This is a genomic window from Catellatospora sp. NPDC049111, from assembly GCF_040648615.1.
In the GTDB taxonomy this organism is placed as follows: Bacteria; Actinomycetota; Actinomycetes; order Mycobacteriales; family Micromonosporaceae; genus Catellatospora; species Catellatospora aurea.
The window spans coordinates 339,643-395,609 of the sequence record NZ_JBEZEB010000001.1; the positions used below are offsets into that span (position 1 = coordinate 339,643).

General features: G+C 71.7%; 50 protein-coding genes and 2 pseudogenes (2 of these 52 only partly in view). 25 read left to right on the plus strand and 27 right to left on the minus strand.

The annotated features are described in order from the left end of the window. Positions 1 to 268, minus strand: the 5' end (the start) of a protein-coding gene (locus AB0B66_RS01535) for a response regulator transcription factor (protein WP_360521131.1). The gene continues 446 nt to the left of window position 1, outside the view; the window shows 268 of its 714 coding nt (coding positions 1-268); it begins with the start codon at positions 266 to 268; its stop codon lies beyond the left edge, outside the window. A 322-nt stretch (positions 269 to 590) separates the two neighbouring features. On the opposite strand from AB0B66_RS01535, the gene AB0B66_RS01540 reads away from it, so the two are divergent. Then, a complete protein-coding gene (locus AB0B66_RS01540) occupies positions 591 to 3,800 on the plus strand; it encodes an efflux RND transporter permease subunit (RefSeq protein ID WP_360521134.1) in 3,210 nt (1,069 codons plus the stop codon). Positions 3,801 to 4,542: 742 nt separating this feature from the next. Here AB0B66_RS01540 and AB0B66_RS01545 read toward each other — a convergent pair. The 5 genes from AB0B66_RS01545 to AB0B66_RS01565 all read right to left on the minus strand — a co-directional run bounded on the left by AB0B66_RS01545 (position 4,543) and on the right by AB0B66_RS01565 (position 10,195). Further along, the gene (locus AB0B66_RS01545) at positions 4,543 to 6,093 is read right to left on the minus strand and encodes a trypsin-like peptidase domain-containing protein (protein WP_360521137.1); all 1,551 of its coding nucleotides are present in this window, start codon (positions 6,091 to 6,093) and stop codon (positions 4,543 to 4,545) included. 107 nt (positions 6,094 to 6,200) lie between these two features. Beyond that, positions 6,201 to 7,745, minus strand: a complete 1,545-nt coding sequence (locus AB0B66_RS01550; RefSeq protein ID WP_360521741.1) for a HAMP domain-containing sensor histidine kinase — start codon at positions 7,743 to 7,745, stop codon at positions 6,201 to 6,203. 56 nt (positions 7,746 to 7,801) lie between these two features. Continuing rightward, positions 7,802 to 8,497 (minus strand): response regulator transcription factor, encoded by a 696-nt coding sequence (locus AB0B66_RS01555; protein ID WP_360521140.1) that lies wholly within the window; start codon positions 8,495 to 8,497, stop codon positions 7,802 to 7,804. 103 nt (positions 8,498 to 8,600) lie between these two features. Then, positions 8,601 to 9,416 (minus strand): lysophospholipid acyltransferase family protein, encoded by an 816-nt coding sequence (locus AB0B66_RS01560; protein ID WP_360521143.1) that lies wholly within the window; start codon positions 9,414 to 9,416, stop codon positions 8,601 to 8,603. Positions 9,417 to 9,451: 35 nt separating this feature from the next. Further along, the gene (locus AB0B66_RS01565; RefSeq protein WP_360521146.1) at positions 9,452 to 10,195 is read right to left on the minus strand and encodes a GNAT family N-acyltransferase; all 744 of its coding nucleotides are present in this window, start codon (positions 10,193 to 10,195) and stop codon (positions 9,452 to 9,454) included. Positions 10,196 to 10,274: 79 nt separating this feature from the next. Between AB0B66_RS01565 and AB0B66_RS01570 the strand changes: the two genes are divergently transcribed. The 7 genes from AB0B66_RS01570 to AB0B66_RS01600 all read left to right on the plus strand — a co-directional run bounded on the left by AB0B66_RS01570 (position 10,275) and on the right by AB0B66_RS01600 (position 19,576). Continuing rightward, positions 10,275 to 10,952, plus strand: coding sequence for a hypothetical protein (locus tag AB0B66_RS01570; protein WP_360521149.1), 678 nt, complete (start codon positions 10,275 to 10,277; stop codon positions 10,950 to 10,952). Between the two features lie 221 nt (positions 10,953 to 11,173). Continuing rightward, entirely contained in the window at positions 11,174 to 14,875 is a 3,702-nt protein-coding gene (locus AB0B66_RS01575) for a multifunctional oxoglutarate decarboxylase/oxoglutarate dehydrogenase thiamine pyrophosphate-binding subunit/dihydrolipoyllysine-residue succinyltransferase subunit (protein WP_360521152.1), read from the plus strand. 70 nt (positions 14,876 to 14,945) lie between these two features. Beyond that, positions 14,946 to 15,122 (plus strand): DUF6104 family protein, encoded by a 177-nt coding sequence (locus AB0B66_RS01580; RefSeq protein WP_170213164.1) that lies wholly within the window; start codon positions 14,946 to 14,948, stop codon positions 15,120 to 15,122. 102 nt (positions 15,123 to 15,224) lie between these two features. Then, positions 15,225 to 15,929: a DUF433 domain-containing protein gene (locus tag AB0B66_RS01585; protein ID WP_360521155.1), complete on the plus strand. Its 705-nt coding sequence runs from the start codon at positions 15,225 to 15,227 to the stop codon at positions 15,927 to 15,929. 6 nt (positions 15,930 to 15,935) lie between these two features. After that, positions 15,936 to 16,361 (plus strand): hypothetical protein, encoded by a 426-nt coding sequence (locus AB0B66_RS01590; protein WP_360521158.1) that lies wholly within the window; start codon positions 15,936 to 15,938, stop codon positions 16,359 to 16,361. A 45-nt stretch (positions 16,362 to 16,406) separates the two neighbouring features. Further along, positions 16,407 to 18,485, plus strand: a complete 2,079-nt coding sequence (pta, locus tag AB0B66_RS01595) for a phosphate acetyltransferase (RefSeq protein WP_360521161.1) — start codon at positions 16,407 to 16,409, stop codon at positions 18,483 to 18,485. After that, positions 18,482 to 19,576, plus strand: a complete 1,095-nt coding sequence (locus AB0B66_RS01600; protein ID WP_360521163.1) for an acetate kinase — start codon at positions 18,482 to 18,484, stop codon at positions 19,574 to 19,576. The genes pta and AB0B66_RS01600 overlap by 4 nt, the downstream gene beginning before the upstream one ends. A 58-nt stretch (positions 19,577 to 19,634) precedes the next feature. On the opposite strand, the gene AB0B66_RS01605 is transcribed toward AB0B66_RS01600, so the two are convergent. Further along, positions 19,635 to 20,099 carry a LysM domain-containing protein gene (locus AB0B66_RS01605; protein ID WP_360521166.1) on the minus strand — a complete coding sequence of 155 codons (465 nt, stop codon included), beginning with the start codon at positions 20,097 to 20,099 and terminating at the stop codon, positions 19,635 to 19,637. A gap of 139 nt (positions 20,100 to 20,238) precedes the next feature. On the opposite strand from AB0B66_RS01605, the gene AB0B66_RS01610 reads away from it, so the two are divergent. Beyond that, positions 20,239 to 20,784: a GNAT family protein gene (locus tag AB0B66_RS01610; protein ID WP_360521169.1), complete on the plus strand. Its 546-nt coding sequence runs from the start codon at positions 20,239 to 20,241 to the stop codon at positions 20,782 to 20,784. A gap of 89 nt (positions 20,785 to 20,873) precedes the next feature. Continuing rightward, positions 20,874 to 21,083: a hypothetical protein gene (locus AB0B66_RS01615; RefSeq protein WP_360521172.1), complete on the plus strand. Its 210-nt coding sequence runs from the start codon at positions 20,874 to 20,876 to the stop codon at positions 21,081 to 21,083. A gap of 6 nt (positions 21,084 to 21,089) precedes the next feature. On the opposite strand, the gene AB0B66_RS01620 is transcribed toward AB0B66_RS01615, so the two are convergent. The 3 genes from AB0B66_RS01620 to AB0B66_RS01630 all read right to left on the minus strand — a co-directional run bounded on the left by AB0B66_RS01620 (position 21,090) and on the right by AB0B66_RS01630 (position 24,085). Further along, positions 21,090 to 22,061, minus strand: coding sequence for a zinc-binding dehydrogenase (locus AB0B66_RS01620; RefSeq protein ID WP_360521175.1), 972 nt, complete (start codon positions 22,059 to 22,061; stop codon positions 21,090 to 21,092). Positions 22,062 to 22,358: 297 nt separating this feature from the next. After that, complete coding sequence (locus tag AB0B66_RS01625; RefSeq protein ID WP_360521744.1) at positions 22,359 to 23,483, minus strand: NADP-dependent malic enzyme; 1,125 nt, start codon at positions 23,481 to 23,483, stop codon at positions 22,359 to 22,361. A 224-nt stretch (positions 23,484 to 23,707) separates the two neighbouring features. After that, on the minus strand, positions 23,708 to 24,085 hold the full coding sequence (locus AB0B66_RS01630) for a S26 family signal peptidase (RefSeq protein ID WP_360521178.1): 378 nt from the start codon (positions 24,083 to 24,085) through the stop codon (positions 23,708 to 23,710). 36 nt (positions 24,086 to 24,121) lie between these two features. Here AB0B66_RS01630 and sodN point away from each other — a divergent pair, with 36 nt between their 5' ends. Both sodN and AB0B66_RS01640 read left to right on the plus strand, forming a co-directional pair. Further along, positions 24,122 to 24,532 carry a superoxide dismutase, Ni gene (gene sodN / locus AB0B66_RS01635; protein WP_360521181.1) on the plus strand — a complete coding sequence of 137 codons (411 nt, stop codon included), beginning with the start codon at positions 24,122 to 24,124 and terminating at the stop codon, positions 24,530 to 24,532. 128 nt (positions 24,533 to 24,660) lie between these two features. Beyond that, positions 24,661 to 25,062 carry an anti-sigma regulatory factor gene (locus AB0B66_RS01640; RefSeq protein ID WP_360521747.1) on the plus strand — a complete coding sequence of 134 codons (402 nt, stop codon included), beginning with the start codon at positions 24,661 to 24,663 and terminating at the stop codon, positions 25,060 to 25,062. A 369-nt stretch (positions 25,063 to 25,431) separates the two neighbouring features. On the opposite strand, the gene AB0B66_RS01645 is transcribed toward AB0B66_RS01640, so the two are convergent. Then, the gene (locus tag AB0B66_RS01645; RefSeq protein ID WP_360521184.1) at positions 25,432 to 25,836 is read right to left on the minus strand and encodes a hypothetical protein; all 405 of its coding nucleotides are present in this window, start codon (positions 25,834 to 25,836) and stop codon (positions 25,432 to 25,434) included. A gap of 91 nt (positions 25,837 to 25,927) precedes the next feature. Between AB0B66_RS01645 and AB0B66_RS01650 the strand changes: the two genes are divergently transcribed. Both AB0B66_RS01650 and AB0B66_RS01655 read left to right on the plus strand, forming a co-directional pair. After that, entirely contained in the window at positions 25,928 to 26,869 is a 942-nt protein-coding gene (locus AB0B66_RS01650; protein ID WP_360521187.1) for a diacylglycerol kinase family protein, read from the plus strand. Positions 26,870 to 27,279: 410 nt separating this feature from the next. Further along, complete coding sequence (locus tag AB0B66_RS01655) at positions 27,280 to 27,534, plus strand: WhiB family transcriptional regulator (RefSeq protein ID WP_120318209.1); 255 nt, start codon at positions 27,280 to 27,282, stop codon at positions 27,532 to 27,534. Between the two features lie 255 nt (positions 27,535 to 27,789). Here AB0B66_RS01655 and AB0B66_RS01660 read toward each other — a convergent pair whose 3' ends face one another. From AB0B66_RS01660 to AB0B66_RS01685, 6 genes are all read right to left on the minus strand, one after another. Next, positions 27,790 to 28,527 carry a CbiX/SirB N-terminal domain-containing protein gene (locus tag AB0B66_RS01660; protein ID WP_360521190.1) on the minus strand — a complete coding sequence of 246 codons (738 nt, stop codon included), beginning with the start codon at positions 28,525 to 28,527 and terminating at the stop codon, positions 27,790 to 27,792. Then, a complete protein-coding gene (locus AB0B66_RS01665) occupies positions 28,517 to 29,227 on the minus strand; it encodes a phosphoadenylyl-sulfate reductase (RefSeq protein ID WP_360521193.1) in 711 nt (236 codons plus the stop codon). The genes AB0B66_RS01660 and AB0B66_RS01665 overlap by 11 nt, the downstream gene beginning before the upstream one ends. Continuing rightward, positions 29,224 to 29,418 (minus strand): hypothetical protein, encoded by a 195-nt coding sequence (locus AB0B66_RS01670; RefSeq protein WP_239168077.1) that lies wholly within the window; start codon positions 29,416 to 29,418, stop codon positions 29,224 to 29,226. The genes AB0B66_RS01665 and AB0B66_RS01670 overlap by 4 nt, the downstream gene beginning before the upstream one ends. Positions 29,419 to 29,433: 15 nt before the next feature. Beyond that, positions 29,434 to 31,128 (minus strand): nitrite/sulfite reductase, encoded by a 1,695-nt coding sequence (locus tag AB0B66_RS01675; RefSeq protein ID WP_360521196.1) that lies wholly within the window; start codon positions 31,126 to 31,128, stop codon positions 29,434 to 29,436. A gap of 344 nt (positions 31,129 to 31,472) precedes the next feature. Continuing rightward, positions 31,473 to 32,999, minus strand: coding sequence for a histidine kinase N-terminal domain-containing protein (locus AB0B66_RS01680; protein ID WP_360521199.1), 1,527 nt, complete (start codon positions 32,997 to 32,999; stop codon positions 31,473 to 31,475). A 141-nt stretch (positions 33,000 to 33,140) separates the two neighbouring features. Then, positions 33,141 to 34,175 carry an SIS domain-containing protein gene (locus tag AB0B66_RS01685; RefSeq protein ID WP_360521750.1) on the minus strand — a complete coding sequence of 345 codons (1,035 nt, stop codon included), beginning with the start codon at positions 34,173 to 34,175 and terminating at the stop codon, positions 33,141 to 33,143. Positions 34,176 to 34,430: 255 nt separating this feature from the next. Here AB0B66_RS01685 and AB0B66_RS01690 point away from each other — a divergent pair, with 255 nt between their 5' ends. After that, positions 34,431 to 36,263, plus strand: a complete 1,833-nt coding sequence (locus tag AB0B66_RS01690; protein ID WP_360521202.1) for a tetratricopeptide repeat protein — start codon at positions 34,431 to 34,433, stop codon at positions 36,261 to 36,263. Between the two features lie 140 nt (positions 36,264 to 36,403). Here AB0B66_RS01690 and AB0B66_RS01695 read toward each other — a convergent pair whose 3' ends face one another. Continuing rightward, positions 36,404 to 37,921, minus strand: coding sequence for an MDR family MFS transporter (locus AB0B66_RS01695; protein WP_360521753.1), 1,518 nt, complete (start codon positions 37,919 to 37,921; stop codon positions 36,404 to 36,406). Between the two features lie 219 nt (positions 37,922 to 38,140). Between AB0B66_RS01695 and AB0B66_RS01700 the strand changes: the two genes are divergently transcribed. Next, entirely contained in the window at positions 38,141 to 38,719 is a 579-nt protein-coding gene (locus tag AB0B66_RS01700; protein ID WP_360521205.1) for a helix-turn-helix domain-containing protein, read from the plus strand. Here AB0B66_RS01700 and AB0B66_RS01705 read toward each other — a convergent pair. Beyond that, positions 38,716 to 39,216, minus strand: a complete 501-nt coding sequence (locus tag AB0B66_RS01705) for a GNAT family N-acetyltransferase (RefSeq protein ID WP_360521208.1) — start codon at positions 39,214 to 39,216, stop codon at positions 38,716 to 38,718. The genes AB0B66_RS01700 and AB0B66_RS01705 overlap by 4 nt on opposite strands. A gap of 14 nt (positions 39,217 to 39,230) precedes the next feature. Continuing rightward, positions 39,231 to 39,446, minus strand: a complete 216-nt coding sequence (locus AB0B66_RS01710) for a biotin/lipoyl-binding carrier protein (protein ID WP_155374475.1) — start codon at positions 39,444 to 39,446, stop codon at positions 39,231 to 39,233. A gap of 242 nt (positions 39,447 to 39,688) precedes the next feature. Between AB0B66_RS01710 and AB0B66_RS01715 the strand changes: the two genes are divergently transcribed. Next, the gene (locus AB0B66_RS01715) at positions 39,689 to 40,750 is read left to right on the plus strand and encodes a MoxR family ATPase (RefSeq protein WP_360521212.1); all 1,062 of its coding nucleotides are present in this window, start codon (positions 39,689 to 39,691) and stop codon (positions 40,748 to 40,750) included. Between the two features lie 55 nt (positions 40,751 to 40,805). Continuing rightward, complete coding sequence (locus AB0B66_RS01720) at positions 40,806 to 42,656, plus strand: hypothetical protein (RefSeq protein WP_360521215.1); 1,851 nt, start codon at positions 40,806 to 40,808, stop codon at positions 42,654 to 42,656. A gap of 72 nt (positions 42,657 to 42,728) precedes the next feature. Here the strand turns inward: AB0B66_RS01720 and rsrA are convergent, their stop codons facing one another. The 5 genes and pseudogenes from rsrA to AB0B66_RS01745 all read right to left on the minus strand — a co-directional run bounded on the left by rsrA (position 42,729) and on the right by AB0B66_RS01745 (position 46,219). After that, a complete protein-coding gene (gene rsrA / locus AB0B66_RS01725; protein ID WP_203699406.1) occupies positions 42,729 to 43,007 on the minus strand; it encodes a mycothiol system anti-sigma-R factor in 279 nt (92 codons plus the stop codon). After that, positions 43,004 to 43,840: a sigma-70 family RNA polymerase sigma factor gene (locus AB0B66_RS01730; protein ID WP_360521218.1), complete on the minus strand. Its 837-nt coding sequence runs from the start codon at positions 43,838 to 43,840 to the stop codon at positions 43,004 to 43,006. Before AB0B66_RS01730 ends, rsrA begins: the two co-directional genes overlap by 4 nt. Before the next feature lie 120 nt (positions 43,841 to 43,960). Then, a complete protein-coding gene (locus tag AB0B66_RS01735; protein WP_360521756.1) occupies positions 43,961 to 44,551 on the minus strand; it encodes an alpha/beta family hydrolase in 591 nt (196 codons plus the stop codon). Between the two features lie 487 nt (positions 44,552 to 45,038). Beyond that, positions 45,039 to 45,359, minus strand: a pseudogene (locus tag AB0B66_RS01740) (WhiB family transcriptional regulator); the annotation flags it as partial. Between the two features lie 179 nt (positions 45,360 to 45,538). After that, positions 45,539 to 46,219, minus strand: a complete 681-nt coding sequence (locus AB0B66_RS01745) for an SOS response-associated peptidase (protein WP_360521221.1) — start codon at positions 46,217 to 46,219, stop codon at positions 45,539 to 45,541. A gap of 111 nt (positions 46,220 to 46,330) precedes the next feature. Here AB0B66_RS01745 and aroA point away from each other — a divergent pair, with 111 nt between their 5' ends. Together aroA and rsgA are read left to right on the plus strand one after the other, a co-directional pair. Next, positions 46,331 to 47,617: a 3-phosphoshikimate 1-carboxyvinyltransferase gene (gene aroA / locus AB0B66_RS01750; RefSeq protein ID WP_360521224.1), complete on the plus strand. Its 1,287-nt coding sequence runs from the start codon at positions 46,331 to 46,333 to the stop codon at positions 47,615 to 47,617. Between the two features lie 10 nt (positions 47,618 to 47,627). Then, on the plus strand, positions 47,628 to 48,662 hold the full coding sequence (rsgA, locus tag AB0B66_RS01755; RefSeq protein ID WP_360521228.1) for a ribosome small subunit-dependent GTPase A: 1,035 nt from the start codon (positions 47,628 to 47,630) through the stop codon (positions 48,660 to 48,662). Here the strand turns inward: rsgA and AB0B66_RS01760 are convergent. Further along, positions 48,647 to 48,919, minus strand: a complete 273-nt coding sequence (locus AB0B66_RS01760) for a DUF2087 domain-containing protein (protein WP_360521231.1) — start codon at positions 48,917 to 48,919, stop codon at positions 48,647 to 48,649. The two genes, rsgA and AB0B66_RS01760, sit on opposite strands and share 16 nt — an antisense overlap. 163 nt (positions 48,920 to 49,082) lie before the next feature. Between AB0B66_RS01760 and hisN the strand changes: the two genes are divergently transcribed. The 5 genes and pseudogenes from hisN to AB0B66_RS01785 all read left to right on the plus strand — a co-directional run bounded on the left by hisN (position 49,083) and on the right by AB0B66_RS01785 (position 54,123). After that, complete coding sequence (gene hisN, locus AB0B66_RS01765; protein ID WP_191841793.1) at positions 49,083 to 49,886, plus strand: histidinol-phosphatase; 804 nt, start codon at positions 49,083 to 49,085, stop codon at positions 49,884 to 49,886. A 106-nt stretch (positions 49,887 to 49,992) separates the two neighbouring features. Then, a pseudogene (locus AB0B66_RS01770) lies at positions 49,993 to 50,787 on the plus strand (hypothetical protein); the annotation flags it as partial. Between the two features lie 562 nt (positions 50,788 to 51,349). After that, positions 51,350 to 52,759, plus strand: coding sequence for a DUF1254 domain-containing protein (locus AB0B66_RS01775; protein ID WP_360521235.1), 1,410 nt, complete (start codon positions 51,350 to 51,352; stop codon positions 52,757 to 52,759). Positions 52,760 to 52,784: 25 nt separating this feature from the next. Further along, a complete protein-coding gene (locus AB0B66_RS01780; RefSeq protein WP_360521238.1) occupies positions 52,785 to 53,177 on the plus strand; it encodes a hypothetical protein in 393 nt (130 codons plus the stop codon). A gap of 172 nt (positions 53,178 to 53,349) precedes the next feature. Further along, on the plus strand, positions 53,350 to 54,123 hold the full coding sequence (locus AB0B66_RS01785; RefSeq protein WP_360521241.1) for a hypothetical protein: 774 nt from the start codon (positions 53,350 to 53,352) through the stop codon (positions 54,121 to 54,123). Between the two features lie 91 nt (positions 54,124 to 54,214). Here AB0B66_RS01785 and AB0B66_RS01790 read toward each other — a convergent pair whose 3' ends face one another. Continuing rightward, positions 54,215 to 55,967: the 3' portion of a beta-galactosidase gene (locus AB0B66_RS01790; protein ID WP_360521244.1), read on the minus strand. It continues 299 nt past the right edge of the window; 1,753 of the gene's 2,052 nt are visible here — the last part of the coding sequence; its start codon lies off the right edge, out of view; its stop codon occupies positions 54,215 to 54,217.

Sequence of the window (55,967 nt, forward strand, 5' to 3'; positions counted from 1 at the left end):
CGCGGGCGGTCAGGAACAGCACGGGCACGTGCGCGCCGCCGGCCCGCAGCCGCCGGACCACCTCGAAGCCGTCGCAGTCGGGCAGCATCACGTCGAGCACCAGCAGTTCGGGCTTGAACTCGGCGGCCACCGCCAGCGCCTCCGCGCCGGTGGCGGCGGTGCGCACCTCGAAGCCGACGAACCGCAGGCTGGCCGACAGCAGCGACACGATGGTGGGCTCGTCGTCCACCACGAGCAGGCGGCGCTGCTCGCCCTTCTCGGGTTTCATCGACAGCTCCCAGGGGTGCGCGCTTCGTCGGGCGTGGCAAGTGTGCCCGGTCCGGCCCGCATGCCCCCTGCAGAGAACCCGAATAAATGCTGAAAGTCACCGAGCTCACGCCCGATATCGCCTGATTCGCCGGTCGGCGGCGCGTACCTTGGGGACTCGTTCCCCCTGTCCCCCGGGCAACTGGCGAGGACCGACTGTGACGAACTCGAAGCGGCTTTCGGCTGGCTTTCAGGTTCGGTTCACAGTTCCTGCGCGTTGGGCTGGTTGACTGCGGCGGTCGCATTCCCCCATACCGCTCGACCGTGTTGCACCTGGAGTCGTCATGTCCTTCCTGGCCAGGCTGAGCCTCGCCAACCGCGGGCTCGTCGCGCTGATCACCGTGGCGATCCTCGGCGCGGGCGCTTTCGTGCTGCCGCAACTGCGGCAGCAGATGTTCCCTGACCTGCAGTTCCCGATGGTCTCCGTGGTCGCCGCGTACCCCGGCGCCACGCCGGAGATCGTCGAGCAGCAGGTCGCCATCCCGATCGAGCAGGCGGTCGCGGGCGTCACCGGCGTCACCAACGTGACCTCGACGTCGCGCAACGGCTCCGCCACCATCGGCGTCAGCTTCGACTACGGCGCGGACGTCGAGCAGGTCGAGGGCGACATCCAGCAGGCACTGGCGCGCATCGACGCCCGCCTGCCGCAGAACGTGGACCCGGCGGTCTTCGCGGGCACCACTGACGACATCCCGGTCATCCAGCTGGCCGCCAGCGGCGCCGGCGGCGACGACCAGGAGCTGGCCCGCCGCGTGCGCGCCACCGTCCTGCCGGCCCTCAACAACATCGAGGGCGTACGCGAGGCGACCCTGTCCGGCGACCGCACCCCGCAGGTCACCGTCGACCTGGACCCGGCCAAGCTGGCCGCCAAGGGCCTGACCGCACAGGCGGTGACCGGCGCGCTGACCGCCAACGGCATCAGCATGCCCGGCGGCGTGATCACCGACGGCGGCCTGGTCTACTCCGTGGCGGTCGGCAGCCGCTTCAGCACCGTCGACGAGATCGGCAACCTGTACCTCGGCGCGGCCGGCGGCCAGCGGCCCGTGGCCGGCAAGCCCGCCGCCGCCCCGGTGCAGCTCAAGGACGTCGCCACGGTGACCTCCGCGCCCGCCGACGCGACCACGCTGACCCGTACCAACGGCAAACCGAGCCTGGGCGTCGGCGTCACCGCCCTGCCCGGCGCGAACGCCGTCGAGATCTCGCACCAGGTCAACGACAAGCTGCCCGAACTCGCCGCACAGCTCGGCGCGGGCGGCGCGCTGCAGGTCATCTTCGACCAGGCCCCCGAGGTGGAGCGTTCGGTCAGCAGCCTGACCACCGAGGGCGCGCTCGGCCTGGCCTTCGCCGTGCTGGTGATCCTGGTCTTCCTGCTGTCGGTCCGCTCGACCCTGGTCACCGCCGTGTCGATTCCGGTCAGCGTGGTCATCGCGCTGATCGCGCTGTGGGCCGGCGACTACTCGCTCAACCTGCTCACCCTGGGCGGCCTGACGATCGCGATCGGCCGGGTGGTCGACGACTCGATCGTGGTCCTCGAGAACATCAAACGCCACCTGGAGTACGGCGAACCCAAGAAGCAGGCCATCCTCACCGCGGTGAAGGAGGTCTCCGGCGCGGTGACCGCCTCGACGCTGACCACGGTCGCGGTGTTCCTGCCCGTCGCGCTCGTCGGCGGCATGGTCGGGCAGCTGTTCGGCCCGTTCGGCCTGACCGTGACCGCGGCGCTGCTGGCCTCCCTGCTGGTGTCGCTGACCATCGTGCCCGTCATGGCGTACTGGTTCCTCAAGTCGCCGCAGGGCACCGCCGAGGAGCTGGAGAAGGTCCGGGCCGAGGCCGAGGCCAAGGAACTGCGCAACCCGCTCCAGCGGGTGTACGTACCCGTGCTGCGCTGGTCGCTGGGCCACCGCTTCGTGACTCTGCTGCTGGCGTTCGGCGTGATCGCGGGCACCGGCTACCTCGCCACCAAGATCGAGACCAGCTTCATCGAGAGCTCCGGCAACTCCTTCTCGATCAGCCAGACGATGCCGATCGGCACCTCGCTGGCCAGCACCGACGAGGCCGCCAAGCGGGTCGAGAAGATCCTCGACGAGACCGACGGCGTGAAGTCGTACCAGGTCACCGTCGGTGGCGGCGGCGGCATCTTCGGCGGTGGCGGCGGCGCCAACACCACCCAGGCCCGCTTCCAGGTGACCTCGGAGACCGGCACCGACCAGGCGAAGCTCACCGAGACGCTGCGCGACAAGATCGACGCGTTGGACGACAGCGCCGTCGGCGAGGTCGTGGTCGGCGCGGTGCAGGGCGGCTTCGGCGGCAACGGCCTGGAGGTCGCGGTCGAGGCGGCCGATGACGCCACGCTGCGCGCCGCGGCCGAGCAGATCCGCGCAGCCGTGGCCGAGCTGCCCAACGTCACCGAGGTCGACAGCGACCTGGCCGCCAACACCCCGCAGGTGCAGGTCACCCTGGACCGAGCCGCCGCGGCTCGGGCCGGGCTGAGCGACGCCGCGCTGGGTCAGCTGGTCGGGCAGGCGTTCCGCGGCACCACGCTCACCCGCGTCGTGCTCAACGGCATCGAGCAGCCGGTCGTGCTGCGTACCGGTGCGGCCCCGGCCGACATCGCCGCGCTGCGCGCCCTGCCGATCGGCCCCGGCGTCACCCTGGACGCCGTCGCCGACGTCAACACGGTGGCCGGCCCGAGCCAGATCAACCGCGTGGACCAGGTCCGCACCGCCAAGGTGACGGGCACCCCGAGCCAGGAGGCCCTGGGCACGATCAACGCCGAGCTGGACAAGAAGCTGAAGAGCCTCGACCTGCCCGACGGCGCGTCGTACTCCATCGGCGGTGTCACCGAGGCTCAGCAGGACGCCTTCGGCGACCTGGGACTGGCCATGCTGGTCGCCATCGCCCTGGTGTTCATCATCATGATCGCCACGTTCCGCGGGCTGGTGCAGCCGCTGATCCTGCTGATCTCGGTGCCGTTCGCGGCGACCGGCGCGCTGGGGCTGCTGGCCGTCACCGGTCAGCCGCTCGGCCTGGCCGCCATGATCGGTCTGCTGATGCTGGTCGGCATCGTGGTCACCAACGCGATCGTGCTGCTCGACCTGATCAACCAGTACCGGGCCGACGGCTACACCACGCGGGACGCGATCATCGAGGGCGGTCGCCGCCGCCTGCGCCCGATCCTGATGACGGCCGTGGCGACCATCTTCGCACTGCTGCCGATGTCGCTAGGCCTTACCGAGTCCAGCGCGTTCATCTCGCAGCCGCTGGCCGTCGTGGTGATCGGCGGCCTGGTCAGCTCCACGCTGCTCACGCTGGTCCTGGTCCCGGTCCTCTACTCCCTGGTGGAGGGCTTCAAGGCCCGGGTCAAGCGCAAGCGCAACGGCGGCAAGCACTCCGCCCCGCGCGCCGAGCAGCACACCGAGGCGACCGCCGCGACCGTGGCCCATCAGCCGCGTACCGACCTCACCGACGAGGACCTGGCCGAAGCCCTCCGCTGACCCCGGTCCTCCCCCAACCCTGCCCGTCCCGGGGCCGCCTCCCCGGGACGGGCAGCAACCAAAGGAAGGGCACCTTCTTGTCGCTCCGCGATATAGAAGGTGCCCTTCTTAACGCGCTACAGCCGGTGAGCTGCTTACCGAGTCCGTCTCACCTGAGCACGCCCGCGATCGCCACGGGGCCGGTCAGCCAGAGCGTCAGCATTCGCACCGCAACCCAGGCACGCCGCCACGCCGCCACGCGAGCACGCGGCGAGGAGGCGAGACGGTGAGACATTCTCGCCTCGACGCCGGCACCCCCGCGCCTTCGCCCAGCGACAAGATCTGTTTTTGTGGACGCCAACTGCCCCCATAGGGGCGTCCATCGTCCACAAAAACAGATCTTGAACCAGCACTGAGCCGCCTCACCCGCCCTGAGGCAACCATTTCCCGGAAAGAAGGCACTACCGGCGCGCCCATCGCCACCCAACGCCCCGTCCGCACCGGCCGGCTGACCGGCCCGCTGGCCTGGCATGCTGCCGCCGCCCGGGGAGACCCAGAACGGAATGCTCCGACATGATCGCCCGACTTGCCTGGCAACCGGGCGAATGCCTGCTCAAGATACGCACAGGTGCCCGGCAAGTCGAGCGATCATGGCGCGCGACAGGCCGGGCACAAAGGTGGCGGCGGGCGGTGGTGACCAACCCCGATGGTCACCCCCGCCCGCCGCCGGGTGGGGAGGAGGCACAGATCCTGTGCGCTGCTATTAGGACGCTTCGCCGAGCGTGACAGTTGCCGTCTTGGCCTCGCCGTTTCGGCTGAACTCGACGGTCACCTGCTGCCCGACGGTGCCCGATTGGACGGCAGACACCAGGTCATCGCTGTCGTTGATGATTTTCCCGTTGAACTTGCTGATGATGTCGCCCTTCTGCAGCCCCGCCTTGTTGGCCGGGCTGTTCTCGGTCACCGCGCTGATGGCGGCGCCGCCGGTGTCCGAGGCGGTCACCGAGACGCCCAGGTACGGGTGGCTGACCGGCTTACCGTTCATGATCTGCTCGGCGATGCCCTTGGCCTTGTTGCTCGGGATGGCGAAGCCGACGCCGATGTTGCCGTCGCTGCTGCCGTTCGTGGCGATGGCGGTGTTGACGCCGATCACCTCGCCCTTGGTGTTGACCAGCGCGCCGCCGGAGTTGCCCGGGTTGATCGGGGCGTCGGTCTGCAGCAGGCCGGACAGCGAGGTGGAGCGGCCCTCGCCGACCGAGATGGTGCGGTCGCGGGCGCTGATGATGCCGGCCGTCACCGAGCCGCGCAGGCCCAGGGGGCTGCCGATGGCCAGCGCCGTGTCGCCGACGGCGACCTGGTCGCTGTTGCCGAACGGGGCGGGCGTGAGGCCGGTCGCCTCGGCCTTGACCACGCCGAGGTCGGTCCGCGGGTCGGTGCCCACGATCTTGGCGGGCACCTTCTTGCCGCTGGACAGGGTGACCGTGACGTCACGCCCCTCGGCACCGGCGACAACATGGTTGTTGGTGAGGATGTAGCCGTTCTCGGTCAGGATGATGCCCGAGCCCTCGCCGGTTCCGGTACTGATGTTCACCACGCTGGGCTGGATCGCCTTGGCCACGCCGGACAGCGAGGAGCGGTCCACCACGGGTGCGGCGGCCGTGCTGCCGGACGACACCGTGATCTTGCCGTCCTGGGCGTAGTTGGTCGCGATCACCGCGCCGGCCACGCCGGAGCCCAGCGCGAGCAGCACCGCGGCCACCGAGCCGAGGGCCACCTTGGCGATGGTGCCGCCGACGCTCTTGCCGGGCGTGCCGGGCGGAGTCCACGCGGGCTGGCCGGCGGTCGGGTACGAACCTGTCGGGTAGCCCGCGGCGGGGTATCCCGAGCCGGGGTAACCGGACGTCGGGGCGCCGGGGTAACCGGACGTCGGGTAGGTCGCCGGAGTGCCCGGGTAGGCGGAGCCGGGCTGTGCCGAGGCCGGGGCGGCCTGCGGGTACCCCTGCTGCTGGTAACCGGTCTGCGCGGCACCCGGGTAGGCGGCCGCGGGCGGTTGCGGTCCGGCTGCGGGCTGCGGCGGAGCCGCCGCGGCGGGCTGCGGCCACGTCGCCGGGGCCGTCGCCGGCGCGGGCTCGACCGGCAGGCCGGGCGTCTGAGCAGCCGTCTGGGGCGGGTTGACGACGGTGTCATCGGGTGCCGCGTGAGCAGGAGTGGCCGGCACGGAACCGGCCGTCGCCTCCGGACGCGGGGGTACGGCGGCAGGCTCGACCGGTCCGGCCGGCTCCGCTGCGGTCTGGGGCTTGTCGTACTCGCTCATGTCCTCAGTCTTCCGTGCGACGCTGCGTCTGTTCTGGGTTGGATCTGGAAAATGTCTGTGAGTCGGGCCCGGTCATGGGTCGAACACGGGGTCGAAGGCGCGTTTCATCAGGCATCCACCTGCTCCGACGGGCTGTCGAACTGATCATCTGCATCGTCGGTGATCTCAACGAGCGGCACCCGCACCCGGAACACGGCACCCTTGCCGGGCTCGCTGTCGACCTCGATCGTGCCGTGGTGCGCCTCCACCAGCGCGGCCACGATGGCCAGGCCCAGTCCGGTGCTGACGTGGCCGTTGGCCCGGCGGGTCCGCGCGGCGTCCGCACGGAAGAACCGCTCGAACACCCGGTCCCGCTGGGCCGGGTCGAGGCCGGGGCCTTCGTCGGCCACCTCCAGCACAGCCTGCTCCGACTCGGAGCGCAGCCGCAACTCGACGCGGGTGCCCGGGGGCGTGTGTGCCAGGGCGTTGCTCATGAGGTTGCCGATGACCTGGCGCAGCGCGGCGTCGTCCCCGGCGACCACCAGGTGGCCCGCGTCAGGAGCGACGACCAGCTCGACCTGTCGCGTCGGATCCATCACCCGCGCCGCCTGCACCGCGTCCACCGCCAGCACGCGCAGTTCGACCGGGCCGGGCTGCAACCGGCGCTCCTGGTCCATCCGGGCCAGCAGCAGCAGGTCGTCGACGAGCAGCCCCATCCGGCGGGACTCGTCCTCGATCCGCTTCACGAGCGCGGCGGTCTCCGCCGGCTCGCGGGCCGCGCCCTGCCGGTACAACTCGGCGAAGCCGCGGATGGTGGTCAGCGGCGTACGCAGCTCGTGCGAGGCGTCGGCGACGAACCGCCGCATCTTCTCCTCCGAGCGGCGCGCCCGCCCCTCCGAAACCTGTGCCGCCTCGGCGGCGTCGCGGGCGGCGGACTCGGCCGCGCGGGCCGACGTCTCGGAGGCGGCGCGGGCCGTGAACGCGGTCTCGATCTGCGCCAGCATCGCGTTGAGCGCGCGGGCCAGCGAGCCGACCTCGGTACGGGGCGTCCCGCAGCCCTCCTCCGGGTCGGGCACGCGCTGGGTCAGGTCGCCGCCGGCGATCGCCCGTGCCGTCTTCTCGATCGCGGCGAGCGGCCGCAGGCTGCGCCGGACCAGCTCGGTGCCGATCATCGCGGCCAGGATGAGCACGGCCGCGCCACCGTAGATGTTGATCCACAGCAGGCGGTTCACCGCGTCGTCGATGGTGGTGGTCCGCTCCGCGACCAGGAACACGTCGGTGCGGTCACTCAGCTTCAGCTCGCCCACGAGGACCCGCCAGTTCGGTGCGCCGTCGCGTGCGTGGACCGTGAGGTACTGGCCGGCCCGGCCGCGCAGCTCGCTGGGCGGCGGCAACCGGGGCAGGTCCTGCTCGGTCACGTTGGGTGGTCCGTGCAGCCACCAGGGTTCCTCGCCCGGCGCGAGCTCGCCGCCCTTCTCGCCGCCGATGATGAAGTCGCTGGGCAGCAGGACGGTGGTGTTGGTGCCGGGCTGGAAGGAAACCTTGGCCACCTGTGCTTTCAGCGCTCTCATGGCGCCGTCGAGGTCGCCGTCGAGGCGGTCGGTGAGGTAGCGGCGCATCGCCATGTGGCTGGCCACGCCGATCAGCACGATCGCCAGGACCAGCAGCAGCATCGTGTACGCCACGAGCTTGACGCGCAGCGGCTGGTCGCGGGTCGGCCGGGCCAGCTTCACGACGTCGGCTTGCGCAGCACGTAACCGACGCCGCGCAGGGTCTGGATGAGGCGGGGTGAGACGTTGTCGACCTTGCGGCGCAGGTACGAGATGTAGGACTCGACGATGTTGTCGTCGCCCCGGAAGTCGTAGTTCCACACGTGGTCGAGGATCTGCGCCTTGGACAGCACCCGGTTGGGGTTGAGCATCAGGTAGCGCAGCAGCTTGAACTCGGTCGGCGAGAGCTGCACCAGGTTGCCGGCCCGGCGCACCTCGTGCGTCTCCTCGTCCAGCTCCAGGTCGGCGAAGGTCAGCCGGGGCGTGCCGGTCTCGCCGTTGGTGCGCCGCAGCACCGCGCGGATGCGGGCGGTCAGCTCCTCCAGGCTGAACGGCTTGGTGACGTAATCGTCGCCGCCCAGGGTCAGCCCGCGGATCTTGTCGTCGGTGGCGTCGCGCGCGGTCAGGAACACCACCGGCACGCGGCCGCGGTCCTGGCGCAGCTGCTTGATCACCTCGAAGCCGTCCAGGTCCGGCAGCATCACGTCGAGCACGACGAGGTCGGGCCGCACCTTGGCGGCGGCGTCGAGCGCGGTCGCGCCGTCGCCCACCGCCTTGACCTCGAAGCCCGCGAAACGCAGGCTGGCCGACAGCAGCTCCAGGATGTTCGGGTCATCCTCCACCACGAGCAGATTCGCCTCAGGCATGTCCTCCATCCTGCTCCGGGTCACTCGCCCGGCGCTGTGGATACCCTGAACGCTTCCTGTGAGTTCGACGACAGAATCCGGCGAATAGCCTGAATTCGGGCCACGCCCGCGTTCAGGCCCCGGGCAGGTCGGCGTGCGAGAGGCGGGCGGCCAGCTCGCGCCGGGGCGCGTCGGCCGGGCGGGGCGCGTTCAGCAGCACGGCCGCAGACATGCCCCGCGCGGCGAGCACCCGGCGCAGCGATACCACCAGGGTGTCGTCGCCGACGAAACCCGCCGCCGGGTGGGCGTAGCGCAGCGTGAACGTCTGCACCGGCGCGCCCGCGTCGATGGCGGCCTGCAGGAACGCCGCCCGCCACGGCACCGGGTGCGGCCCGCAGGTGGTCGTGCCCTCGGGGAACACCTGCACCGCCTGTCCCGACCGCAACGCGGCGGTGACCCGCGCCACGGTGCCCGGCAGCGCGCTTGGCCGGGCCCGGTCCACGAAGATCGTCCGCTGCCGCCGGGCGATCCGCCCGATCACCGGCCACGCGCCGACCTCGGTCTTGGCCACCATGCGCAGCTGGCCCACCCGGCGGCTCAGCGCGGTCATCACCACGATGTCCAGCCACGACACGTGGTTGCCGACCAGCAACGCGCCGGGCACCACCGCCGGTCCGGTGACCCGCAGCCGGATGCCCATGGCCCGCAGCAGCGCGCGGGCCAGCAGATCGGGCCGCCACGGCAGCAGCACCCCGAGCAGCAGCACCAGCCCGCCCGCCACGGCCCGCAACACCCGCAACGCCCGGCCGACCTGCGGTCCGCCATCACATCCGCACTGCCGACCGCAGTCGGCGGACGGCCGCCACAGCTGGTCGAACGGTATGCGCGGCCACGCGTTCGGCCGGACCTGAACGGGCGGCAGGGCCGCCGCCCGGGGCGCGGTTCTCATCGCTCGCACGGTGTCCACCCCTTGTCGCGAGCCGCTCACGCGGCCAGGAAGTGCTTGAGGTAGCGCGGGTCGATCCGGTCCACGCCGAGCAGCACATAGAAATCGGCCACGCCGAAGGACGCGTCGTACGCGGGCGCGCCGGCGACCCAGGCGCCCAACCGCAGGTAGCCGCGCAGCAGCGGGGGCGCGGCGGCGATGGTGGCGGGCCGCTCGACCGGCTGCGCCTGCCACGGGTTGCGCGGGAGCACGCGCAGCTGTGGCGGGGACAGGTGCTTGCGGGACACCAGGTCCCACACCTGCGACGCCTGCGCGCCCCCGTCGGCCAGCGGCACCGAGGCGCAGCCGCTGAGCCAGCGGTGCCCCATCCGGTCGAGGTACTTGGCGATGCCCGCCCACATCAGGTTGATCACGGCGCCGGTGCGGTGGTCGGGGTGCACGCAGCTGCGTCCCGCCTCGACCAGCTGGTCGCGCAGCACGGTGAGCGCGGTCAGGTCGAACTCGCTGTCGCCGTAGCGGCGGCCCAGCCAGATGGCCCGCTGCGGGGGCAGCAGCCGGTACGTGCCGACGATCTCCCCGGTGCGGTCCTCCCGCACCACCAGGTGATCGCAGTACGCGTCGTACTCGTCGACGTCCAGGCCCCCGGTGTCGGGAAGCTGGGCGCCCATCTCCTCGGCGAAAACGCGGTAGCGCAGCCGCTGGGCCGCCTCGACCGTGGCCGCGTCCCCGGCGATCAGCGCGGAGTAGCCGGTGGGGGCGGCGGTGAGCAACATCGTTGTCATGTGCCCTGTGTAGAAGCCCTGCTTGACACCTGGGCCCGTGCTGGATGACCGGCACATGAAGAGTGAGAGGCTTGGAGGCATGACCTCCCTGGTGATCGACGCCCGGCACAACGGCCCGCCCGGCTCCGGCAACGGCGGTTGGACGAGTGGCCTGGTCGCGGGGGCTGTCGGCACGGTCGACGGGTTGATCGAGATCACCTTGCGCAAGCCGCCCCCGCTGGACACCGGGCTGGAGGTCACCACGACGGCCGACGGCTGGGCGTTGGCCGACCCGGACGGCGCGCTGATCGCCTCGGCGGTCCGCCGCGCCGACGACATCCCGGCCGTGCCGCCGGTGAGCCGGACCGAGGCGCTGGCCGCGTCGGGCCGTTACGCGGGGCACACCGACCACCCGTTCCCGACCTGTTTCGTGTGCGGGCCGCAGCGCCCCGACGGGCTGCGCATCTTCCCGGGGCGGCTGCCCGACGGGCGCACGGCGGCCACTTTCGTCGTGCCGCCCGACGTCTCGCCGACGGTCGTATGGGCGGCGCTGGACTGTCCCGGCGGCTGGGCTGTCATCGACCGCGACCAGGCGTTCGTGCTGGGCCGGTACACCGTGGCCGTGGACGGGCTGCCCGAGTCCGACGACGAGTGCGTGGTCGTCGGACAGCCGGTGCACCGCGAGGGCCGCAAGGCGCTGGTCCGCTCGTCGCTCTACGCCCCCGACGGGGCCCTGCTGGCACGCGCCGAGGCGACCTGGATCGCGGTGGCCGCCTGAGGCGGTCCCGTCACCGCGGGTGAGGCCGGCGGACGGCTCGGCAGTGCCATGGGTCACCCTCGGAGCTGCGGTTTCGCCCCGGGCGTACTGTCGCGGACACGACGGCGTGTGTCATGCGACACGGAGCCGTGCCGCGAGTGCCGCTCCAGAGTGCACCGCGTAGCCTGGGAGCCGGTTTTCTGAGTACTCGTTAAAGACGTGCGGAAGAGGCGAAAGAACCCGTGTCGACCCAGCACACCTCGGGCGCCGGCCCGACTGGACGCTCAGTTCAGGACAACCCACTGGCGAGCTTCGGTCCGAACGAGTGGATCGTGGAGGAGATGTACCAGCGGTACCTCGCCGACCCGACCAGCGTCGATCCGGCGTGGCACGACTTCTTCGCCGACTACAAGCCGGCGGACAGCGCACCCGCCGCGGCCAAGGCCGCGCCCGCCAAGCCGGCCGCCCCCGCGCAGCCGGCCCCGGCCGCCGCCGCCGCTCCCGCCGCCGCCCCGGCGGCTCCGGCCGCAGCCGCCCCCGCCCCCGCGAAGCCCGCCCCGGCGCAGGCCAAGCCCGCCGAGAAGGCCGCGCCCGCCGGCGCGCAGGTCGTGCCGCTGCGCGGCATCGCCGCCAAGATCGTCGAGAACATGGACGCCTCGCTGGAGGTGCCGACCGCCACCAGCGTGCGCGCCGTCCCGGCGAAGCTGATCTCCGACAACCGCATCGTGATCAACAACCACCTGACCCGCGGTCGCGGTGGCAAGGTCAGCTTCACCCACCTCATCGGGTACGCGATGGTGCGCGCCATCGGCATGCACCCCGAGATGAACAACCACTTCGCCGTGGTCAACGGCAAGCCGTCGCTGGTCAAGCCGGAGCACGTGAACCTCGGCATCGCCATCGACCTGGCCAAGCCCGACGGCACGCGCAACCTGGTGGTGCCGTCCATCAAGGGCTGCGAGCAGATGGACTTCCGCCAGTTCTGGCAGGCGTACGAGGACGTGGTGCGCCGGGCTCGCAAGAACGAGCTGACCATGGACGACTACAGCGGCACCACGACCTCGCTGACCAATCCCGGCGGCATCGGCACGGTGCACTCGATCCCGCGCCTGATGCAGGGCCAGAGCGCCATCATCGGCGTCGGCGCGATGGAGTACCCGGCGCCGTTCTCGGGCATGAGCGAGTCGCAGCTGGCCGACATGGCCGTCAGCAAGATCATCTCGCTGACCAGCACCTACGACCACCGGGTCATCCAGGGCGCGCAGTCCGGCGAGTTCCTCAAGGTCATGCACGAGCTGCTGCTCGGCGAGCACGGCTTCTACGACGAGATCTTCACCGCGCTGCGCATCCCGTACGAGCCGGTCCGCTGGGTGCGCGACATCGCGCACACCTCCGAGGGCCAGATCGACAAGGCCGCGCGGGTCATCGAGCTGATCCACTCCTACCGGGTCCGGGGCCACCTGATGGCCGACACCGACCCGCTGGAGTTCATGATCCGCAAGCACCCGGACCTGGACGTGCGCCAGCACGACCTGACCCTGTGGGACCTGGACCGCACGTTCCCGGTCGGCGGCTTCGCCGGCAAGGACGTGATGAAGCTGCGCGACATCCTGGGCGTGCTGCGCGACTCCTACTGCCGCCGCGTCGGCGTGGAGTACATGCACATCACCGACCCGGAGGAGCGGCGCTGGATCCAGCAGCGGGTGGAGCGCAAGTACACCAAGCCCACCCCGGAGGAGCAGCAGCACGTCCTGGGCCGGCTCAACGCCGCCGAGGCGTTCGAGACCTTCCTGCAGACCAAGTACGTCGGCCAGAAGCGGTTCTCGCTGGAGGGCGGCGAGTCGTTGATCCCGCTGCTCGACGAGATCCTGCAGGCCTCCGCCGAGGGCGGCCTGGACGAGGTCGTCATCGGCATGGCCCACCGCGGCCGGCTCAACGTGCTCGCCAACATCGTCGGCAAGCCGTACGAGAAGATCTTCGGCGAGTTCGAGGGCCACCTCGACCCGAAGACCGCGCAGGGCTCCGGCGACGTGAAGTACCACCTGGGCATGACCGGCAAGTTCACCTCGCCGGACGGGCAGTTCTCGACCACGGTGTCGCTGGCCGCCAACCCGTCGCACCTGGAGGCCGTGGACCCGGTGCTGGAGGGCATCGTCCGGGCCAAGCAGGACCGCCTCGACCTGGGCCTGCACGGCTACACCGTGCTGCCGCTGCTGGTGCACGGCGACGCCGCGTTCGCCGGCCAGGGCGTGGTCGCCGAGACGCTCAACCTGTCCCAGCTGCGCGGCTACCGCACCGGCGGCTCCGTGCACGTGGTCGTCAACAACCAGGTCGGCTTCACCACCGCCCCGGAGTACAGCCGCTCGTCGCTGTACAGCACCGACGTCGCGCGCATGATCCAGGCGCCGATCTTCCACGTCAACGGCGACGACCCCGAGTCGGTCGTCCGGGTGGCGCGGCTGGCGTTCGAGTACCGCCAGGCGTTCAACAAGGACGTCGTGATCGACCTGGTCTGCTACCGCCGCCGGGGTCACAACGAGGGCGACGACCCGTCGATGACCAACCCGCTGATGTACCAGATCATCGACGCCAAGCGCTCGGTGCGCAAGCTGTACACCGAAGAGCTGATCGGCCGCGGCGACATCACCGTCGAGCAGGCCGAGGAGGCGCTGCGCGACTACCAGACGCAGCTGGAGACGGTGTTCAAGGCCACCCGCGACGCGGTCGCCGGGGTGTCCAGCCGGCTCACCCGGGCCCGCGAGGTGCTGCCGGAGCCGGCCGTGGCCACCGCGATCCCGACCGACCTGGTCCGCCGCATCGGCGAGGCGCACACCGCGCTGCCCGCGGGCTTCACCCCGCACAAGCGCATCCAGCAGCTGCTGGACAAGCGGGCGAAGATGGCCGTCGAGGGCGAGATCGACTGGGGCTTCGGCGAGATCATCGCGTTCGCCTCGCTGCTGGCCCAGGGCGTGACCGTGCGCCTGTCCGGCCAGGACTCGCGCCGCGGCACCTTCGTGCAGCGGCACGCGGCGATCGTGGACGCGCAGACCGGCGGCGACTTCCTGCCCGCCACCGCGGTGGCCGCCGACGACGCCCGCTTCCACGTGCAGGACTCCCTGCTCAGCGAGTACGCCGCCCTCGGCTTCGAGTACGGATACTCGGTCGAGGACCCGTCGGCGCTGGTGCTGTGGGAGGCGCAGTTCGGCGACTTCGTCAACGGCGCCCAGTCGGTGATCGACGAGTTCATCAGCTCGGGCGAGGTCAAGTGGGGCCAGCGGTCCAGCCTCGCGATCCTGCTGCCGCACGGCCACGAGGGCCAGGGCCCCGACCACACCTCGGGCCGCCCGGAGCGCTGGCTGCAGCTGGCCGCCGAGGACAACATGCGCATCGCCATCCCGTCGACCCCGGCCAGCCACTTCCACCTGCTGCGCCGCCAGGCGCTGTCGAGCAAGCGCAAGCCGCTCGTGGTGTTCACGCCGAAGTCGCTGCTGCGGCACCGCCTCGCGGTGTCGTCGGTCGCCGACTTCACCGAGGGCACCTTCCAGCCGGTGCTCGGCGAGACCGCGCAGCTCGACGCCGCGCAGGTCAAGCGAGTGCTGCTGTGCTCGGGCAAGGTCTACTACGACCTGGTCCAGGCCCGGCAGGAGCGCGGCGTCACCGACACCGCGATCATCCGCCTGGAGCAGCTCTACCCGCTGCCCGTGGAGGAGCTCAAGGCGGAGCTGGCCAAGTACGCCGGTGCCGAGGACTTCTGCTGGGTGCAGGAGGAGCCGGCCAACCAGGGCGCCTGGTCGTTCGTCGCCCTGAACCTGCTGGAGCACCTGGACGGGGTGCGCATGCGCCGCATCTCCCGCCCGGCCGCCGCGGCCCCGGCCGTGGGCTCCACCAAGCTGCACGACGTCGAGCAGGCCGCGCTGCTGGAGGCGGCGCTGCCCCGCTCCTGAACCGACGATGACCGCCGTCCCCGGCCCGCAGGCGCGGGGCGGGGACGGCGGCTTCTCCTTAAGGACTGCCATGTACTTCACCGACCGCGGCATCGAGGAGCTGGTCGAGCGCCGGGGCGACGAGCAGGTCACCCTGGAGTGGCTGGCCGAGCGCCTGCGCGACTTCATCGACCTGAACCCCGAGTTCGAGACCCCCGTCGAGCGCTTCGCGACCTGGCTCGCCCGCCTCGACGAGGACGACGAGTAGCAATGTTCCCCGCTTGAGCAATCAAGTGGGGCGACATGCGCCCAAGCCCGGTAAAGTGCGTATCGCATCGACAGATCGCGCATCCGGAAGCGAGGTGCATCCATGATCACAGCAACGCTGGACCGGCACCTCACCACGGCGATCTACTCGTTCGCCGAGGGCGCTCGGATGCTGGGTATGCCGCCGGCCACCTTGCACAACTGGGCCACCGGCTACCTACTCAAGCGCGCGGATGCGCCACCGGCCGTCGCCTACCCCCTGGTGACCAGCTCGGCGAAACGACCCGGCAGCCGAGCGGTGCTGCCATTCGTCGGGCTGGCAGAGGCATATGCGCTGCTGGCTTTCCGCGAAGCCGGTGTGCCCGTCCTGCGTATCCGTCCGGCGGTCAAATGGCTGGACGAGCATCTGGGTCTACCGCAGGCTCTGGCGAGCGAACGGCTCATGACCGACGGGGCCGAGGTGTTGTACGACTTCGCCCACCACGGAGACGATGACGACGCCCGCGAGGCCATCGAGGGTCTCGTCGTCATACGCAGCGGTCAGCAGGTTTTCCGGCCCGTGGTCGAACAGTTCCTGAAGCGGGTCACGTACCGCAACGGTTGGATCAGTGCGATCCGGCTCCCGGGCTACGAGGCAGACGTCATCGCCGACCCACTGCTCAACGGCGGCCAGCCCACCCTGCGGAGGCGCGGCGTGCGCGTCGCCGACGTGCTGGGACGAGTGAGGGCTGGGGAATGCCCTGCCGACGTCGCCGACGACTACGGCCTCGATCCCGCCGATGTCGTCTCACTAGCGGGTGCCGGATAGGAGCCCATGTCGGCGTCCACCCCCGCGCCACTCGGCTTCTTCCTCGACCGCGGCTTAGGCTCCCGTGTGGTTCCTGACCTGTTGCGAGCCGCCGGATGGCAGCTCACGACTATGGACGAGCGGTACGGATTCGAACAGAGCCAGGCCATCGCCGATGTCGATTGGATAGCGGCCGCCTCGGAACGCGGCGAGGTGATCCTGTGCAAGGACCTCGCCATCGCCCGCAACCCGCTTGAGGCCGAGGCCGTGCGCAGGACGAGCGCACGAATCTTCGGCCTGGCCAACGCAAGGCTGACCGGACCCGACGCCGGTCGCCTATTTCTGCACCACCAGGTACAGATTTTCACCATGGCGCAGCGAGCTGAAGGACCGTATGTGGTCTCGGTCGCTCAGGATGCGATTCGACGCCGCCGGTTGCAGATCTCGGACTAGGTTCCGGTCACCCCTGGGACTGCGCCCCCGCGCAGGCCGTACGGTATGACTGTGGCTCGTGGCGTATATGTGACCGGCGTCGAGGCGGGCGGCGGCAAGTCCGCCGTGGCTCTGGGCCTCGCGGAACTGCTCAGCAGACGGGTGCGCAGGCTGGGCGTGTTCCGCCCGCTCACCCGCGACGACGGCGAGACCGATCCGGTGGTGGCGCTGCTGCGCAGCCGCTACGGCACGGTCGGCGCGGCCGGACCGAGTTACCAGCACGCGTCGGAGCTGCTGGGCGCGCACCGGGTCGACGACCTGGTCGGCGAGATCCTGGAGCACTACCACGCCCTGGAGCGCTCCTGCGACGCCGTGATCATCGTGGGCACCGACTTCGGCCGCACCCTGGGCGAGGGCCACGACGAGCCCGCCCTGCCCGAAGAGCTGCAGCTCAACCTGCGCATCGCGGGTGAGCTCGGGGCCTCGGTGCTGCCGGTGGTCAACGGGCACCGCCGGGACTCCGGGGACATCGCCGACGCCGTGCGCGCCGCGTATTACGCCTGCGACGAGCTGCCGGTGCTGGCCGTGATCGCCAACCGGGTGGCGCCGGGCGCGGACTCGCGGCTGCCGCTGCTGCCGGTGCCTGTGTACGCGATCCCGCAGTTGCCCGCGATCGCCGCGCCGACGGTCGCCGAGGTGGCCGCCGCGCTGCACGCGAACCCGGTGCACGGCGCGACGCCGGGCGCGATGGCCCGGGACGTGGTCAGCGCCGTCGTCGGCGCGGCCTCGGTGCCGACGTTCCTGGAGCACCTGCGGGACAACTGCCTGGTCGTGACGCCCGGCGACCGGGCCGACCTGATCGTGGCCACGTTCGCCGCGCACCTGGGCGGCCAGGCCGCGGTGTCGGGGCTGCTGCTGACGCTGGGCGTGGAGCCCGATCCGCGGGTGGTCGCACTGGTCAGCCGGTTCCGGGTGGAGTTGCCGATCTTCACGGTGCCCTCGGACAGCTACGACACCGTGGCCGCGCTGACCGGGCTGGAGGGCCGCCTGCGCGGCGACAACCAGCGCAAGGTGGACGCGGCGCTGGGCCTGTTCGAGTCGCACGTGGACTCGATCGAGCTGGCGGGGCGGCTGGACCTGAGCCGGCCGGACCGGGTCACCCCGCTGATGTTCGAGTACGAGCTGATCGAGCGCGCCCGCGCGGACCGCCGCCACGTGGTGCTGCCGGAGGGGGTCGAGGAGCGCATCCTGCGCGCCGCCGAGGCGCTCAACCGCCGCGGCGTGTGCGATCTGACCCTGCTCGGCCCGGTGGACGAGATCGAGCAGAAGGCGCGGGAACTCGGCCTGGACCTGGGCGACGCCCGGCTGGTCAACCCGGCGGACGCCCGCTGGCGCGCGGAGTTCGCCGGCGAGTACGCGCGGATGCGCGCGCACAAGGGCATGACCCGCGACATCGCGTACGACCTGATGACCAACGTGAACTACTTCGGCACCATGATGGTGCACACCGGACGGGCCGACGCGATGGTCTCCGGCGCGGTGCACCCGACCGCGGACACCATCCGGCCCGCTTTCGAGATCATCAAGACCCAGCCCGGGGTGGGCGTGGCGTCCAGCGTGTTCTTCATGTGCCTGGCCGACCACGTGCTCGTCTACGGCGACTGCGCGATCAACCCGGATCCGACGCCGGAGCAGCTCGCCGACATCGCGCTGTCGTCGGCGGAGACGGCGGCCCGGTTCGGCGTGGAGCCGCGGGTCGCCATGCTGTCGTACTCGACCGGCGGCTCGGGGCAGGGCGCCGAGGTGGACAAGGTCGCGCTGGCCACCAAGCTGGTCCGCGAGCGCCGCCCGGACCTGCCGGTGGAGGGCCCGATCCAGTACGACGCCGCGGTCGACCCGAGCGTCGCCGCGACCAAGCTGCCCGGCAGCGAGGTGGCCGGCCGGGCCACGGTGCTGATCTTCCCGGACCTGAACACCGGCAACAACACGTACAAGGCGGTGCAGCGCTCGGCGGGCGCGGTCGCGGTGGGCCCGGTGATGCAGGGCCTGCGCAAGCCGGTCAACGACCTGTCCCGCGGCGCGACCGTGCGCGACATCATCTCGACCGTCGCCATCACGGCCATCCAGTCTCAGGCGGTGTCATGAAGATCCTGGTGCTCAACTGCGGCTCGGCCTCGGTCAAGTGGGGACTGTACGCCGACGGCAAGTCCGTCGACGGCGGGCTGATCGAGCGGGTCACCGACTGCGCCCAGGCGGTGCGCGAGGTGCTCTTCACCGCCGACGTGTCCGACGTGGACGCGGTCGGGCACCGCGTGGTGCACGGCGGCCTGCGTTTCACCGCCCCGACGCTGATCGACGATGCGGTGTTGGAGTCGGTCACCCGGCTGATCCCGCTGGCGCCGCTGCACAACCCGGTGAACCTGGCGGGCATCAAGATCGCCCGCGAGATGCTGCCGGGGGTGCCGCAGGTCGCCGTCTTCGACACCGCCTTTCACCGGACCATCCCGCCGGCGCAGGCGATGTACGCCATCGACGTCGAGGTGGCGCAGGAGAACGGGATCGCCCGCTACGGCTTCCACGGCACGTCCCACGAGTACGTCTCGCACCGCACCGCCGAGCTGCTCGGCCGGGACCCGGCCGAGACCAACATCATCACGCTGCACCTGGGCAACGGCGCGAGCGCGTGCGCGGTGCGCGCCGGGCGCAGCAACGCCACCAGCATGGGCCTGACCCCGCTGGAGGGCCTGGTGATGGGCAGCCGCAGCGGCAACGTGGATCCTGCGGTGGTGTTCCACCTGCACCGGGTGGCCGGCATGTCCTTCGACGCCATCGACGACCTGCTGAACCAGCGCAGCGGCCTCAGGGGTCTGTGCGGCGACAACGACATGCGCGAGGTGCTGCGCCGGCGCGACGAGGGCGACGAGGCGGCCGCGCTGGCCCTCGACGTGTACTGCGAGCGCATCAAGATGTACGTCGGCGCGTACTACGCGCTGCTGGGCCGGGTCGACGCGATCACCTTCACGGCGGGTGTGGGCGAGAACGCCGCCCCGGTGCGGGAGGCTTCGCTGTCCGGGCTGGACGCGCTGGGCATCGTGGTGGACCCGGCCCGCAACACCGCGGCCGAGCGGGGCGAGCGGATCATCTCGCCCGACGGCGCGAGCCCGGTCGTCTGCGTCGTGCCGACCGACGAGGAGCTGGAGATCGCCAACCAGACCGCGGAACTGCTGGCCCGCTGAGCAGCGGACACGACAGAGGCGGCGGACCGGTCGGCCCGCCGCCGCGTGACACGAGCCGTCACTCGGGGATCTTCAGGACCACCCCGACGTTGATCAGGTTCGGGTTCGCGATGTTGTTCGCCTTCGCGATCTTCATGTACTGCCGGCCGTCGCCGTAGTACTGGGCGGCGATGTCCCACAGCGTGTCGCCGGACTTCACCTTGTACGTGCGCTCGGCCGCGGCCGGAGCCTTGGGCGTCGCGGCGGCGGGGGCGGCGGGCTTGGCGGGCGGCGGAGCGGGTTTGGGCGCGGCGGCCGTCGGCTCGGTGACCGAGGGCGCGGCCGGAGGCGGTGCGGCCTGCGGAGGAGCGGCCTGCGGAGGAGCGGCCTGCGCCTGCGCCTGGGCCTGCGCCTGGGCTTCCTGCGCCTTCTTCGCCTCCTCCTCTTCCTTCTTCTTCTTGCCCCACTTGAACGGGTTCATGAAGCCGGCGGCCTCATGTTCCAGGTCCTCCAGGCGGCCTTCCTTGTCCTGCGGCTCGCTCATCTGTCCCCCCGTGTCGGTGATCGATCACGATCCGACGCCAGACTAGCGCCGTTTGAAACCGTTTCGGACTGGTTCGCTGGAACCTCGGATGGGGCACAATGGCCACCGTCGTGATCATCGCAAGTGAAAGAGGACCGGCATGCTCACATTCCCCCTCAGCGACGGTGCGGAACTCCGGCCGCTGGAGCCGTGGAAGGCCGAGGAGTTCCTGGCCCACATGGACCGCGCGCGCGACGACGTCGACCCGTGGATCCCGTTCGCGAGCCGCTCCACCGATCTGGACTCGGCCCGCGCCACCCTGCAGCGTTACGCCGACCTGCAGGCCGCGGGCACCGGCCGGATCGTCGGCATCTGGCTGGACGGCACGCTGGTGGGCGGCACGATGCTGTTCGGCGTCGACGCCGAGGCGGGCAACGGCGAGATCGGGGTATGGCTGGAGCCCGCGGCCCAGGGCCGGGGGCTCATCACCCGGGCGTGCCGGGCGATGCTCGACTGGGCGTTCCGAGAGCGCGGCCTGAGCCGGGTGCAGTGGGTGACCCGGCCGGACAACGTACGCAGCCTGGCCGTGGCGGCTCGGCTGGGCATGACCCGGGAGGGCGTGCTGCGCGAGTCCTTCCCGTACCGCGGCAAGCGCTACGACAGCGAGTTCTGGTCGATGCTGGCGCACGAGTGGCCGCCCGCCTGAGCAGCGGGACTTGCGTATCCTGATCGGACAGACCATCATCGACAATGTCGATGAACGACACGGTCGACAGCCGAGTCCGGGGAGGGTGCGTGCACGAGCCGACCACACGTACGGGTTCCATCGGTGCGAGCGGCCGGGCGGCGTACCCCCGGGTCTCGCCGTGCCGGCACTGCTCACGTCCGGTGCTGCGCGACAACGACAGCCGCTGGATCCACGCCGACCTCAGTTATGTCTGTCGTGACCTGTGGGGCGGCCTGACCGAGACCACCGCGGAACCGGCGGCGGCTCCGCCCGTGTGACCCGGCTCAGCCCTGGTGGTCGAGCACGATCTTGCCGAAGCCCGCGCCCGCGGCCAGCCGTTCGAAGGCCCCGCGGGCGTCGGCGAAGTCGAAGACGGTGTCCACCACCGGCGCGATCTTCCGGGCCGCCATCAGCTCCAGCAGCGCCGCCAGCTCGTCGCGGGTGCCCATGGTCGAGCCGACGACCTCCTGCTGCAGGAAGAAGATCCGGCGCAGGTCCACCGTGGCCAGGTGCCCGGACGTCGAGCCGGACACCACGATCCGGCCGCCCGGCTTGGTGCTCTTCACGGAGTGGTCGAAGGTGGCCTCGCCGACGGTCTCGATCACCACGTCCACCCGCTCGGGCAGCCGCGCGCCGGGGGCCAGCACGGTCGCGCCCAGTCCGGCGGCGTTCTCCCGCTTGGCGGCGTCCCGACTGGTGGCGTACACCCGCGCGCCCAGCGCCCCGGCCAGCACGATCGCGGCCGTGGCCACGCCGCCGCCCGCGCCCTGCACCAGCACGCTGCCGCCATCGCGCAGCCGCCCGCGGGTGGTGAGCATGCGGTATGCCGTCAGCCACGCCGTCGGCAGGCACGCCGCGTCCGTCCAGGTCATGCCCTCGGGCTTGGGGACCAGGTTGCGCCGCGGCACGGTCACCAGGTCCGCGAGGGTGCCCTGGTGGCGCTCGGACAGCAGCGAGCGCTTCGGGTCGAGCGTCTCGTCGCCGTCCCCGGCCGCCGGGTCACCGACGACCGCGTGCACGACGACCTCGTTGCCGTCCTCGTCGACGCCCGCCGCGTCGCAGCCCAGGATCATCGGCAGCTGCTCGGCGGACAGGCCGACGCCGCGCAGCGACCACAGGTCGTGATGGTTCAGCGCGCTGGCCATCACGCGTACGGTGGCCCAGCCTTCGGCGGCCTGCGGCTCGGGCCGCTCGCCCACCACGAGGCCTGCCAGCGGGTTGTCCGGATTGATCGAGTCGGCATAGACGGCACGCATGCCCCGACGCTAACAGCCACCCCAACCCCGGCCCCGACCGCCCTGAAGGTCCGTTCAGGAGCCGTTGCCCTTGCAGTTTCGGGGAAAGTGCAGCCATTCGCGACGCGATTGTCGCGGTTTCCCCGAAACTGCAGCCGGGCCGCCGGCCGGTTCGGGCACGGCGTGCCCGGGGGGTGACGGAGTTCGGAGAGGGGCCTGAGGCGGCCTCTGTCGCGTCGCGGTCGCCGGGACGGGAGTCGGGCCCCGGGGTGGCCGCGGTGGCGGCTTCAGCGGGGCCCGACGGCCCCGCAGGGCCGGTCAGGCGCGTACCACGCCCTCGCGGCGCGCGGCGTCGGCCACGGCGGCGGCTACGGCGGGGGCCACCCGCGGGTCGAGCGCGCTGGGCACGACGGCCTCGGCGGAGAGCTCGGCGGCGACCACGTCGGCGATGGCGGTCGCGGCGGCGAGCTTCATGCCCTCGGTGATCCGGGTCGCGCGGGCTTCGAGTGCGCCGCGGAAGATGCCCGGGAACGCCAGCACGTTGTTGATCTGGTTAGGGAAGTCGCTCCGGCCGGTGGCCACGACGGCGGCATACCGGCCGGCCACGTCCGGGTGCACCTCGGGCGTCGGGTTGGCCAGCGCGAAGATCATCGCGCCGGGGGCCATGCCGGCCACCGCCCGCTCGGGGATCTGCCCACCGGAGACGCCGATCAGCACGTCCGCGCCGTCCAGCGCCGCCTCGATGCCGCCGGTGACCCCGGCCGCGTTGGTGCGCTCGGCCAGGTCGGCCTTGGCCGAGCCGGGCACCAGGTCGGCCCGCCCCGCGTGGATCGCGCCGCGCGAGTCGCACACGATCACCGCGGGCGCCTCGACCCCGCCCGCGATCAGCATCTTGGTGACCGCGACCCCGGCCGCGCCGGCGCCGGAGACCACCACGCGCAGGTCGCACAGCTTGCGGTCGAGCAGCGTCGCCGCATTGCGCAGCGCCGCGAACACGACCACCGCGGTGCCGTGCTGGTCGTCGTGGAACACCGGGATGTCCAGCGCCTCGACCAGCCGCCGCTCGATCTCGAAGCAGCGCGGCGCGGCGATGTCCTCCAGGTTGATCCCGCCGAAGCTGGGCGCGAGCGCCTTGACGATCGACACGATCTCGTCGGGGTCCTGCGTGTCCAGGCACACCGGCACCGCGTCCACCCCGCCGAACTGCTTGAACAGGACGGCCTTGCCCTCCATCACGGGCATCGCCGCGCGCGGGCCGATGTTGCCCAGGCCGAGCACGGCCGAACCGTCGGTCACCACCGCGACGGTGTGCCCGACCCAGGTGTAGTCGTCCATCAGGGCCGGGTTCTCCGCGATCGCCTCGCACACCAGCGCGACGCCGGGTGTGTAGGCGAGGGAGAGGTCTTCTCGGGTGCTCAGGGGCACCGTACTGGCGACGGCCATCTTGCCGCCGCGATGCCGCTCGAATGCTGGATGATCCACTTTGGACTCCCACGATGACAACGCACACGAGCCGGGTCGGTTCAACGACGGGTCAGCGTTGACACGGCGCGGCGAGGTCACGGGGTTCTCCCGAGGTCAGGAGTCTAGACCCGGGCCTGCACTTGATCAATGAGCGGGGCCGCCGGTCGTGGAGCATTTCACACCTGGTGGGGACGGTGTCCGGTTCACGGTTCGTCGCCCAGTTCGGCCGGGCGGCGGGCGGGCATCCGTGCCGGGTGCGGCCAGTACCGGCACAGCACTCGGCCAAGCACGTCGGCGACGCCGTACGCCCTCGAGTCGTCGGTGACCAGGCCGTTGTCACCGAGCAGCCACCAGCCGCCGTCCTGGGCGCGCTCGACGCGCTTGACGACCAGCAGGTCGGGCCGGGACCGGAAGCGCGCGACCACCACGTCGCCGGGCCGCACCGGCCGGCCGCCGCGGCGCACGAGCAGCATGTCCCCGTGCCGCAGGCTCGGCGCCATGGACGGTCCGTGAACCAATACGGGAAACAGCGGCCAGCGCAACTGAGCCTCCCCGGCGGAGTAGGGTCGCAAGGGGATCATTGTCCCGTTCAGACCACGTACCTCATGGAGGATCCGATGCAGTTCTTGAAAGGACGCAGCCTGAAGCCGCGCACCGTGGTCAGTGCTCACTGCGACCTGCCGTGCGGCGTCTACGACCCGGCCCAGGCCCGGATCGAGGCTGAGTCGATCAAGGCCATCTGCGAGAAGTACCAGGCCAACACGGACCCGGAGTTCCGCACCCGGGCTCTGATCATCAAGGAGCAGCGGTCCGAGCTGGTCAAGCACCACCTGTGGGTGCTGTGGACCGACTACTTCAAGGCCCCGCACTTCGAGAAGTACCCGAACCTGAACCAGCTGTTCAACGAGGCCACCAAGCTGTCCGGCGCCGCCGGCACCAAGGGTCAGGCCGACCCGGCCGTGGCCGAGCAGCTGCTGGGCAAGATCGAGGAGATCTCCAAGATCTTCTGGGAGACCAAGCAGGCCTGAGCCTGGACGTCAGCGCCGATGTATGCCGGGTGGCCCGCACGGCCACCCGGCATCACCGGACGACGAGTGCGCACAACCGCCCGGCTATGAGCTAGGCTCCGCGCGGGGGGTTGGGCCAGGTGAGTCAGATTCTGCAACCGGCGGCGACGGCGCTTACCGACAACGTCGTCGCTGTCACCGTGCCTGCCGACGGCGGCTGGCTGGGCGTGCTGCGCACCGCGACCGCGGGCCTCGCCGCCCGGCTGCGCTTCGCGGGGGACAAGATCGAGGATCTCCGCATCGCCGTCGACGAGGCGTGCGCGATGCTGCTGGTCATCGCCCCGCCCGGCGGGCAGCTGCACTGCCGTTTCGAGATCGGCGACAGCGAGCTGACGGTGGCGATCTCCGCACCGGTCAACGGCAAGCGCAAGCTCCCGGAGCAGTCCGCGTTCGCCTGGAAGGTCCTCAGCGGCCTGACCTCACGCGTCGACGCCGAGCAGGCCGACGGCCGCGCCACCATCCGCCTGGTCACCGAACTCCCCACCTCCTGACCGGCACGCGGGCACGGCCAAGATCGCCGTTTCAGGACAGAAGACGGCGCCTGACCGCAGAAAGTGACCCGAAACGACGATCTCCACGTCGCGGGCAGGCACTGATGCGCCGAGCCACCCGCCCGTAGGTGCGCAGGGTGTCACGCGGGCGGCGAACTCACCATGACCGTCGGACTTGCCGGTCACACGTGCGTATCTTGAGCGCGCAAATCCCCGGTTGCCAGGCAAGTCGGATGACCTTGAGCCACGTCGAGCCGTCCCCCGGGCGCGGGGTCGCACGGCGGGCGCGGGTCGCACGGCGGGCGTGGGGTCGCACGGCGGGCGGCAGTCAGCCCGCGTCGACAGCGGGACGCCGGGCGGGCGGATCGGTCAGCGGGGGTTCCAGCCGAGCCAGCGGGTGGTGGCCGGGGCCAGGATGAGGGCCATCGCGGCGAGAGCGCCGATCAGGACGGTCCAGCCGAGCTGCGGCATACCGCCGTTGATCATGAAATAGGCGGGTGCGCAGAGCATCAGCTCCAGGGCGAGCGACGGCCCCCGGGCTCCCGGGCGGCGGCGGCTCAGCGCGCGGGCGAGCCCGCCCAGGCTGCCGGCGATGGCCAGCGCGAACAGCGTCACCCCGACCGCCAGCCGGATGTCGGCGGCCTCGGCGGTCAGGTCGGCGTAGATCAGCACCGCGCCCAGCACGGTGACCGCGACCGCCTGCAGCGCCATCAGCGCCACCGCGCCATACAGGGTGGCGGGCGGGCGGGCGGTGGTCGTCTCTGCGGCGGACATGGATGACACCCTAGCGAACCCGCGGTGGCCGCCGTCTCGCCGCGTGCGGGCGGCGTAACGCGAGGTCACCACACCCGGTACATTGCCGGTCATGCGAGGTCTGCTCGTCGTCAACCCCAAGGCGACCACCACGTCCGCCCGTACCCGGGACGTGCTGGCCGGCGCGCTGCGCAGCGAGATGGAGCTGACCCTCGGCTTCACCCGCCGCCGCGGACACGGTTTCGACCTCGCCCGCGACGCGGCCGCGGGGGGTGTCGACGTGGTCGTCGCGCTCGGCGGCGACGGCACCGTCAACGAGGTCGTCAACGGCCTGATGGCAGCGCAGAAAGGGGCGGCGACGCCCGCGCTGGCAGTCGTGCCCGGCGGCTCGACCAACGTCTTCGTGCGCGCCCTGGGCCTGCCCCGCTATGCCGTCGACGCCACCTCGGTGATCCTCAAAGCGCTGCGCCGCGGCACCAGCCGGCAGGTCAGCCTGGGGCTGGCCGACGACCGCTACTTCACCTTCTGCGCGGGCCTGGGCCTCGACGCCGCGGTGGTGCGCCGGGTCGAGCGCGCGCGGCGCAAGGGCCGTCGCTCGACCCCCGGCCTCTACCTGCGCTCCACGCTGGGGCAGTACTTCGTCGAGGGCCGCCGGGAGCCGGGTATCACCCTGGAGGAGCCGGGAGCCGAAGCCGTGGGCGGCCTGGCAAACCTGATCATCCAGAACACCGCGCCGTGGACCTATCTCGGCGACCGGGAGATCCACGCCAGCCCCCGCGCTTCGTTCGACAGCGGGCTCGATGTGCTTGCGCTGCAAGCCCTCCACCTGCCGAGCACCCTCCATACGGTCACGCAGATGCTGGCCCACCAGCCGGACGACCCCGACGAACGGGGTGACATGACCGGAAAGAAGATCACAGTGCGCCACGATCTGGCGGAGTTCGTCGTCCGATGCGCCACCCCGCAGGCGTTCCAACTAGACGGGGACTACCTAGGTGAACGCGAAAAGGTGAAATTCACCGCTGTGCCCGGGGCACTGCGCGTAATCTGCTAAGAGTCGCTGTCGAAAGGCAGCGCGGCGGAGATTTGTGTCAATGGGCACACGTGACACACGCTGGAAATACTGGCGGCCTATTACGCCCCGTACTACATTGATCACTGACTGTCGGATGTCGGGGGTCAGGGTAACGCCCGGTGATCCGGACAAAACGGTCGTGAGCTTGCTCACCCGTCTGTCCTAATTTCCGGCACCCCCCTTGACATCGTGGGAGTTCGTGAAAGCATTCACAAGCGTACCGAGCGCTGAACCTGTTGCTCCTACACGCGCTGCTGATTTCGGTAGCGGTCCGTAACCAACTGGATCCGCATCCAAATCGCTTCACGCGCGTTCGCATACAGAGAAGCCCGAACGTACCAAACGAAGCGTTAGCAATTTCCACTGCCATCACAAGGAGTGTTTCCGCCATGGACTGGCGCCACCATTCGGTCTGCCGCGACGAAGACCCGGAGCTGTTCTTCCCGATCGGGACGTCTGGCCCCGCATTGCTTCAGGTCGAGCAGGCCAAGAAGGTGTGCGGGCGGTGCCCCGTCTCCACCGAGTGCCTCAAGTGGGCGCTGGAGACCGGGCAGGACGCTGGTGTCTGGGGTGGGATGAGCGAGGAGGAGCGGCGCGCCGTCAAGCGCCGCGGCGGCCTTCGGGTCCGCGCACACTCGCTCTGAGCACCGCACACCGCAACGCCTCACCGAAAACGTAGAAAGCCCCGAGCGCCGCTGCTCCGGGGCTTTTACGTTGTCCGGACCCCGACGGCCACCGGCGCCCCGCCGGCCATGATCGCTCGACTTGCCAGGCACCTGTGCGAATGCGCGTTCAAGATACGCACACCTGCCGGGCAAGTCGGATGATCTTGATGCGAGAGGGCTGCCGCGGGGCTGTGAGCAGGCGCTTACGGCTGGTGAACGGGCGCGCGAACCGGCTCAGACGGTCAGTAGAGCGCGTTGCGGCGTGACCGCGTCCACGCGTTGCAGGACGAGCCGAACGAGCTCTCTCGACGCCCCCAGGGGGGCTGCCGCCCCGATCGCGCCCGCGGCGCGGGCGTCGGCGAGCACGGCCTCGTGCAGCCGGCCCGGCGCGAGGAAGTACGACGCCACCGCCACCCGGCGCGCTCCGCGGGCCCGCAGCGCCGCGACGGCCTCGCCACCGGTGGGCGCGGCCGCGCTCGCGTACGCCGCGACACACGGCACGCCCAGCCGCAGGGTGAGCGCCCCGGCGACCTCGTCGACCATGGCCCGGCCCGACGCCACACTGGTGCCGGCCGCGGCGAGCACGACCGCGTCGTATCCGGTCACCGACTCGTGCAGCCGCCGGACCAGCCCGGCCAGCAGCGGCTCGGACACCTCGCCCAGGGTGTCGGAGATCGCGCAGTCGAACCCGGCGACCTGGGCGGGCAGGTCCACCCGGCCGTGGTAGGCCCGGGTGAGCAGCAGCGGGACCACCACGGGCGCGGGCTCCCCCGCCGCCCGCAGCGCGCCCAGCACGTCGGCCGGGCGCGGGTCGGCCAGCTCCAGGAACGCCACCCGCACGTCGAGCCCCGGGCGCGCGGCGGCGACGGCACGGGCCAGCGCCCGCGTCGCCGCCTGCGCCCGCGGGTCGCGGGAGCCGTGCGCGACCAGCACCACGGGCGCCGCGGCGCGGGCCTGCGGATCAGGCCGCATGCAGACCGCACTCGGTCTTGTCGAACATGGCCCAGCGGCCGGCGCGGGCGTCCTCGCCGGGCTGGATGCGCCGGGTGCAGGGCCAGCAGCCGACCGAGCCGTACCCGGAGTTCAGCAGCTGGTTGACCGGGATGTCGTAGCGGGCGATGTACTGGTCGACCTCGGCCTGGGTCCAGGTGGCCAGCGGGTTGACCTTCACCTTGCCGCGGGCCTGCTCGAAGTGCACCACCGGGGTGTTGGCGCGGGTCGGCGACTCGTCGCGGCGCAGGCCGGCCGCCCACGCGTCATATCCGGCCAGCGCGTCCTCCAGTGGCTTCACCTTGCGCAGGTAGCAGCACGAGTCGGGGTCCCGGGAGTAGAGCCGCGGGCCGAAGCGCTCGTCCTGCTCCTCGACGGTGAGCTCGGGCCGCACCGTCACCACGGTCACCGGGATGGTGCGGGTGACCTGGTCGCGCACCCGCAGCGTCTCCGGGAAGTGCAGACCGGTGTCGAGGAAGACCACCTCCACACCGGGCACCACGCGGGAGGCCACGTGGGCCAGCACCGCGTCGGCCATGGAGCTGGTGACGCAGAAGCGGGGCCCGAACGTCTCGGCGGCCCAGCCGATGATCTCTTCGGCCGGCGCGCCCTCCAGCTCGGTCCCGGCGCGGGCGGCCAGATCCATCAGCTCGGCGGTGGAACGTCGCACGTCCACGGTCATGGCGTCACCCTCCCCAGCAGTCCGATCATCTTCAGCGCGAAAACCCTGCGGCATGCTCGGCACTCCCACTGCCCGTGTGTGCTGGCGGGCTCTGCGTCCTCGGTCTCGGGACCCGCGTGCGGCCGGAGGAAGGCCTCCTCACCGCAGAACGGGCAGTAGTACGGCACCGCGCGTTGCGCGCCTTCACTCATGACTACGCCCCCGCCTCATCGCAGTTCCTCCTCGTCCACCCGCAGCACCCACTCCGCGAACGGCTCGGTGGCGTCCTTGCGGCCGTCGAGGTAGCGGCGGGCGAGGCGCTCGGCGTACTCCGGCAGCTCCGCGGCGGTGGTCTTGAGGCCGCGCAGTTTGCGGCCGAAGTTCGGGTTCTGTCCCTGCGCCATGCTCAGACCGCCGCCCAGGTGCACCTGGAAGCCCTCGACCATCTCGCCGTCGGGCCCCGGGACGAGCTGACCCTTGAGGCCGATGTCGGCGACCTGGGTGCGGGCGCAGGCGTTCGGGCAGCCGTTGACGTTGATCGAGATCGAGCCGTCGATCCGGCCGATGGTGCGCTCCAGGTGCTCGATGGTGCGCGCCGCGGTCGCCTTGGTCTCGACGATGGCGAGCTTGCAGTACTCGATGCCGGTGCAGGCCATGGTGTCGCGCCGCCACGACGACGGCCGGGCCTGCAGGCCCACCGCGTCCAGCGCCGCGATCAGCGACTCGACCTTGTCCTCGGCGACATCGAGCACCAGCAGCTTCTGGTACGGCGTGAGCCGCACCCGGCCCGAGCCGTGCGCCTGCGCGATGTCGGCGACCTGCGCCAGCACCGTGCCGCTGACCCGGCCCGCGACAGCCGCCGCGCCGACGTAGAACTTCCCGTCGCGCTGGCGGTGCACGCCGATGTGGTCGATCGGGTGCTCGGGCAGCACCGGCGCCGGCCCGTCGATCAGCTTGCGGCCGAGGAACTCGTCCTCCAGGATCTGCCGGAACTTCGCCACGCCCCAGTCGGCGACCAGGAACTTGATCCGGGCGCGGGCGCGCAGCCGACGGTAGCCGTAGTCGCGGAACAGGCGCGCGACGGCGGCGTACACCTCGGCGACCTCGCCCAGCGGCACCCACGTGCCCAGGCGCTGGGCGAGCATCGGGTTGGTGGACAGGCCGCCGCCGACCCACAGGTCGAAGCCGGGCCCGTGCTCCGGGTGCTCGACGCCGAGGAACGCGATGTCGTTGGCCTCGTACGGCACGTCGGCCAGCCAGGACACCACGGACTTGAACTTGCGGGGCAGATTGGACAGCGCCGGGTCGCCGATGTACTTCTCGACGATCTCGTCGATGGCGGGCGTCGCGTCGAGGACCTCGTGCTCGCTGATCCCGGCGACCGGGCTGCCGAGCACGACGCGCGGGGTGTCGCCGCAGGCCTCCGTGGTGGACAGGCCGACCGCCTCGATCTCGCGCCAGATCGCCGGCACGTCCTCGACCCGCACCCAGTGCAGCTGGATGTTCTGCCGGTCGGTGATGTCGGCGGTGTCGCGGCCGTACTTGCTGGACACGTTCGCGATCGCGCGCAGCTGGGCGAGGTCGAGCTGGCCGCCGTCGATGCGGATGCGCAGCATGAAGTACTCGTCGTCGAGCTCGTGCGGCTCCAGCACCGCGGTGCGGCCGCCGTCGATCCCGGGCTTGCGCTGGGTGTACAGCCCCCACCAGCGCATCCGGCCGCGCAGGTCGGCCGGGTCGATCGAGGCGAAACCGCGGTGGGCGTAGATGTTCTCGATCCGCGCGCGCACGTTCAGGCCGTTGTCGTCCTTCTTCGTGCGCTCGTTCGGGTTGAGGGGCTCGCGGTGCCCGAGCGCCCACTGCCCTTCACCACGCGGTTTGCGCGCGGCCCGGCCCGGGGTGGCGGCTGGCGTGCTTGCTGCCATCGCAGCGTCCTCCTGTAAGTCCAGTGAGCGAGGACGCGCCTATGCGCCAGAACCGCGGATCAGCGGTCGAGATTCAAAGAAATGAATGCTCCCGGCGCGTATGCGCGCCCGGGTTTCGAAAAAACGGACGGGCGCAGTCAGCCAGCCGGACAGATGGCGCTGCGCACGCGGCCGAAATCGATGTGGCGGCGGGCGGTGAGCCCGAGCCCCATCAAGCGGCGGCTGGCAGCGGCGGTCATGGTGTCACTTTCTCACGGCGGGCGGGCCCGTGCCAATCACCGGTCGCGTTGCATCCCACATATTGACGCGAGGGTGACGCAGATCGCTCTTTGTTAAAACCGGGACTACCTGTCGCGTTTCGCCAGCGGCACGAACAGCAGGGCCTCCGTGCCGCCGCCGTCCCGGTTGCGCAGTTCGATGGTGCCGCGCAGCTCACCGGTGGTCAGCGTACGGATGATCTGCAGGCCGAGCCGCTTGTTCGTGGTCGGGTTGAAGTCCTCGGGCAGGCCCCGGCCGTTGTCGGCGACGACGACGTGCAGTTCCCGCTTGGCGCGCTCGACGTGCACCACGACCTCCGCCCCGTCGGTGGCCTTGCCCTCCAGCGACTCGAAGCCGTGCTCGACGGCGTTGAGCAGCAGCTCGTTGAGCACCATGACCAGCGGCGTGGCGATCTCGGCGGGCAGCACGCCGAAGGTGCCCTCGCGGCGGGTGCGCACCGGCGACTCGGGCGAGGCGACCTCGGCGGCGGCGTTGGCGACCCGGTCCACGATGCCGTCGAACTCGACCGCCTCGTCGGCGGACATGGCCAGCGTCTCATGCACGAGCGCGATGGAGGCGACCCGGCGCACCGACTCCTCCAGCGCGGCCCGCGCCTCCGGGTGGTTGACCCGGCGGGCCTGCAGGCGCAGCAGCGCGGCGACGGTCTGCAGGTTGTTCTTCACCCGGTGGTGGATCTCCCGGATGGTGGCGTCCTTGGTGATCAGCGCGCGGTCCCGGCGCTTGACCTCGGTGATGTCGCGGACCAGCACCAGCGCGCCGATCGGCACGCCCGCCGGCATCAGCGGCAGCGCCCGGCTGAGCACGGTGGCGGTACGCGCCTCGATCTCCTTGCGCGGCGGGGCGTCTCCGCGCAGCGCGCCCAGGATGCGGTTGCTCGCTTCGGAACCCTCCAGCGGGTCCTCGGCCAGCCGGTTGAACAGCGCGGCCAGGTCCTCGCCCACCAGGTGCGCGGAGAAGCCGAGCCGCCGGATCGCGGACTGCGCGTTGGGCGAGGCGTAGGTGACCTTGCCGCTGCCGTCCAGCCGGATCAGGCCGTCGCCGACACGCGGGGCGGAGGTGGTCTCGCCCGGGTGGCGCACCGACGGGAAGGTGCCGTCGGCGATCATCTGGGCCAGGTCGTCGGCCGTGGTCAGGTAGTTCAGTTCCAGCTGGCTTGGCGTGCGCGCGGTGGACAGGTTGGTGTCGCGGCCCACCACGGCGATCACCTCGCCCGCCTCGCCGTCCTCGCCGCGCCTGCGGACCGGGATCGCCTCGTGCCGGGCGGGGGTGTCGCCGTACCAGACGGGGTCGCCCTCGCGCCAGATGCGGCCCTGCTCGCGCGCGACGCCCAGGTGGGCCACCTCCGCGCCGCTGGAGGTGCGCCCCACCTGGTCGTCCTGGTACGCCGTCGGCGCGGTGGTCGGCCGGACCTGCGCCACGCAGAGGAACGACTGGCCAGCGCCGGGATCGCCCTCGACCGGCACCCACAGCAGCAGGTCGGCGAAGGACAGGTCGGAGATCAACTGCCAGTCACCGGCGAGCCGGTGCAGGTGGTCGATGTCGACCGGGCCGAGCGAGGTGTGCTCCTCGACCAGTTCACGCAGCGTTGACACGCTGTCAGCCTCTCACGCCCGCTCACGCCGTCCCGGCGAACCCGCCCCGACCCACAAGATCGTCCGACTTGCCGGGCAGATGTGCGTATCTTGAACCGCGATACGCCCAGGTGCCAGGCAAGGCGGACGATCTTGAGCAGGTCACAGCGTGGCGGTGACCTTCTTCAGGCCGCGGGGGGCGTCGGGGTCCTCGCCGCGGGCCAGCGCCAGGGAGAGGGCGAGCTGCTGCAGCGGCAGGATCTCCAGCAGCGGGGCGTATCGCTCGTCGACGGCGGGCACGTTCAGCAGAGCCTTCGCACCCGGCACCGCCTCGGGGCCGACCGCGACCACGTCGGCGCGGCGCTCATCGAGGCGCGCGAGCACCTCGCGCATGGCCTGCCCGCCGAGCCCGGCGCCCACCATGGCCAGCACCGGCACGTCCGGGTCGGTCATCGCGAGCGGGCCGTGCAGCAGGTCCGCGCCGGAGAACGCCAGCGCGGGCAGGTACGAGGTCTCCATCAGCTTGAGCGCGGCCTCGCGGGCCGACGGGTAGGCGTAGCCCCGGCCGGTGGTCACCATGCGGGCCGCGAACCGGTAGCGCGCGGCCAGGTCGGTCGCGGTGGTGTCGGCCAGCGTGCGGGTGGCCAGCTTGGGCAGCTTGGCCAGCGCCGCGTGCTCGTCGGCGGGCAGCACGCCGTCGCCGGCGCGCACGCCCTCGATCAGCATCAGCAGCGCCATCAGCTCGGCGGTGTAGGTCTTGGTGGCCGCGACCGCGCGCTCGTGCCCGGCGGCGACGTCCACCGACAGTTCCGCGGTCTGCGCCAGCACCGACTCGGGGTTGTTGGTGACGGCGAGGGTGAGCGCGCCCGACTCTCGGGCGACCCGCAGCACCTCGGCCAGGTCGGGCGAGCCGCCGCTCTGCGAGACCCCGATGACCAGGGCGTGCGACAGGTCGGGGCGGGCGCCGAAGACCGTGATCGCGCTCGGCGAGGCCAGCCCGGCGGGCAGCCCGAGGCGGATCTCGGTGAGGTACGCGGCGTAGAGCGCGGCGTGGTCGGACGTGCCGCGCGCGGTGAACACCACGTGCTGCGGCCTGCGCTCCGCGATCACCTTCGCGACCTGCGCGATGGCGCCGGCGTGGGCCGGTTCCAGCAGCGTCGCGTACACCTCCGGCTGCTCGGCGATGTCGGCTGCCATTCCGGTGCCACGCTGGGCCATCTCTCTCTCCTACCACTTCGCCTGGAGTGCTGCGCGATATCGCGCGTTCCGTGCGCAGTCTTGCACGTTCATGACCGTGATAGCAACGCACTGCGCAGAAATGAGCAGGGGCACACAACTCGCCCGACCGGCTCTAGCCTGTCCGTGCCGGAACATGGCCCGTCCGGGCACAGCCGCCTCGCGCGGCGCGTGCCAGGGGACTCCCCACGCGTTCCGCGGACCGAGGGAGAGCACGTGGCTGACGGCGTCAACGACCCGCACCAGGAGGCGCTGGGCGAGCTCGCCCTGGCCACCCTGGCCCTCGAGGAGCACGACCTCGACCATGCGGTCAGCCACCTGTCCGTGGCCCTGGCCCACGAGCCCTGCCTGCCCGAGGCGCACGAGTTGCTGGCGAAACTGGCCGCTCGCTGCGACGACGGCGGCCTCGCGTTGTTCCGACCCGGTGAGCGCGCGCCGGTGGGCCGGGTCGTCGCGTTCGCCCATGTGCTGGCCCGGCACGGTGCGGAAGCCGACGCGCTCAGCCTGCTGGCCCAGGCGACGGTGCACGACCCGAGCCGACCGTGGGCGGACGTCAGCTGGGTGCAGGCCCTGGACGCCGCACGGATCACCGCCGACCGCCTGGTGCGGGTGCTGCTCGCGGTGCTGGGCGCGCTGCCCGACCCGGCGCCCGCGCCGATCGCCGCCGCCACCCGGCCCTACCTGCACCTCGCCGAGCGGGCGCTGGCCGCGTACCCGCAGGAGGCGCTGCTGCACGGAGCGGCTTCCGGGGTGGCCCGGCGGCTGCGCGAGGTGCCCCTGGCGCTGCGCTGGGCCCAGCGCGGGGTGGAGCTGGAGTCGAGCAAACTCACCGAGATGTGGTGGGGCAACGCGCTGCGCGCCGACGGCCGGCTGGCCGCCGCGGTGCAGGCGATGCGCGCGGCCCAGCGGCACGACCCCGACGACCTGTCGGTCACCTCGGACCTCGCGCTGTGGCTCACCGAACTCGGCCACACCGCGGAGGCGCTGGAGCTGATCGAGCAGGCGCTGGCCAAGAACCCCTCGTACGACTGCGCCGTGCACACCGCGCACCGCCTGCGCTTCCAGTCCGACGGCGACCCGGACCACCTGGTGGCGCTCGCCGACTTCATGCGCACCACCACCGACGCCAGCCACGAGCACCACGACCTGCAGCACTGCTGCGCCGGGCTGCCCTGGCTGGGCTACGTGCCGGCGGCCGCCGAGCCGTACGTCGACGTGCTGCGCCAGACCACCGACGAGGAGCGGTCGCACCGCGGAGAGCTGGGCATGTCCACGATGGGCTCGCCCAGCGCGCTCGCTCTGCTGCGGCGCGCCTGGCCTGGCGTGGCGGTCGCGGCGGGTGAGCCGGGCCCGCCGGACCCGCGGTTGGCGCTGCGGCCGGGGGTACGCCTCTGGGACTTCGACGGCACCCGCCCGTCGGCCGCGCTGGACCCGCCGAACCCGCACGCCGGCCGCGAACTCGCCGCGATGCTGCCGCTGGGCTGGGCCGCCCCGCCGGTGGCGTACGACATGGCGGTGCGGCTGTCCGGGGTGCCGGTCGACGAGCTGCTCGCCGCGCTGGTGCACCCGCCGACCCCGACCGTCGAGACGGACCGCGATCGGGTGTCGGTGCCGGAACGGCAGCTGCAGGCGTGGGCGTGCCTCGGCCTGCTGCACCACCGCACCGCCGAGCCGTGGGCGACCTCGACCCGGCGGCGGCTGCTGGTGGAGATCGCCTTCGGGGCCGAGGACTGGACCACCGAGGCGGCCCTCTACGCGCTGGTCGCCGCCGCCTGGGTGGACCCGGCCTGCCGTGCCGACGTCGCCGACCTGCTCGCGGCGCGCCTGCGGGCCGTGCTCGACGCCCGGCGCACCCGTGTGGTGCCGGTCGCCGTGTCCGTGGCCCAGCTGGCGTTCATCACGCCCGGCATGCCCGCCGCGGTCCGCACGCTCGCCCGGGAGCTGGCCGAGGACCGCTGGCCGGCGTCTGCGGCCTACGAGCCCGGCACTGCCGCGGCACCGCCGCGCCCGCGACGCTCCTGGCTCGGGCGGCTGCTCGGCCGCGAATGAGGGCAGCGGGGCCAGCGGGCCGCCGCGAGCCCCTGAACGGGTGAGGCCCCGTCCCGGCTGCCGAAACAGCGGGGACGGGGCCTCACCCGGCGCGGGCGGGTCGACTCAGGCTCGGTGCCGACCGGACACGCGCGGGCTGATCAGTCGACGGCCACCAGCGGGCGGGGAGCCTGCTCGGTTGCGCCGTCCGCCGGCTCGGAGCCGCGCAGCGGCACCTCCTTGACGAACCAGGCCGCCACGGGGACCAGGATCGCGAAGCCCAGGGCCCACCAGAACAGGCCCGAGGTGGCGTACGCGATGCCGTGCAGCACCGCCGCCTTGACCGGCTCGGGCAGCAGCTCCAGCTTGTCCGGCTGCAGACCGCCCACGTCCAGCGACATGCCGCCGGCCGGGCTGCCCGCCGGCATCGCGCCGGACAGGTCGTCCTTGAGCCGGTTGACGAAGACCGCGCCGAAGATCGAGACACCGAACGAGCCGCCGATGGAGCGCACGAACGTCGCGGTCGAACTGGAGACGCCCAGGTCCTTCTGCTCCACGCTGTTCTGCGCGATCAGCATGGTGGTCTGCATCAGGAAGCCCATGCCCACACCCAGCACGACCATGTAGATCGAGGACTCGGTGATGCTGGTGTCCACGTCCAGGCGGGTCAGCAGGAACATCGCCAGCGCCAGCGTGACGCCACCGATGATCGGGAACATCCGGTACTTGCCGGTCTTGGTGATCGTGCGGCCGGCGACGACCGAGGTGACCATCATGCCCAGCATCATCGGCAGCAGGAGCAGGCCGCTGTTGGTGGCCGACGCGCCCTGCACGGTCTGGATGTAGAGCGGCAGGAAGGAGATCGCGCCGAACATCGCGAAGCCGACCATGAAGCCGATGATCGAGACCAGGCTGAAGTTGCGGTTGCGGAAGATGCCCAGCGGCAGGATCGGCTCGGCGACCCGGGTCTGCGTCCACAGGAACAGCGCGATCATCACCACGCCCACGGCGGCCATGCCGAGGATCGCCTTGGAGTCCCAGGCGTACTTGTTGCCGCCCCAGGTGGTGATCAGCACGAGCGCGGTCACGCCGACGCTCAGCAGGGCCGCGCCCAGCCAGTCGATGCGGTGCTCGGTCCGGTACTTCGGCAGGTGCAGCGTGCTGGCCAGCACGAACAGCGCGATGCCGCCGATCGGCAGGTTCACGTAGAAGGCCCAGCGCCAGTCGGCGTGGTCGGTGATGAGGCCGCCGATGAGCGGCCCGCCGACCATCGCGATCGCCATGATCGCGGCCATCATGCCCTGGTACTTGCCACGCTCGCGCGGGGGCACGAGGTCGCCGATGATCGCCATCGCGCCGACCATCAGACCGCCGCCGCCGAGGCCCTGCAGGGCACGGAAGGCGATGAGCTGGTTCATGCCCGACGCGGGGTCGATCTCACCGGCCGCGCCGGACAGCGCCGAGCCGATGAGGAAGATCACGATCGAGACCAGGAAGATGGTCTTGCGGCCGTACAGGTCGCCCAGCTTGCCCCAGATCGGGGTCGAGATCGTGGTGCCCAGCACGTACGCCGTGACCACCCACGACAGCTTGTCGAGGCCGCCCAGTTCGCCGACGATGCGGGGCATGGCGGTGCCCACGATCATGTTGTCGAGCATCGCCAGCAGGATGGCCAGCATGAGGCCGGGCAGCACCACCCGGAGATTCGGTTTGGGGATGTCAGGGGAGGACGTGGCGTCCTGCACTGTGGTCACGGGGGGCTCCACTCGTTCACCGGTACGCTTACTTGCCGCCCGGCTAGAATATTTACTAGCCGTACGGTAAGTTCCCTACTTGCCGGCCGTCAAGTTAGTTAGCACGACCGGATGACAGTGTGGTCGACGTAACACGGAGCAGTGATGAACGAGCCCGCAGCGAGCCGTGCCGAGCCCCGGCCGGACACCCGCGCCCGCATCCAGACCGTCGCTCTCGACCTGTTCACCGAGCAGGGCTACGACGCCACCTCGCTGCGCGAGATCGCGGAGCGGCTCGGGGTGACCAAGGCCGCCCTCTACTACCACTTCAAGAGCAAAGAGGAGATCGTCGACAGCTTCAGCGCCGACCAGCTGGAGAAGCTCGACCGAATCGTGGAGTGGGCCCGCAGCCAACCGGACACCAGTTCGCCGGAGTTCCGGCGCGAGCTGCTGCAGCGCTACGCCGACGACCTCTACACCGGCCGGTACTCCAAGGTGATGCAGTTCTTCCACCAGAACCAGCCGGCCTTCAAGAACGCGCCGGCCGGCGCGAAGATGCGCCAGGCCATGATGGACATCATCGGCCTGCTCGTGGAGCACGAGTCGACGCCGACCGCGAAGCTGCGCGCGGGCATGGCCGTGCTCGCCATCAACACCAGCTGGTTCCTGCTGCGCGACACCGAGATCAGCGACGAGGAACGGCGCGAGGCGGCCATGGAGGTCGCGTTCGACCTGCTCCGCTAGGCCAGCGGGTAGCGCAGGCCGAGCAGGGTGACCTCGGGCAGGGGCGACCAGTCCAGCTCAGGGGCGCGTTCGAACCCCATTCGGGCGTACAGGCGGCGCGCGTCGGCGGCGAAGTCGCGTACGCAGATGACGACACTGCGGCAGCCCAGCTCCCCGGCCCGGGTCAGGCACGCCCGTGCCAGGGCCTCGCCCACGCCACGACCCTGGGCCTGCGGCGACACGGCGAGCATCCGGAACTCGGCCTCGCCGTCGGTGGCCAGTTCGGCCAGCGGGCTGCCCGGCAGCACGAAGGTGACCGAGCCCAGCACCGCTCCGGTGGCCTCGTCTACGGCGACCAGCACCTCGCCGCCGGCCGCGCGGGCGGCCACGTCCCGCAGGTGCGGCTCGTACGGATGGTCCTGCCTGGTCTGCCCGTCGCCACGGTATGCGGCGACGGACAGCGCGCCGATCGCGTCATGGTCGGCGGGCGTGGCCGGGCGGACGTGGATCTCGGTCATGCCCGGTGACGGTACTACTCGATCACGGCGATGAGGTCGCCCTCCTGGACGACGTCGCCCTCGTTGACGGCGATCTTGGAGACCACGCCGTCGGCTTCCACGATGACCGGGATCTCCATCTTCATCGACTCGAGGATGACCAGGGTGTCGCCCTCGGACACCTCGTCTCCGGCGGACGCCACGACCTTCCACACGTTGGCCACCATCTCGGCCTTGATCTCCTCGGCCATCGCCGGCCCCTTCCCTTGGATCGCAAGCAGGACGAGTCGTATCCAATCACGGAGCGCCTGGCGAGCGCCGTTCAACCTGAGCATAGGATTCGAGCTGCGTTACCGCCGACGGAAGGGGTGTGACCATGGGCAAGAAGGCCCGCAAGAAGAAGGCTCGCAAGGGCTCGAAGGCCAACCACGGCAAGCGACCCAACGCCTAAACACGTTGCCGGAGTGCACGCCGGGGCGGATCATTTCCCGCCGTGCACTCCGCCCTCACGCTCACCCCGGCCCAGCTGCCCGACCTGCTCCTGCACGTCGCGGTGGTCCGGCCCGTCTTCGTGTGGGGAGCGCCCGGCATCGGCAAGAGCTCGCTGGTCCGCGCCTTCGCCGACTCGCTCGGCCTGCCCTGCGTCACGCTCGTCGGCACCCAGCTGGCCGCCGAGGACCTGATCGGCGTTCCGGAGCTGCGCGACGGCCGTAGCCGCTTCGCGCCGCCGGAGTCCATCGCCCGCGCTGAGCCGTACTGCCTCTTCCTCGACGAGCTCAACGCCTCCAGCCCCGACGTGCAGAAGGCGTTCTACTCGCTGATCCTCGACCGCCGCATCGGCGAGTACGAGCTGCCCGCGGGCTCGATCGTGATCGGCGCGGGCAACCGCGCCACCGACAACGCGCTTGCCCGCCCGATGGCGTCCGCCCTGGTCAACCGCCTGCTGCACCTGCACCTGCGGGCGTCGGCGGTGGACTGGTTGGACTGGGCGGCCGGCGCGGGCATCCACCCGTGGGTGCTCGACTACCTCACCCAGCGCCCCGATCAGCTGTGGGTCCAGCCGCCGAAGACCGAGGAGCCGTTCTCCACCCCGCGCGCCTGGCACATGCTGTCCGACGCGCTGCACTCCTACGGCGAGGACATCGTCGAGGACACGCTGCGCCTGCTCGCGGGCGGCACGCTCACCCCGGCGCACGCGTCGGGCTTCTGCGCGTACGTCAAGACGGTGCGCCACCGCTACGGCCTGGACGCGATCGTGCGCGGCGACGCCTCCTGGCCGCGCGCCGCGACCGACCGCGACCTGCTGTTCTTCTTCGCCGAGGCGTTCCGGGCCCGGCTGATCCGGGACCTGCCGGACAGCCGCGAGCACGCGAGCCGGGCCGTGCGCGAGTTCGCGCTGCGGGCCAAGGGCCTGCTGGTCGAGCTGGCCGAGATCTCGCTGGAGTGCGCGCAGCTCGTGGTCGCCACCGACGACGAGGGCCGCCCGGTGCTGCCCGCCTGGTTCCTGGTGGAGGTGACCCGCGACCTGCCGCGCCTGGTCGCGGCCCGCACGTGACCGGCCCCGCCCGCCCGGACGGGGCCCGGCCGCACGGTCATCGAAGGGGTCCGGCATGAGCCGCGGTCGCGGCGCGTCGCGCAAGGACCCGCGCCGGGAGGCGTTCGACGGTGCCGCCCGCGCCGTCTTCCAGCAGCGCATGTTCCAGACCATGAACGACGTCGTGTACGACGGCCGGTCGCTGGTCACCTGGTGGACCGAGGACGATGAGCTGAGCCGCGCCCGCGGCTGGGCCCGGGTGCGGGCGGACGGCCGGATCACCGTCAACCGCCACGCGCCCGCCGAGCCGGCGGAGTGGATGTGGGTGCTCGCGCACTGCGCGCTGCACCTCGGCTTCGGGCACCTGGAGCCGGGCCGGGCCGCCGACCACGCCGCGCAGGCCGCGGCGTGCCTGGTGGTGACCCGGTTCCAGCAGCAGCTGCGGATCGGCGTGCCGCCGTTCCCGGTGCCCGCCGAGCTGCCCGGCACCGACGAGGAGCGGCTGGCCGCGCTGTGGCGCGACACCGGTGTGCCCGCCGAGTACGCCACGCTGGGCTGCGGCGGCGCGGCCTCCGATCAGGACCTGGACTACGCCCCGGAGCCGCCGCGCGGGCGCTGGGCGCGGCAGGCCGCCGCCACCACGGCTCCCCCGCCGACCTGGCCGGAGCTGTTCGCGGTCGGGCTGGCCGCCGCCGCGACCGAGGCCGTCGAGGAGGCCGGGCAGCACCGGCCGCGCACCGACGGCGAGCTGCCGCCCGACCACCCGTGGGAGCAGGCCCGGCGCTGGTTCGTGTCGTCGTACCCGCTGCTCGGGGCCTTGGCCGCCGGGTTCAAGATCGTCGCCGATGCGGAGTTGGCGCGGACCTGGCAGATCTCCGTCGCCGCCGTCGACGCCGCGGCCGGCGAGATCTACGTGAACCCGCTGCGGCGCTTGTCCGGCCCGGAGCGCCGGTTCGTGCTCGCGCACGAGATGCTGCACGCCGCGCTGCGCCACGGGCAGCGCGTCGGTCCCCGCGACCCGTACCTGTGGAACGTCGCCGCGGACTACGTCATCAACGGCTGGCTGGTGCAGATGGGCGTCGGCGAACTGCCCGATGACGTGCTCTACGACCCGGCGCTCAAGGACCACTCCGCCGAGGAGGTGTACGACCTGATCACCGGCAACCTGCGCCGCTACCGCAAGCTGGCCACGCTGCGCGGGCGCGGGCTCGGCGACATGCTCGACCGGCCGATCCCCGGAGTGGGCGAGGCCCGGCGGGCGGGCGACGTCGACGACTTCTGCCGCCGGGCGCTGCTCGGCGGGCTGGCCCACCACGAGCGGAGCGGCCGGGGTCTGCTGCCGGCCGGCCTGGTCGCCGAGATCAGGGTCCTGGACCACCCGCCGCCGCCCTGGGACGTGCAACTGGCACAGTGGTTCGACCGCTACTTCACGCCGCTGGAGCCGACCCGCTCGTACGCCCGCGCCTCGCGCCGCCAGGCCGCGACCCCGGACATCCCGCGGCCCGGCCGGGCCCGGCCGGAGCTGGTCGAGCGGCAGCGCACCTTCGGCGTGGTCCTGGACACCTCGGGCTCGATGAGCAGCGAGCTGATGGGCCGGGCGCTGGGGGCGATCGCGGCGTACGCGCTGGCTCGCGACGTGCCCGCGGCACGGGTGGTGTTCTGCGACGCGGCCGCCTACGACGCGGGCTACCTGCCGGTCGAGGACATCGCAGGCCGGGTGAAGGTGCGCGGGCGCGGCGGCACCGAGCTGCAGCCCGGCATCCGGCTACTGGAGCGGGCCGAGGACTTCCCCGCCGACGGCCCGATCCTGATCATCACCGACGGCGAGTGCGACGTGCTGCGGGTGCGCCGCGAGCACGCGTACCTGATGCCCGAGCGGGCCCGGCTGCCGTTCACCCCGCGCGGCGAGGTGTTCCGGCTGCGCTGACGCCTTCTCCAGACATGATCGAAGCTCCGTCCACGCGAGGCGGACGGAGCTTCGACACGTGAAGGGAGCCGGTCAGCCCAGCTCGCGGGTGACCTCGACCTCGACCACGAGCTCGGAGAGCTTGGCCCGGAGCCGGTCCTTCAGCTCCGCGGGCGCCTGCTCCTGCCCGCAGCACCGGTTCACCAGCGCCTTGACCTCCTGCTCGATGCCGTACTCGCGCAGGCACGGCGAGCACTCGTCGAGATGCTGCTTGATCAGCGAACGCCGGTCGTCGGAGCATTCGAGGTCGAGGTAGAGGTATACCTCGGTGAGCACCTCGCGGCAGTCGCCGTCCTCGTGTTCCGTCGTCATGACGCCTCCCGAGCGCTGGTCGTGCCCGAGAACCCGCGCTCCGCCGCATAGCCCTCCAGGAGCTTGCGCAGGTTGCGCCGGCCGCGGTGCAGCCTGGACATCACGGTGCCGATCGGCGTGTTCATGATGTCCGCGATCTCCTTGTAGGAGAAGCCTTCCACGTCGGCGAGGTACACCGCCAACCGGAACTCCTCCGGCAACGACTGCAGCGCGTCCTTGACGTCGCTGTCGGGCAGCCGGTCGAGCGCCTCGGTCTCGGCCGAGCGCAGGCCCGAGGAGGTGTGCGACTCCGCCTCGGCCAGCTGCCAGTCGGTGATCTCGTCCGTCGGCGCCTGGATGGGCTGCCGTTGCCTCTTGCGGTACGAGTTGATGAAGGTGTTGGTGAGGATGCGGTAGAGCCACGCCTTGAGGTTCGTGCCGTCCTCGAACTGGTGGAACGCGGCGTACGCCTTCAGGAACGTCTCCTGGAGCAGGTCCTCGGCGTCGGCCGGGTTACGCGTCATCCGCAGTGCGGCCGCGTAGAGCTGGTCGAGGAAGGGCATCGCGTCCCGCTCGAAGCGGGAACGACGCTCTTCGACGCTGTCGGTGCTGGTCAACCGCGAGACCACCCTCGGAGTACGCTCTTGCCGCGGCTCCTTGACAGCGGACCGCAGCGCTGAGGCTGACTCTACCGATGCCAGGTGCACCCGCGGGGCGGGCACCGCGGTAATACCCGATGCGGCGTCGTCGTCCAGTGTCGCCGGCCACGCGGGAGCCGACAGCAGCCGCTCCACGGTCTTCAGCACCGGATCGTCGCCCGACCGCGTCAGGCAGCGCGTTCCCGTCCGCACCATGGATCCACCTCTCGCCGGGGCCGCAAGCTTCCGGCCCACCCGCGGTCTGTAACGCCACGCGACGGCTGTCGCATTCCGCGGGACGACCCGGGCAGTGGCGACCGTCACTCCGGCTCGCCGCTACCGCGCCCAGCCACGGGCGTGCAGCCACCCGAGCACGGCGAGGCCGACGGTCTCCGGCGCTTTGCGCAGGTCGTGCCGCTCCCCTTCGAGAACAACGACCTCGACCCCGGGTGCGGCGTCGGGCACGCCGAACGGATCCGCCGAACCGTTGACGACCAGCGTCGGCAGCCCCGTACCCAGCTCCTCGGCCCGGCTGCGCTCCGGCTTGCCCGGCGGGTGCAGCGGAAACGCCAGCGTCACGATGCCGGCCGCGCCGACCGCACCGGCGGTGCGGCAGGCGACCCGCGCCCCGCTGGACCGGCCGCCGACGATCAGCGGCAGTCCGGGGAAACGCTCGGTGAGCCCGTCCACGACCGTCCGCCACGCCTCGTCGAGATGTCCCGCCGGGGCGGGCGCACGCCGCCCGGCCACCCGATACGGCTGGGTGACCAGCGCCACCACCAGCCCGGCGGCGACCGCGGCGTCGTGCACGGCGGTCAGATCGAGCGCGTCCACGCTCCCCCCGGCCCCGTGCCCGAGCACCAGCAGCGCGATCGGAGCACCGTCCCCCGCCCGCTTTCCGGCCCGTCCACCGGACGGCCCGGCCATCTCACCGGGCATCGTGACAGCAACCTGTGCCGGGCCGCGCCCGGTCTCGACCGTTTCCGGCACGCCTCGCATACCGCGATCATGCCGCCCGCCCACCGATCCCCCCGCCCGCCGCACCCCACCCCGCGTCGATCATGAACTTACGGACGTGTTGACCGGCGTGTCACCACCCCGGCACCGTGATCGTCCGGCTGATCCGGTGATCACGGTCGCAAGGTGGTGACACGCCGTCGAACACGTCCATAGGTTCATGATCAACCGCACGGGGTGCGGTGGGTGGTCAGGCCGCGTGGGCGGGTTCTCGGGTCAGGAGAAGGGCGTTGTCGCGGTCGGCTTCGCCCAGGGTGCAGAGGGCGAGTTCGGCGCGGGACTGGGTGGGGATGCGCGGCAGTTGCCGTGCCACCCCGGGCGCCCGCTGCGGCGGGGCGAGCTGCCCGGCCGAGACCACCAGGTCCGGCTGGGGCCCGTACGCCGTGTAGGGCAGTTCCTCCGGCTGTTCCTCGGTGCGCCAGGCGACCAGCATGGCCCGCCGCTCACGTGCGGTCGTGCCACCCCAGACACCGTGGCAGTCGCCGACACTGAGCGCCCAGGCCAGGCAGGCCCCCGACACCGGGCACCTGCCGCACAGCTGGACGGCCGTGTCGGCCGGCTCCAGCGGCGCCGGAAAGAACGTCTCCGGATCGACGGCCTGGCAGGCTCCTCTGGTCCGCCAGGCGTTGTCATGCCGCTCCCGCACGGCCCGCACCAAGCGCGGGTCCCTGCGAGCAGCGGCGACTTCATGCGGGCGTGGAATACGCGCGCGGGTCATCCACCCACCTCCCCCGTGGGTCGGTCCCCCCGCCCCCGGCGGGAGGATCCGGCTCAGACAGACGGTGACGCGCGGCACTGCCGCTTACCACCGACGCTGCGTTTTACCGCACGGTAGAAGGACGGGGCAAGGGTTTACCCGAAAACCGGTGACACAAACTGGAACGATCCAGCGCAAAATCAGAACAGGCCAGCCTGAACGTCAGGCTCCGCGAGCCGCACCGTCAATTCAGGACCATCATTGCGTACGTTGCCGACGGCCGGACCCACGGGGCGGATCTCCAGACCGGACAGGTAGCCGGGCGCCGGGGGCGCGAGCAGTTCCGGGTCGGCCGGGCCCTGCAACCAGGCCGCCCACAGCTCCGGCTCCAGCAGCAGCGGCATCCGGTCGTGCACCCGGGCCAGCTCGCCCTGCGCCGCCGTGGTGACGATGGTGCAGCTCAAGCCGAACCTCGACGCCGTCCACAGGCCCGCGAAGGCCAGCCCCCCAGCCGGGTCGGTCATGTAGTAGGCCTGCTTGCCGCTGTCGGTGCGGACCCACTCGTACCAGCCGTCGGCGGGCACGATGCACCGCTTGCCGGCGAACGAGGGCGCGAACACCCGCGAGGTGGCGAGCGTCTCCGCCCGCGCATTGATCATTTTGAGGCCGGTGCGCGGGTCGTCCGCCCAAGGCGGCACCAGGCCCCACCGCGCCAGGCTCAGCACTCGGGCGTCGCGCGCCGCGTCGACGCGCACGATCGGGGCCGGGTCGGTGGGCGCGAGGTTGTAGTCGGGGGCCAGCGATTCGGCGGTCTCGTCCTCGGCCCCGAACAGCCGGGTCAGATCCGCCGCCGTACGTGTCGTCGCGTACCGCCCACACATGCCGCTCACCTTACGCCAGCGGTTATCAGGCAGACTGTGAGCGTAAGCGAACGCAGGGAGCGAACCGTGCGCGGCCGAGAAGCCGCCGAAGAAGCGCAGCGAGGAGAAGGCGTGAGCAGAGCACTCGTGCCCTGGACCGCACCGACCGCCGTCGATGCGACGGATGCCGTCGTGCGGCTGCCGGGTTCGAAGTCCATCACCGCCCGGGCACTCGTGCTGTCCGCGCTCGGCATGGGGCCGTCGACGCTGCTGGCCCCGCTGCGCGCCCGGGACACCGAGCTGATGGCGGCCGGGCTGCGGGCGCTGGGCGCGCACGTGTCCACCTCCGACGACGAACGCTGGGAGATCCGGCCCCGGCCGCCGGTCGGGCCCGCCCACGTCGACGTCGGCCTGGCCGGCACGGTGATGCGCTTCCTGCCGCCGGTGGCGACGCTCGCCAACGGTCCGGTCACCTTCGACGGCGACCCGCGCGCCCGGCAGCGACCGCTCGGTCCGCTGCTCAAGGCGCTGCGTGAGCTGGGCGCGACGATCGAGGCGTCGAGCATCGACGGCCTGCCGCTGACCGTGCACGGCAAGGGCGGCCTGCGCGGCGGCGACGTCGCCGTCGACGCCTCGCTGTCCAGCCAGCTCATCTCCGGCCTGCTGCTGGCCGCGGCCGACTTCGACGAGGGCATCACGGTGCGCCACACCGGCGACAACCCCGTGCCCAGTGCACCGCACCTGCGGATGACGGTGCAGATGCTGCGCGCCGCGGGCGCGGCGGTGGACGACTCGGTCCGCGACGTCTGGCATGTGGCGCCGGGCCGGCTGTCCGGCCGGGCCTGGCAGATCGAGCCGGACCTGTCCGGCGCGGCCCCGTTCTTCGGCGCGGCGCTGGTCACCGGCGGCAGCGTCACCCTGGCCGGCTGGCCGCGCAGCAGCGTGCAGCCGGTGGACAAGGTCCGGCAGCTGCTCGGCGCGCTGGGCGGCACGGTCGCCCTCTCCGAGCACGGCCTCACCGTGACCGGCACGGGGACCATCAAGGGCATCGACGCCGACCTGTCCGACGTGGGCGAGCTGACCCCGGTCGTCGCCGCGCTGGCCGCGCTGGCCGACGGCCCGTCGACGCTGCGCGGCGTCGGGCACATCCGCACCCACGAGACCGACCGGCTGGCCGCGCTGGCCCGCGAGCTGACCGCGCTCGGCGCGCGGGTCGAGGAGACGGCGGACGGCCTGGCCATCACGCCCGGCCCGCTGACCGGCACGGTCTTCGAGACCTACGACGACCACCGGATGGCGCACGCCGCCGCCGTGATCGGCCTGCGGGTGCCCGGCGTGCGGCTCACCGACGTGGCGTGTACGTCCAAGACGCTGCCCGAATTCCCGTCACTATGGAGCGCGGTGGTCGCGGGAAGATGAGAGGCCGGCGGTGAAGAAGAAGCGGGAGTACGACGAGGACGACGTGAAGGTGCGGGCCACCAAGTCGTCGCGTTCGCGTCCCCGCACCCGCACCAGGCCCAAACACGACGACGCGGTGACCGGCTTCGTGGTCGCCGTCGACCGGGGCCGCTACACGTGCGTGGTCCACGAGGGCAGGAAGGTCCTCGAGGTCACCGCGATGCGCGCCCGCGAGCTGGGCCGCAAGTCGGTGGTCGTGGGCGACGAGGTCGGCCTGGTCGGCGACGTGACCGGCGACGCGGGCAGCCTGGCCCGGATCGTGCGCATCGAGGAGCGGCGCTCGGTGCTGCGGCGCACCGCCGACGACGACGACACCACCGCCGAGGGCCGCATCGAGCGGGTGGTGGTCGCCAACGCCGACCAGCTCGTGATCGTCAGCGCGCTGGCCGACCCGCCGCCGCGCGAGGGTTTCATCGACCGCTGCCTGGTCGCCGCGTACGCCGCCGACATCGAGCCGCTGCTGTGCCTGACCAAGGCCGACCTGGCCGGGCCGGAGCAGGTGATCGGCTACTACGCCGAGCTCGACCTCGACTACGTGCTGACCCGCCCCGACGGCGACCTCGACGAGCTGCGCGAGCGCCTGTCCGGGCGGCGCTCGGTGCTGGTCGGGCACTCGGGCGTGGGCAAGTCGACCCTGGTCAACCGGCTCATCCCGGACGCCCGCCGGGCGGTCGGCGTGGTCAGCGCCATCGGCAAGGGGCGGCACACCTCGACCAGCGCGGTCGCGCTGCGGCTGCCCGACAAGCGCGAGTCGTGGATCATCGACACCCCGGGCGTACGCAGCTTCGGCCTGGCCCTGGTCTCCTCCGACGACCTGCTGCACGGCTTCGGCGACCTGGTCGAGGGCACCGTGGACTGCCCGCCGAACTGCGAGCACACCGGCGACGAGTGCGCCCTGGACGCCTGGGTGGCCCAGGGCAAGGCCGACGCGCGCCGCCTGGCCTCGTTCCGCCGCCTGCTGGCCTCCCGGGCGGGCGACACCGACGCCGGTCAGACCTCGACGTAGCCGCCGGTGCGCCAGTAGACGCCGTCGGCGCGGGCCATCAGGCCGGCTTCGATCAGGTAGCGCCGCAGCGACACCCAGTCGGTCTCGTAGAAGGCGCGCAGCACCGCGTCGACCTCGCGTTCGGTCATCTTCACGCCGGGCTCGAACGCCGCGACGATGTGCTCCAGCAGCACCTGGCGCTTGCCCGCCTTCGCCGGCATCGAGGTCAGCCGCCCGTGCTCGTCCAGAAACGTCCGGAGTACCTTTTCCGGGGTCATGGCTCCTCCTCGCTGCGCTCGTCGTCCCCATGAGCAGCTGAGCCCATGAATCGCTCCCTCATACCGGGAAAGTACCCCTCCTTTCGCGGTCCACGCGTTCCCATTTGCGGCGGGTCCGCCAACCCGTTACCTCGGTGGGGCGGAGATCCGATAAGTTCTCGCCATGGCCCGCTATTCGGACGACCTTGGGCTTGCCCACGTGCTGGCGGACACCGCCGATTCCATCTCCATGTCCCGGTTCAAGGCGCTCGATCTCTACGTGGAGAGCAAGCCGGACCTGACACCCGTCTCGGACGCGGACACGGCGGTGGAGAAGGCGCTGCGCTCGACGCTGGCGCGGACCCGGTCGCGGGACGGCGTGCTCGGCGAGGAGTTCGGGGTCACCGGCAACAGCGGCAACCGGCAGTGGGTCATCGACCCGATCGACGGCACCAAGAACTTCATCCGCGGCGTGCCGATCTGGGGCACCCTGATCGCGCTGATGGAGGGCGATGAGCCGGTCGTCGGCATGGTCTCCGCCCCGGCGCTGGGCCGCCGCTGGTGGGCCGCGCGGGGGCTGGGCGCGTTCGCGGGCCGCCACCAGGCCGCCGCGCAGCCGATCCGGGTCTCCGGCGTACGCCGCCTGGCCGACGCGAGCTTCTGCTACTCCTCGCTCGACGGCTGGGAGCAGACCGGCCGGCTGGCCTCGGTGCTCGACCTGATGCGCAAGACCTGGCGCAGCCGCGCGTACGGCGACTTCTACGGCTACATGCTGCTGGCCGAGGGCGCGCTCGACATCATGATCGAGCCGGAGCTGATGCTCTGGGACATGGCCGCGCTCGTCCCGATCGTCACCGAGGCGGGCGGCACCTTCACCGACCTGTCCGGCCGGACGGGCGCGGGCGGAGGCTCCGCGGTGGCCACCAACGGGCAGTTGCACGATGACGTGCTGGAACGGCTGAGCCCCGCCGGTCTTCGCGCACTGTAGTCACTCTCATTCACTCGGTGAAGTCGCCGGGCGGGTAGGGCGCAGCCGACCCCTAAGGGTCTAAGCTGCGTGGGTGGTGTCCTCTGGCTGGTGGTTCCTGGTGGCGATGATCGCCGCGTACGGCATCGCCAACCTGCTGCAGTCCATCGCGGCGACACGCACAGCGACGACGGACAGCCTTGATCCAGGGCTGCTGCTGCGCCTGTTCGGCAACTCGACGTACCTGCTCGGCCTCGGCTGCCAGATCCTCGGTTTCTTCCTCGCCCTCGGCGCACGGCGCGACCTGCCGCTGTTCCTCGTCCAGTCCGCGGTGACCGCGGGCCTGTGCGTCACCGCGTTCGCCGGGGTCGTGCTGCTCAAGTGGAAACTGCCGCTCGCCGAGATCCTGCTGCTGTTCGGGGTCATGGCGGGCATCGGCATGCTGGCCGTGTCGGCCGAGCCGGGCCACGCCGAGCCGCTGGACACCAAAGGCGTGATCTCGCTGGTCGTCGCGCTGGTCGCGATCGCCGGGGTGAGCGCGTTCGCCGGCAAGGTCAAAGGCGTGCTCGGCTCGGTGGTGCTCGGCTCGCTCGCCGGGCTCTGCTTCGCCTCCGCCGCCATCGCGGCCCGGCCGCTGGCCTCGGCGCAGACCATCGTCGAGTTCGGCCTGAACCCGCTGCTCTACCTGGTCATCGCGCACTCGCTCACCGGGCAGCTGCTGCTCGGCCTGGCCATGCAGCGCGGCTCCACCAACGCCGCGGTCGCCGCCATGGACGCCGCGGGCGCGGTGCCCGCCGCGGTGATCGGCATGCTGCTGCTCGGCGACAAGATCCGCCCCGGCATGTCCTGGGTCGCCGCGCTCGGCTTCGTGATCACGCTGGGTGCGGTCATCGCGCTCACCCGCTACGCCGAACCGCAACACGACCTGGTCGCCGAGCCGGTGCCGCTACCGGTGCGGTTCAGTTCCGTCTCCGTGCCCGGTCTGCCCGAGCATCCGGCGCGCGGCGTGTTCCAGGTGCCCGGCGCGGGCGAAGCGGGCCCGCGCACCGGAACCGTCCCGCTGCCCGCCCGCACCCCCGACCCCGAGCCCGCGACCGGCGGCTACGTGCCGATCATGGTCCCCGTCTCGACGACGCAGCTTCCCGCGAACGGCCACGCCGCGGGCAACGGTCACCTGCCCGCGCCGGCGGGCCCGGCCCCCGAGCAGGCGACCGGCGGTTACCTGCCCGGCACCGGCAACGGCTTCGGACCCGGCGCAGCAAACGGCCACGGCTCGGCCGACCCGGGCAACGGGCACCACCCGGCCGGACACCCACCGATGACGCTGCCAGGCCCCGTCCGCCGCCCGCTGTCGGTCAACGCCGACTGACCACGGCCTGCCCCGCCGGGGACGCGCACTTCCTTCCGATAACCGGGACATATCGCCTCATCTCTGCGTACCGTGCGGTAAGGCGCGGCACGCGGCCGCGCGAGAGGTGCGCGTCATGTCCATCACCAAGGAGATCCTGGCCGCCATCGGCTTGCCCGAGAGCCTGGACACTCCGCTCGGGCAGTTCGGCTTCCACGACGGCCTGCCCACCGCGGAGAGCGTCGACGGGCTGTACAACGCGCTCGACCTCATCCGCGCGGTCGAGGCGTTCCTGGTGGCCATGCCCGGCGCGTCGCTCGCCGCGATGCGGGCCGGGCTGCGCAACGTCGGCGTCACCTCGGCCCGCCAGATCGGCATCACCGACCCGCGCCTGAACTCCACCAGCCTCTACCTGACCCCCAACACCGACACCACGTACGGGCACACCTTCCTGGACCTGGACACCGACGGGCCGACCGTGGTCGAGGTGCCGCCGAACTCGCTGTGCGTCGTCGACGACTTCTGGTTCCGCTACGTCACCGACCTGGGCCTGGCCGGGCCCGACCAGGGCCGGGGCGGCAAATACCTGTTCCTGCCCCCGGACCACGAGGACGAGGTGCCCGACGGCTACTACACCTTCCGTTGCCCGACCTTCACCAATTGGGCGGTGTTTCGGGCGCTCGACGGCGTCGAAGCGGTCCGCCAGGTCCGGGTGTACCCGCTCGCACAGGCCGCCTACCCGCCGCCGAACGAGTTCGTCGACCTCGCCGACCGGCCGCACAACACCGTGCACGCCAACGACGCGACCTTCTACGACGAGGTCGACGTGGTGGTCCAGGAGGAGCCGCTGGAGTCGCTGGACCCCGAACGGCGCGGCATCCTGGCGAGCATCGGCATCGTCAAGGGCGACGTGTTCGGCCCCGACCACCGGATGCGCGCGATCCTCGCCACGGCCGCCCCGCTGGGTGCGGGCATCGCCCGTGCGCTGGCTTTCCGCCCTCGCGACCCGCACGCCTACTACTACCCGGACTCCTCGTGGAAGCGCATCTTCGTCGGCGGCAGCCACGAGTTCCTGAGCGAGGGCGCCCGCCTACTGGACGCCCGCGTCATGTTCCACTACCTCGCCACCGTGGTCACGCCCGCGATGGCGGCCTCTCCCGTGGGCACCGGCTCCGCGTACGCCTACACCGCCGAGGACGACGACGGGCGGTGGCTCGACGGAAGCCGCTCCTACCGGCTGCGCCTGCCCCGGCACGTGCCCGCGAAGACGTTCTGGTCGGTCACCGTGTACGACTGCCAGACCCGCTCGCTGCTCGTCACCGACAACCCGTACCCGAGCGTGAGCAGTCTTTCGGGCTCCGTGGTCGCGAACTCCGACGGCACCACCGACGTGTTCTTCGGCCCGACGCCGCCGCCGGGCCGGGAGCCGAACTGGATCCAGACCGTGCCCGGCAAAAACTGGTTCACCATGCTGCGCCTCTACGGCCCGCTCCAGCCCTGGTACGACCAGACCTGGCGACCCGGCGAGATCGAGCGCACCGGCTGAGACGCCGTCGCCTAGCATGTGCCCGATGGCTGGCGGGCGATTCATGGGGCGGCTCAGCAGGTTGCGGCGCTGGAGCGCCGGTGTCTGGCGGGGTCGGTGGCACGGGTTCCGGGTCGATGCGCACAGCCTGGCGCTGACCCGGGGCGCCTGGGCGACCGAGGTGCTCTGGTCCCAGGTGGAAACCGTGATCCTGTACCGGGGACCGGCCCTCGACGGCGGTGTCGTCTGCCGGCTGCTGCTCGTGCCGGTCCCGGGCGCGCTGCTCGACCGAGGGCTGGTGCACGCGCCCAACCCGGTCGACGGCCGCCCCTGCCGGGTGCTGCTAGACCTGGCGAAGGTCAAGGACACGCCGGATCAGATCGCGGCGACGCTCGCGGCGCACGGCGGTGACCGCTTCGTCGACCACCGTCCCGCCTGAACAGGGCCGTCCACCAAGATCGAGCGTTCGGCCGAGTCCCCGCCTGGTGCGACTCGACTACCGTGCCACCCGGCACAACCGACAGGTCACGGGGGTACGGACGATGCGACAGCACCATCAGCGGCGACTGCCCGGCGGCTTCAGCCTGCTCGGCCGAGGGTAGGACGCCCCGATGGAACTGCGGCCAGGTCCGCACTGGGGTTGGCCCGCGGCATTTTTCGCAGCGGCAGCCGTCGAACTGTCGTTGGCGTCACTGGCAGACGACTGGGGCAGCCGGTTCAGGCCGCTGTTCTACGGGCTGCTCTACCTGACGGCGGCCCTGGTGGCGCTGCGCATGCGGCTACGCCCGTTCCGGTTCCGGATCGACGAGCGCGGCCTGACGATCCGGCACCGGGCTTACGAGATCGCACCGGCCTGGCCCGAGATCGAGATGGTGATCCTGGCGCAGTCACCGCCCACCGTCAGGACCTTCGGCGTCAGCAAGCCGGAAGCCAGGCTGCTGCTGGTGCCCGCCGACGACGTGGACCTCGGTGTCCCGCTCACCGCCCGCAGTCCGCTCGACGACCTTCCCTGCCTTTCGGTGGTCGACTTCGGGCTGGTCAGAGACAAGCCTCTGGCAGTTGCCGCGACACTGGCGTTGCACGGTGGCGACCGGTTCGTCAACGATCGGAAATGGCTGCGCAAGGCGTTCAAGCAGCCGGATTTCACGGTGCGGCCGTTCGGCTACGACCGCGCACACGTCGACGACCTCATCCGGCGCGGGCGGAACATGCTGGACTCTACGGACTGGCGTGCCCGGCGCGACCTGGCCCTCGAACTGCTCCCGCCGCATCCCACCAAGCCCGACGGCTACGACCGCGCACAGGTCGACAAGTTCACCAGCCGCCTCTCGGCATTGATCGCCACTTTGCCCGGCGTCCCGCCGCCGCCGACTGACCACCGGTGAATCTTGTGCGGTTTGGGTCGTCCCGGCGACACCAACTGCACAAGATCCGATGTCGTCCACGTCTGCTTGCGGCGATTGTCAGGAGCTGACGCTATTCGACGGTGAATTCGGCGGATGCGCCCCGGGCGAGCTGACGGCCCGCGATCTCGTGCGGTTCGTCCGTGTGGTTGAAGAGCCAGACCCCGGCGGGGGCGCGTACCGCTTCCACGCCGTCGGGCAGACCGGGCAGGATCGGGGCGGACCCCGCGGCGGCACAGACCACGTCAAGCACCCGGGCCGTCGCTGTCTCGTCGAGGGCGCAGGACACGTAGTACGCGACGCCCGCGCCGTGCTCGCGCCGGGTCACCGCCGGCCTGCCGGCCGGGTAGCGGGCGAGCACCACCGCGCCCGGCGCGGTCAGGTGCTCCGTCCAGCCTGTGGCCAGGTCACCGGTGTCGAGGGTGACCACCGCACCAGGCGGCAGCGGGTCGAACTCCTCGACCCGGATGCCGAGCAGATCACGCAGCGCACCTGGATAGCCCCCCGTCCGCACTCGCAGGTGCTCGTCCACGATCCCGGACAGGTAGGTCGCCACGAGGTGCCCGCCCTCGCGCACATACTCGTCCAAGCGGCGCACGGACTCGTCGGTGAGCAGGTACGCCGCGGGCACGACCAGCACGCGGTACCCGGCGAGCGCCGCCGTGGGCGGCACGACGTCGATCGGATACCCCCGCCGCCACAGCGCGCGGTGCCAGCTCTCGACGACGCCCTGGTAGTCCAGCGGCGCGGGCAGGTGCGACGCCCCGACCGCCCACCCGCACACCTCGTCGAACCACACCGCCACCTCACCGCGGCCGGCAGCCCCGTCGCCGTCCGCTCCCACCTCGCCCGCCTTCTCGCGCCGACCGGCTGCCCTCGCATCGGACCCGCCTTCGCCGACCTCCACCCCAGCTCCGCCGGGTTCGTCGGTTAAGAAGGGCACCTTCTTATACGCGGAGCGATAAGAAGGTGCCCTTCCTTCGCCTGCGAGGGTTTCGCCGAGGGCGCGGGTTTCACGGTAGAGGCGGGTGTCGGGGCCGGCGTGGCCGATGATCGCGCTGTGCCATTGTTCGGCACCGCCGACGCTTGCGCGCCATTGGAAGTACATCGCGCCCAGGGAGCCGCGGGCGATGTGGGCGAGGGCGGTGCGGGCGAGCATGCCGGGTGGTTTGCGGCGCTGTACGCCGTTCTCGGTGACGTGGGCGGGGGCGTGTTCCATGAGGAGCCAGGTGCCGTCGTGGCCGGCGGCGGCCGACCAGCCTCGGGCGGCGTCGGCGGCGAAGGCGCTCTGGGCGGGTGTGCAGTCCAGGGAGGACGGGTAGTGGTCGATGGCGACCAGGTCGACCTCGTGGGACCAGCGGGCGTGGTCGACGGGCACCCAGCCGCCGAGCACGAAGTTCGTGGTGACCTGAGCGTCCGGCGCGACCGCCTTGATCGCGTCGCGCTGCTCGGCGTACGCGGCGAGCATGCTGTCGGACAGGAAGCGGCGGTAGTCCAGTTCGTGGGCGGGGTTGCCGAGGTACTGGGTGGCGCGGGGCGGGAGGACCTGTGCCCAGTCGGTGTGGCGCTGGCTCCAGAAGTCCGCGGTCCAGGCGTCGTTGAGGTCGGCCACCGTGCCGTGGCGTTCGCGCAGCCAGGTGCGGAAGGCACGGGCGCAGTGGTCGCAGAAGCACCAGGTGCCGTACTCGTTGTGCACGTGCCACAGCGGCACGGCCGGGTGTCTCGCGTAGCGCTCGGCCAGCGCGGTCGCGATGCGCAGGCTCGCGGCGCGGTAGGCGGGGGCGTTGACGCAGTAGGTGTCGCGGGAGCCGTGGACCAGGCGTACG

Excerpts from the sequence above, each read along its gene's own strand:
- AB0B66_RS01685 (WP_360521750.1), bottom strand. The coding sequence starts at position 34,175 with ATGGCAGCCGACATCGCCGAGCAGCCGGAGGTGTACGCGACGCTGCTG.
- AB0B66_RS01555 (WP_360521140.1), bottom strand. The coding sequence starts at position 8,497 with ATGGAGGACATGCCTGAGGCGAATCTGCTCGTGGTGGAGGATGACCCG.
- AB0B66_RS01545 (WP_360521137.1), bottom strand. The coding sequence starts at position 6,093 with ATGAGCGAGTACGACAAGCCCCAGACCGCAGCGGAGCCGGCCGGACCG.
- AB0B66_RS01675 (WP_360521196.1), bottom strand. The coding sequence starts at position 31,128 with ATGGCAGCAAGCACGCCAGCCGCCACCCCGGGCCGGGCCGCGCGCAAA.
- AB0B66_RS01630 (WP_360521178.1), bottom strand. The coding sequence starts at position 24,085 with ATGATCCCCTTGCGACCCTACTCCGCCGGGGAGGCTCAGTTGCGCTGG.
- AB0B66_RS01705 (WP_360521208.1), bottom strand. The coding sequence starts at position 39,216 with ATGACCGAGATCCACGTCCGCCCGGCCACGCCCGCCGACCATGACGCG.
- AB0B66_RS01560 (WP_360521143.1), bottom strand. The coding sequence starts at position 9,416 with ATGAGAACCGCGCCCCGGGCGGCGGCCCTGCCGCCCGTTCAGGTCCGG.
- AB0B66_RS01550 (WP_360521741.1), bottom strand. The coding sequence starts at position 7,745 with ATGCTGCTGCTGGTCCTGGCGATCGTGCTGATCGGCGTGGCCAGCCAC.
- AB0B66_RS01730 (WP_360521218.1), bottom strand. The coding sequence starts at position 43,840 with ATGGTGCGGACGGGAACGCGCTGCCTGACGCGGTCGGGCGACGATCCG.
- AB0B66_RS01780 (WP_360521238.1), top strand. The coding sequence starts at position 52,785 with ATGGCTGGCGGGCGATTCATGGGGCGGCTCAGCAGGTTGCGGCGCTGG.
- AB0B66_RS01580 (WP_170213164.1), top strand. The coding sequence starts at position 14,946 with ATGTACTTCACCGACCGCGGCATCGAGGAGCTGGTCGAGCGCCGGGGC.
- hisN (WP_191841793.1), top strand. The coding sequence starts at position 49,083 with ATGGCCCGCTATTCGGACGACCTTGGGCTTGCCCACGTGCTGGCGGAC.
- AB0B66_RS01610 (WP_360521169.1), top strand. The coding sequence starts at position 20,239 with ATGCTCACATTCCCCCTCAGCGACGGTGCGGAACTCCGGCCGCTGGAG.
- AB0B66_RS01660 (WP_360521190.1), bottom strand. The coding sequence starts at position 28,527 with ATGCGGCCTGATCCGCAGGCCCGCGCCGCGGCGCCCGTGGTGCTGGTC.
- AB0B66_RS01650 (WP_360521187.1), top strand. The coding sequence starts at position 25,928 with ATGCGAGGTCTGCTCGTCGTCAACCCCAAGGCGACCACCACGTCCGCC.
- AB0B66_RS01670 (WP_239168077.1), bottom strand. The coding sequence starts at position 29,418 with ATGAGTGAAGGCGCGCAACGCGCGGTGCCGTACTACTGCCCGTTCTGC.
- AB0B66_RS01585 (WP_360521155.1), top strand. The coding sequence starts at position 15,225 with ATGATCACAGCAACGCTGGACCGGCACCTCACCACGGCGATCTACTCG.
- AB0B66_RS01745 (WP_360521221.1), bottom strand. The coding sequence starts at position 46,219 with ATGTGTGGGCGGTACGCGACGACACGTACGGCGGCGGATCTGACCCGG.
- AB0B66_RS01540 (WP_360521134.1), top strand. The coding sequence starts at position 591 with ATGTCCTTCCTGGCCAGGCTGAGCCTCGCCAACCGCGGGCTCGTCGCG.
- AB0B66_RS01590 (WP_360521158.1), top strand. The coding sequence starts at position 15,936 with ATGTCGGCGTCCACCCCCGCGCCACTCGGCTTCTTCCTCGACCGCGGC.
- AB0B66_RS01665 (WP_360521193.1), bottom strand. The coding sequence starts at position 29,227 with ATGACCGTGGACGTGCGACGTTCCACCGCCGAGCTGATGGATCTGGCC.
- AB0B66_RS01785 (WP_360521241.1), top strand. The coding sequence starts at position 53,350 with ATGGAACTGCGGCCAGGTCCGCACTGGGGTTGGCCCGCGGCATTTTTC.
- AB0B66_RS01700 (WP_360521205.1), top strand. The coding sequence starts at position 38,141 with ATGAACGAGCCCGCAGCGAGCCGTGCCGAGCCCCGGCCGGACACCCGC.
- AB0B66_RS01570 (WP_360521149.1), top strand. The coding sequence starts at position 10,275 with ATGACCTCCCTGGTGATCGACGCCCGGCACAACGGCCCGCCCGGCTCC.
- AB0B66_RS01625 (WP_360521744.1), bottom strand. The coding sequence starts at position 23,483 with ATGGCCGTCGCCAGTACGGTGCCCCTGAGCACCCGAGAAGACCTCTCC.
- pta (WP_360521161.1), top strand. The coding sequence starts at position 16,407 with ATGACTGTGGCTCGTGGCGTATATGTGACCGGCGTCGAGGCGGGCGGC.
- AB0B66_RS01735 (WP_360521756.1), bottom strand. The coding sequence starts at position 44,551 with ATGGCCGGGCCGTCCGGTGGACGGGCCGGAAAGCGGGCGGGGGACGGT.
- AB0B66_RS01720 (WP_360521215.1), top strand. The coding sequence starts at position 40,806 with ATGAGCCGCGGTCGCGGCGCGTCGCGCAAGGACCCGCGCCGGGAGGCG.
- AB0B66_RS01655 (WP_120318209.1), top strand. The coding sequence starts at position 27,280 with ATGGACTGGCGCCACCATTCGGTCTGCCGCGACGAAGACCCGGAGCTG.
- rsrA (WP_203699406.1), bottom strand. The coding sequence starts at position 43,007 with ATGACGACGGAACACGAGGACGGCGACTGCCGCGAGGTGCTCACCGAG.
- AB0B66_RS01710 (WP_155374475.1), bottom strand. The coding sequence starts at position 39,446 with ATGGCCGAGGAGATCAAGGCCGAGATGGTGGCCAACGTGTGGAAGGTC.
- AB0B66_RS01605 (WP_360521166.1), bottom strand. The coding sequence starts at position 20,099 with ATGAGCGAGCCGCAGGACAAGGAAGGCCGCCTGGAGGACCTGGAACAT.
- AB0B66_RS01620 (WP_360521175.1), bottom strand. The coding sequence starts at position 22,061 with ATGCGTGCCGTCTATGCCGACTCGATCAATCCGGACAACCCGCTGGCA.
- AB0B66_RS01565 (WP_360521146.1), bottom strand. The coding sequence starts at position 10,195 with ATGACAACGATGTTGCTCACCGCCGCCCCCACCGGCTACTCCGCGCTG.
- AB0B66_RS01760 (WP_360521231.1), bottom strand. The coding sequence starts at position 48,919 with ATGACCCCGGAAAAGGTACTCCGGACGTTTCTGGACGAGCACGGGCGG.
- AB0B66_RS01775 (WP_360521235.1), top strand. The coding sequence starts at position 51,350 with ATGTCCATCACCAAGGAGATCCTGGCCGCCATCGGCTTGCCCGAGAGC.
- AB0B66_RS01600 (WP_360521163.1), top strand. The coding sequence starts at position 18,482 with ATGAAGATCCTGGTGCTCAACTGCGGCTCGGCCTCGGTCAAGTGGGGA.
- AB0B66_RS01695 (WP_360521753.1), bottom strand. The coding sequence starts at position 37,921 with ATGCTGGCCATCCTGCTGGCGATGCTCGACAACATGATCGTGGGCACC.
- AB0B66_RS01645 (WP_360521184.1), bottom strand. The coding sequence starts at position 25,836 with ATGTCCGCCGCAGAGACGACCACCGCCCGCCCGCCCGCCACCCTGTAT.
- sodN (WP_360521181.1), top strand. The coding sequence starts at position 24,122 with ATGCAGTTCTTGAAAGGACGCAGCCTGAAGCCGCGCACCGTGGTCAGT.